Source organism: Paraburkholderia sp. BR14312 (assembly GCF_040948675.1).
GTDB lineage: Bacteria > Pseudomonadota > Gammaproteobacteria > Burkholderiales > Burkholderiaceae > Paraburkholderia > Paraburkholderia nodosa_A.
Window position 1 is genome coordinate 1 of record NZ_JBFPKI010000001.1, and the last position, 57,671, is coordinate 57,671.

Below are 57,671 nucleotides of genomic sequence, written 5' to 3' on the forward strand. Positions count from 1 at the left end.
GTGAACATCGACTCGGTATAGCCGTCCGCTCCGCGCATCGCTTCAGTCTCAGTGTTGTCCGAATCTTTGTTTCAACGTTTACCCCTCCCGCCCGGATGACGTATGCGGGAGGTATTTCAACAGCCTGCTAGACAACAAACATCCGTTGTCCCACACTCCAGCCGTTTCGGCCTCAACAGTTTACGAAGTCAGACCGACGCTGCCATCCCTAACGCGATAAACGGCGTCCCTCTCAACAGAAAAAAATATTACATTATGCGCTAGCATAGCGTCGGTATTTTAGAGTGAAAAAAAGGAGCTTTCCGCACTGAATTCGTGACCACACGCAACAAATATTATGTTTCCCTCACTAACATAAATATGCGCATGCTCCAGGAGAACCCGAACAGTTTCAAGCGAGTGCCCTTGCGCGACGAGTCGACTGGCAAATGTCCGTCTCCCTGAATGGCTGCTGTACCCTGCCCCGAGGCCTGCGGCGCGGTGCAGACTCGTCACGTAGCTCTGCAGGCTGTCGGCAGCCAGATACTCGACAGCTTCGCCCTCGAAATTGACACGACGCTTCACACTCAGCTCGAACGGGCCACCCCACTGCGTGAGGATGAGTCGTGTGTGAGGCATGAGGCCGCGATACTCGCACTTGTCCAGCAAGACGCCATCAGCACGTATGTACCTCCACTCAACATATCGATCGAAGGCCTCGAGCGCCCACTGATGTGAGAGGAAAATGCAGCGCGGCCGGCAGCCCTTGGTGATAGATCCCGGCAAGGCGATTTCTTCGCGACGCGCGCCCGAACGTGTGAGCACGTGATTAACCTCCAGCCGAGCGATCTCGATCACCCGCATACCACAGGTGACGCCGAGTAGCAGGATCAACGTGTCACGTTCGGGGAAGCGGCTCGTCGCTTCAGTGACGCGCAAAAGGTGGCGGAATTTCGCGGGGGTGAGCACTTTGGCGTGTCTGGGTTCCATGCTTTCCTTCCTCGTAATACGCTCGTTTTCGAACTCTGTTACGAGAGAAAAAGCGTTGGGCGCTCCTTTCAAGTGTAAACCGCAAAAAGCCCCACTTCCTCGGAAAAAGCCCGAACACTGACCATCGATGCGCAAGACGCCCTCGCCAGCCGGAGGCAAACGACCGTGCACGCCACCCACCCCGCCGGCTGAAGCAAGACGCCGGGAACCGGCGTCATTGGGTGCCGGCGGTGCAGGCCGTTAGTTGCACATTCAGGCGGAAGACAGGCCTTCGGTCATTCACGCGGCCGCCCCCCTCACAAAACGGACCTTTGTGCCGTGATCGCGTCAAACCCTTCATCGCCGTTGCCGATGCACGGATATCAGCGTCAGGCGCTGAGAATCCATTTCCCGACATTCGGGCGTCGATAGCCACGAATGTCAGCTATCACTTCTCGCGGATGCGTAGCCTCGACACGGAATTGTCATTGGGTTCATGCAGCCGCAACGACTGCTTCAGACACCATTCAGTCGTTCAATTGATCGCGGCCAGTCGAGGAAAAACCCAAGACCCAACGAGTCTACTGATGGCTGATCTCCACTTGAACTTCCAGATCCTGTGAGAGGATCTTAAAAAAGCGACTCACAACCAATTCCAGTTCTTCATCATTGATCACGTTAGCTAGTTTTACCCATTGCCTGCCCCCAGAATCTTTGGATAAGTAAGCAGTCTGCCCAAAACTTTGAACTGTGTCGATAGCAGTCTTTAGCAAATGAGCCGTGTCTCCATACAACACCAGTCCGTCGCTTTTTACTGTTGGGGTTACGACGGAAAAGCTTGGATGATGTTTTCCATAAGAATTTATTACCATCCGCAAGAAAATCGTACTATCGCTAACAATTATGAATGAATCGCGCTCAATTCCCTCTTTCATCGATCGCCTGACAAATACTACGCGCTTGTTTATCATTTAATATCGCTTTTTAGCCGATTTGAAAATTTATTACTATCTTGGTTAACGCTGAGCGAAAAATCCCTGGAGATTTCTAAATTATCGGAGAACTTCACAATTTGCCAAGTCGGCGTCAACCGAGGAAAAAGACAGAATTCGCGTTGCCGACCAATTATGCTTGTGCCCCACTTTGACAGGCTCCCACTTGATTGTTCATTTTCCTCGCGCCGGCCCTCCGTCAAGGTGGGAAAGCTGATCGCTTACCATGTCACACTCAATGAACAATTGTGGACAACCGGCGCGCGTGTCGTCTCCGCAAGCGCGCCAGCATGTGACTTACTGGAACTGTTTCGGTTTTGACAGGTGGCTGCTAACGGCATCAAGGTCGTCAATACGGCTCTGATAGGCTTGCGCCATACAGTCGACGGTGGAACAAGCGTCACGCTCCTTTTTGCGCCATTCAATCTGCTCAGCTTTGAGAGCTTTCGTGTCGTCAGTCAAGCTCATATTTCGCTTGTAGGCCTGAGCCAGCTGAACATCAAGCGCGGAAAGCTTTTGCGATCCGCACACCAATCGTTCGGGACCGGTCGAGACTTTCGCGCAATCGAAGCTCGGCGCGAAGGTTTCCGATTGTGCCGGCGCTGCTGCAGTCTGCGCAGCCGGCGCCACATTGTTGTCCGTTGAGGCGGAAGCAGGCACAGCAACCGTCGGTGCCGGGTCAATGGTGGGCGGCGTGGCAGATGCTGCAACCGCTACAGGCTGCGCTTGCTGTTGCTGGTCCGCATTGATAACCGGCGCAGCAGCAGCTGCGGTTTGTGCAGTGCTGTCTGTCTTGGGCTGTTGCGGCTCAAGGCTTGCAATGTGATTCAGGTCGTCTGTAGAGATTTTACGCACGAAACCGAAGTCCTCCTGCGTGCCGTCGTGCAATGTGAGTTGCAGATGAAAGGAAGATTTGTCTTCGTTCCAAATCTCCCGGACGGTCCAGACCGCAGGCTTGCCCGTTGCCGCTAGAATGACGTTGAAATTAACGGTTTTGTTGACGTCGTCGATGGCACCTACTGTGACGGGAATAAAGCCATCACCAAACAGCACGCGGACCTTGTGGTCCGCATACTGGATGGTCATCAAAGTGTTCTCACTCTGCGCGCGCCACACGCCGGATATTTCATCGAGCATCGTCGAAGTCGGAGCAGTCGTTACAGTCGACTCCTTCTTCTGATTATCGCAACCCGAGAGCGCAAACATGCCCATGGCGAGCAGAACGACCAACATTTTTTTAATCATGAACGTAAACCCCTTTTGATTGGCCTAGACGCGGCGGAATTATTTACTGTCGCCTGCGCGCGGCAAGATAGCATGAAAGAATCTCTTCGAGAAATCAAATTACCCGTAACAGCGCGAAGACTGAATATGGGATATCGACCGCCAGCCGCCGGATCTTCTGGGGTACCGGCGTCGGCCTTTATAGTCTGGCAACACCCAATCCGCTGGCGGAGCAGTAGGCTATATCGCAAACAAATCACTCGATTTCGCCAGCCTTGGTACACGTGGTCTGAATGCCTCCGCGCATCGAACAATACCCGCTCCAACTCGCGATCATGGATCGATCGAAGGAAATTTGTTCTTCGCCGCTTTCTGGCCAATAGCTAACTATGTATCCGCATTGCTGACTGAGGAACATGATCACCGGCTTGTAAGGGCCGGACTTTTGCGGCGTCTGTTGCAGCAACTTCGCATCTGGACACGAAGCGCTTATGGCATCGAGCTTTTGCTTCGCAAGGTCATAGGCCGCATCGGCGTTCGCGTGCTGTTCTGCCTCGGCGTGAGCCCATGACAGCGCTGTGTCTCGACCATTCTGCGAAGTCGACGATGCGTTGCTTGATGGGCGCAACGTAATAGCGAAGGTGGCAGGTGCCTCACCATTGACGTCTAATGGCATCGGATCTGATCGCTGGACCGCTCGCAAGGCTGCCTCGTCCCATTGCACATTGCCGCTCGAGCGCGAGACCGACGCGGACAGCAGAGTTCCGTCGCGATTGCAGCGAACATTAATGGTTGCCTCCACACCGTCGGTCTCACCAGACCATACTATGTTCGGACGCACTCGCCGCGCCACTCGTTCGAGATAGAGCGATGAAGGAGAAACGTCCGTTCTCGGCCCGGTTGTATCAGGCGCTGACCGTGACCGGTACTCTGCATTCCCCTCCGTTGAAGACAAACCAGCATCGTTGGCCGGCAGTTGTGAAGCGGCAATGGCCGGCACGGGCTCATTCAATATCGCAACGAGCCTGTCTCGCTGTGCGTTAAACCAAGTCACGAGGCATGTTTTGTCGAAGCAATTTGCATTGCGCCAGTTCCAATTCTGCCGCGCTGCCTCCGCAAATACGCGTATATCAGGGGCTACAGCCTTGGCCTGTGCAAACACCGTCGCTAAGTTGAGATCCAGGGCCGCCAGCTCCTCGTCGCTACAGATTAGCTTTTCTGACGGCGATCGAGCCTTCTTGCAGTCGAAGCTGGTAATAAGGGGCGCCTTATAGACGACAGGCGCTTCCGGAGTCACGGCTTGGGAAGAAGAATCACCTACGGAATTACTGCTAGAGTAGTTTGTCGTTTCTGACCGGGAGTAGGGCTCGTGATCTGATCCTTTCGTCCCCACTCGAATGAGAACGGCGATCGCAATGCCAATGGACCACAACCAGCCGTAGCGCTTCTTCTTAGGCGGCACCGTACTGCGGCGATCGTCCGCGGGTTCCGAATTAGCGTTCGTCGACGCTTGCGCGCTATGACGCTCGGGTTCCGGCGGTGGTTGCTCGGGCGGCTTGTTTTGGCGTTCATCCGAGGTTGGACGAGGAGGCTCTTCCACTTCCGCAGTGAGCGTAGCGTCGTAACGACGTCGACTATCCTCGTCGCTGAGCACCGCGTATGCCTCGTTGAGGATCTTCATGATCCTCGTAGCATCCGGACTGCTGTTCTTGTCTGGATGATAACGCTGACTTAACGCCTTATAAGCGGCTCGAATGACCTCTGGTGGCGCGTTGCGAGATACCTTGAGATTATCGTAGTGGGTATGCGGTCGGGCCATCCTTGAATGCAATCTTTTTTGTCTGTCTCTGGTTATCGGCGCACCGAGATGGTTGCTTTAGTCGGGAGCCGCCTATCGATGCAATGGTCCGTCCAACTGAAGAGGCCTTTTTTGAGCTCCAAGGTTACTCAGAGAGAGAACGGTGAACTACCGCTTGGGGCAGCCGTTGTAGCGCAGCTGTACTCCCAAAACAAATGCTGGCGGCACAATGGTGTAGCGGATAGCACCCGCTCGACAAGAAAACACCAACGCACGACAAGCCATTGTTCCAGCGCTCGGCGCATCGGACGAATATGGCAGACACGCTGGGGACTGAGCATGCGCCCAGGCGCTAGAAGCGATCTTGTCCGAACTCAGCGCGCGCCAGATCAAAGTGCTGCAAGCTCACTATCATGTCCCCGAGCGCACCATAGCTGCGATAGAGCTAGCAAAGTTCATCCGACGCATCCATTGTCGCCGTCTTTTTCATCTGGACTCTACTGCGCCTGCGCGGCGGCATGTTCCTCAGCTGCCCTCTTTGCCTTTTCTTTCGCCATATGGTGCCCGACTGCGCAACCTACAAGTGCGCCGGCAACTGCGTGATGGCCAGCTACGTGCCCGGCTACAGCACCGACTGCGGCGCCCTTGAGACACCCTGCTGCAACGGCCTGACCGGCGCCGAGGCTCAGAGTGAGTGCTATCACCATACAGCTTACCATCTTCATGATTCTTTCCCTTATTTTGTCGGAACGACAACTCTTCCACTGCCCCGCGCACCGCACTGGACGGCCCGGAGAGAAATACGTCAGCTGTCAAGCCGTACGAAGTCGTTTCAGTAAAGCGTGCGTCGAATGCTGCGCTATTCTTGACCCCCCCTCGAAATCAGCGAGATTGAGAGGTCGCGCACAGACCAAAACGACTTCAGCTTATCTGGCCTGCAAGCGCCACGTTATAGCGCCGTACAATGCCTGGCAGCATGAACGCATCGACCAATACCCAGATTCCAACAACAATCAGCAGGAAAAAACCGATGCCTGCCCACGTCGTCGCCGCGCCGACCAGCGTCAGGGCAATCTGTGCGATGGCAGTCAGCGCCCTTCCGGTGTAGAACCTGTGTGCCCCGAGGTAGCCAAGAAAAAACCAGAACAGAAACGCGACGCCTACACTCTTCTTCTGCGCGTCGTAAAGCATCATGTTGCGCGATGTGTCGTTCATATATTCTCCCAAGAGGAAATCAATCGATTGTCACGGGCATGCTTCTGCACCGCTTATCGATAGCGGGCGACGAGTGCCTGATAGCGCACATCCTGTCGCAATGCCTCGAATTCGGGCGTTGCATCCAGTGTCGCGAATTGTCGGTAGCCGTGTTTAAACGCCTGATTCAGATAATCGATAGCGCTATCTGCATCAGAACGTTTCGCCGCCAGAACTGCAAGATCGATGTCGACGAGCGGGTGCGCCGACGGCGCTACCTGGGCCTGGGACAGCAGTTTTTCGGCTTGCGCGTCTTCACCTGCCCGCAGCGCCGCCTCTGCCTGCTGCATGAGCCCCTGCGCCGTATCGTTGCTCGCAACGGGCGCCGCAGGGGCAACCTGCCTAACCTCAACAGACCGTGCTGCTGGCGTGACGACCGATGGTCCAGCTGGGACGACCGCCTGAACCGCATGTTGCGCTGTTGCGGTGGCGACATCGGTCGTCCCTACCGGCGAATCATCTACACGCCGGTAATACACCTTTCCGATAATCGGCACGTTCACGTACACGCGATCGGGACTCACGAAATAGAGCGATATCCCCATGCCGTAGGTCGTATCGAGCACCGCCTCATCGCCCTTGCGCTCAATGCCGTCGAGCGGGATTTTCGCGTCCATCCCCGGACTCGAGATCGCGTCCTTGCTGATCACGACATCCGGGCCGAGTGGTAACTTCACGCTGTAGACCTGCATGCGCTCCGCGCGCCAGTGCCCGAGCACCGACGCACCATCGCTCCTGGAGCAGCCCGCAGCCAGCGCGAGGGGAACCATGGCGGCGATGGCCACCAGCCGGATCGGCAGCATCACGTCGTGGCAGCGCGATACTTGCTGACGAGCGCGGTAAAGCGCGGATCGCGGCGAATATTATCCAGATCCGGGTCCTTGTCCATCTCGCCGAAGTACGCAAAGCCATTGAGGAAGCTCGCCTCGAACTGCTTCAGTGCGTCGTCGGTGCGGCCCTGCTTCAGGCGCAACACGCCCAGGTTGTAGTAGACGAGCGACTGCTTCGGGTCCCGCGTCGCCGCGTCTTTGAGTTCCTTGTCGGCATCATCGAGCTTGCCTTGCGCAATGTCCGCGATGGCAACCTTGATCATTTCCTTGGTCGCGGCGTCGTTGCTGGCCGCCTCGGCCCCAGCGGCGTCACCCTGTGCGAGCTTTGCGTCTCCCGACTTGCGCAGCGCGGCGATCTCGGCTGCGCTCGGCGCAATGCCGCTTGCGGCTTGCGTGGCCGGCGGCTGTGCGTCGCTTGCCGCCGCGACAGTCGCCGATGCAGGCGCGGCTGCCACTGCTGCGGGCGCAGACGCCTGCATTTGCGTTTGCGCCTGGGTTGCGCTATACGCGTCCTCAGCTGCCGCGCCGTGCGTCTTCTTGTAGTAGACCCCAGCTCCGCCGCCTGCGAGCGCCAGCGCGACAACGCCCGCCACTGCCGCAACGATCACCGGCTTGCGCGGGCCGCGCGCGGAGACGGGCTTGATCTGCTGCTCGAGCAAGGTTCCACAACCCGGGCAGCTCAGATCCTCCCCCGGCGCACGCTCGAAAAGCTCCCCGCTGTTTGCGCGCTCGCAGTCGCCGAGCGTCGGGCACTTGTAAATCGTCATGTTGGTCCTTGTGTTCTCTTTATCGTTCGGATCACCGCACTCAAGCGGGCTCGGCCGCCGCATTGGTCAAACCAACGATCTCGCGCACCAGCGGCTTCATCCGTACCAGCGCCCTGTACGCCGGGTCTTCGGTATCCTCGCCACTCTTTTCGAACTGCTCGCGAGCGAGCTTGTTGAACTGCTCAAGGAGCGCTTCCTTCTGCTCGCGATGCTTGTAGCCTGCGTCAAGACGGCGAGCGATCTCCTTCTCGATCAGCTCCTGAACTCCCGCTGCCTGGTCGCCCTCAAGCACGTCCTGCCAGGTCCGCCCCGCCAGCACCTTCGAGGTGGGCAGCCCGTCGCTCTCGTAGACGAAGACCCATTCCGGCTCGCCAGTGGTGCGGTTTTCGCGCAGCTTGATCATCTCGAGCAGGCGCCCGATGAGCCGGTACGGCTGCCGTTTGGCCTGGTTCGCAATTTCGGTTGCGGTACGCGCATAGAGCGGCGGCAGGTTCTTCCCGTTACCGGCGCCATGCAGCAGCCAGGATTCGTTGTAGTCACCGAGCAGGCCATCGTAATGACGCTTGAGCATCGCGAGCGGTTCAATGAACCGCACCGGCATCAGGGATGCAATCTTCATGATGACGATCTCGTTCGAGAGCTTGCCTGACGCGACGACCGTGTCGGACGCGGGGTCCTTCTGTGCCTCGAAGAGCGCAGTCAGGTTCGCGTGGAAGTCCTTCTGGCTTTCGCATTCGGGCAGGAACACGCCGACCGTCCTCGCTGTGCCGCGCGAGCCGCCCTCGTTGCCGGCCACCATCCGGTCGACCTCGGTCTTGTTGTACTGAAGCATCGTCCCCGAGGTCTCGTAGAGACCCGAGACGAAATTCTTCAGTCCGCTGGGATTCGCGTCATACTGCTTTTGCAGACGCTCAACGATATTGACGTGCAACACCGGTGGCAGATTCTTCGAGATCTCCGCATGCGCCGACTCAACGATGCTCGCCGACGCCTGGGTGATCGTCGAGAGGATCGCCCCGAGCGACAGGCTACGGGAAAGCTTGTCGAACGAGTCCGCGTCGGTGCCGGCGAGATCGATGATCGACTGACGCACACGCTGCGTGCGCGCGGCCTGCGCCTGCTCGTCGACGACGACAGCCTTCATCACATTGGTGATGGCGTTGCGATCGAAGATGCGCTGCTGGTAGATCGCATCCGCGCCCTCAAGACGCGCGGCCTGTTCCTGACGCACTCTCTCGGTCGCAGCGGCGAGATTCTGGTGCAACTCGTCGATGAGGCCGCGCAGCGTCGTGAGACCGTCCTTGACAAACGGCAGCAGGCTGCTCGCAAAGCGCCGCCCCTCGTGGAGCGTGCGAAGCGCGTACAGATCCTGATGCTGGTTCGCGATGTCCGCGAACAACGAGCTGCGCTTGTCGGTCAAATGCTGGCCAAAGAAGCCCACCTTGTTAAACTGCGTCGTCAGCTCGGCGATGCGCTGCAGGATGGCCTGCTCCGCCGCGGGCGCCTTTGCGATTTCTTCGTTGAACACGGCGAGGCGCTCGTCCAGCACCGCGAGCTGCGCATCCACGAACTGACGCAGCTGGATAAGCGAATGCGTGCCCACCTTCCACTGGCTGAACAGTTCCTTCTCGATCACCGAACAGATGTGGCGCGCCATTTCGGGACGCGCGTTGCCCTTGATCTCGTAGAACTTGCGCACGCCGCCCATGGTGCGGTACGTCTCGTCGAAAACCTTCGCGAGACGCATATTGAGCGCGTGCGTCCAGTTGGTCTGTTCGAGCGTCTGGTCGGCCTGGATCTCCGGTGCGAGGCGGCTCACGATCTGCTTCCAGTACTCGCGCGCCGGCTTCCACATCGAGTTCTTCGCATCGTCTTCCAGGATGCCGGTCTCGAGCATCAGATGCGCGTCGCTTAGCAGCAGCTGGCGTGCGACTTCGGGTTTGCGCACCTCGGAGCCCCAGTCCTTCTGCAGAGGCTCGTCGGCATAACCTTCGCCCTGGCGAAAGTTGTTGAACATGAGCTGGCGCGTGGCCTGTTCCGCGAACCCGTAGGCCAGAAACTCCTTGATCTCCTGCTCCGGCACCACGATGCGCTCGACGCCAAATGACAGAAACAGCTTCGCGCGTGCCTTGCCGATATCCGCTTCGCTTTCGAAGTTCTTGATATCGTTCTCGCCCTTTTCCGCGCGGCCGAGCCCTTCCCACTGCTTGTTGAGCGTCTTCTGGTAGATGAACTCAGCGACAACGCGCGGAATCTCCGTGTCGACCTCGAACTGCAGGTTGTGCTCGTTGAGATTGCTCACGAGATAGCAGCCGTTGAAGTAGACGTCGTGCTCCATCGGAGAGCCGTCGAGCACATTCGCGGGATGATATTGCCCGACCGCAATCGCGTTGAGCTCGGCGAGCGCCGCGTAGCCATTCGCGTAGTAGTTCGAAAAGCCCGCCACGTCACGCACGCGCTTCGAGTCCTTCTCCGGCAGCAGCGCGTAGATGAGGATGCGGTGAAGATCCGGATTGGGATACTTGTTGCGGATAAGCGCGACAGCGTCCACGACCGATCCGCTACCGGTGCCGCCCGCAAGCCCGCAGACAACGTGAATTGTCACGCCCGTGCGGCCCGGTCCGCTTTCGAGCAGGCGCATGCGGTCCTCGACGGCCTTCACGAATTGTGGGGCATTCTGCGCGAAGACGAGGCGACCGAGCTTGCGGCGCTGCGCTGCACCCGCGATTCCCGGCTTGACGAAGCCGAAGATGCTGCGCGGCTCGATCCAGTCGCGCAGGCCCGGGAACGAATCGGGATCGTCGAGCACGGGACGCACGCTGCTCGCTGTGTTGACGACGTACTGGCTGCGCGCAAGATCGATGTCCTTGCCGAGCACCTTCCATTCGTCGTGCTTGTCGAGCTCATCGGTCGACGTATCGACGTAGAGGTACTCGAAGCACGCATCCGAAGGACTGTTGCCCTGCGCATCGCGATTGCGTTCGATGGTCTTGCGCAGGTTGCGGATGATTTTTCCGCCCGAGCCGCCAAGGCCGATGATCAGATGGTTGTGTTCCATGGTCGAAGCTGTCCGTTCAGAGGTCCATGACGACGTGCGTCACTCGTGGGCGAGATTGATCTTCAGGTAGAGATTCGCGGCTTCGGGCTTCTTCGCCTGCTTGACAACGTAGGATGCGACCTGGCCACCTGCAGCAGGCGTGGCGTCGTCGCTAAAGGCGATTCCCTTGGCGGCAAACTCCTGAGTATCGTTCGCCGCTACCTTCGCGCCGCAGCCCGTATTCGTATCGGGCGCAAAGGCGATGCCCTTCGCGGCGTAACCGGTGCCAGCGTCCGCAAGACTCAGCGCCGCCGCGCCGCTCGCCCCGGTGTCCGCCGCAGCCGTCGCGGCTACAGGCGCTGCTGCGCACGAACCCGCGTCAGACGCAGTCTGCGTCAGGGGCGTCGAGACGAGATCCGGTGCGACGTGGCGCAGGCGGCGCGTGACATCACCGTGCTCGCGCTCGGGCGTGAGATAGACCATCAGCTTTTCCATGCCCGGATTGCTGTCGAAAACGAACGAGCCTTTGGCCGGGAAGAAAACGACGCCCATCGCGTCGACGAAGTTGTCCTGCGACGCCTGCGGGTAGATCTGTGTTACGGTGCCGTCCGGTGCTTCATTGAGAATGTAGACGTACGAAGGCCGGTTGACCTTCACACCGAGCTGGAAGTGCTCGCCGCTCTTGAACACGCGGCGCGCCAGAACGTCCTGCGTGGTGCCGTCGTTTTCCTTGAGGCGAATGAAGTAGCTTGCGCCGATCCGGGCGACCGTCTTCTTTTGCGAAACCTTCACGATCTTGCCAGCGCCGGCCGTTTGCTGGACGCCGTCGGTCGCTGGCGCAGACGCCGCCGCGACGGCGGTCGGCGATGCGCCGGTGCCCACGGCAACTACGGCGTTGTCTTGTGCGAAGAACAGCGATTTCGCCGTGAATTCGTCTTCCGCGAAGGCGTGGGATGCAAGCACGGCCAGCGAAAGCGCGACGAGGGGATACCGCATGTCGATTCTCCTATGGACTAACGTCTGCGAGCCGAGCCCGGCCGCTTACTGATAAAGATCGTTCTGCTGATCGGGAATGGTCGAGTACTGGCGCGGCGTTTGATGCTTCCCGCCGTTAAGCGCTTTTTGCGACGTGAAGGTCTGCGCGTCGCGGAACGCGGGGCCGAGTTGTCCCTTGTAGTGCGCAAGGTATGCGAACAGCGACTGGGTGAAGAACGATCCCGTGAGGGTCTGGTCGGGCGCGAGCGGACTCGTGAAGTGGCCTGACTTCGGGCCGAGCGATTCCTCGTCCGGGCTCGTTGCAGTAATGATGTTGTACCCACTGCGACTGCGATCGATCGTCGTTCTGACCGTGCCACCCTGCGTCGCACCGTTGCCCGCATCGTCGGCGAAGTGGATCCCCTTCGCGGCATAGGCCTCGCCCGTCCATGCAGCCAGCGAAATTCCCTCGTGCTCGCTTTTGCCGCCGTTGGCACGCAGAATGTAGGCCGTGCTGTCATCGGCGATATCGTCGAGCATGTCGCCGCTATAGCAGGTGTCGATCACAACGCGCATCGTGTGGCTAGGCTTGCGTGCGAGATTCTGAACCAGCGTATCGGGCACCGAATGCGCCTGGAAATGCAGCAGGACTTCGGTGCGGTCGTTCGAGCGGACCGTGCTCTGGTCGCCCGAGTCGTAGGTCATGATTGACATCTTGCGCAGATCCCGACCGCCCGGTGTCGGTACCGGCGCGTTGCCGTGACTCGAGATGTAAATGAAAACGTCATCGTTCGGCCCAATTTCCTGGTCGAGCTTCGCAATCGCAGCCGTGATGTTCGCCTGGGTCGCGCGTTCGTTGAGCAGCGCCGTGACCTGATAACCAGCCTGTCGCAGGTAGCCCTGGACGACGACGGCATCGTCAGCGCCCAGGATGTCTGGCAGGTGGTACGGATCCGCAAAATGATTGATACCGACGACAAGCGCCCGCCGCACGGGCGTTGCCGACGCGTGCTTCTGCGCCCGCGCGTAGTCCGCGAGTGCCTGACCGGCGGCGGCCTCCCAGCGCTTGTGGTCAATCCGTTCCGGATAGATTGGCGAAGTCGACTTCAGCCCCACGATGGACTGTGTAATAAGGAATGCGGTGTCGACTTCGTCTTCGTTGCGATATTCGCCGGCGAGCTGGATTCGGCCGGTGCTATCACGCACTACCGTTGCTCCCGCAAGGCCATGTTCGCGGAACTTGACCTTGATCCGATTGACGAGTGACGGCGGAACATCGTAGCTCTTATAGGCGTTCTGGAAACCCGGCAGGCTACTGGCTGCGCAGGCTGAAAGCAGCAGCGATCCGCCCAGGACCATCAGGCGCACTAGAAACGTTTTCATTGGTTGACACGTAGCAAGGCAGTCGAATGCGCGCCACCGAACCCGATGGCGCGCGCATCACCCCGTCCACAGGCGAACGCAAAACAGCGTGCAGGAACCGCGACGCTTATTCGGTGACGGTAAATTTCTGGGACGCGACGACCGGCGCTTTTTCGCCTGCAGCCACACTGAATTGCACGCGGTACACGCTGCCCGCCTTGGCATCGGGCGGAACAGGAATTCGCACAACGTCCGTCTGCTCGCCCGGCTCGAACGTGTGCTGCTCCGAAGTCTGGCCGGGGAACTTCAATTCCGTCTCCTTGCCATCGTCACCCACAACGAACAGCTTTCGCTCCACGGTAGCGGGCGTCTCAGCGCCGTCCGGCGTCATGACGATAAACGCGCTGTCGACCTCGGCCTGACCAGCGGCTTTGACCGGTCCGGCAATATTCACTGACTCAACACGCGTCACGATGCCCTGGCTGGGGCGATAGTGAATCTGCTTCTTGACGTTGTCGTAGTCCTTGGTGCGCTGGATATTCGACTCCGGCATCCAGGAGGGATTTTTTTTGTAGCAGGTATCGATCGCCGTGTAGTAGGCGGTTGCGAATCCCGCAATACCACCAGCCACACCACCAGCCACCGCGCCAATCAAGGCAGCCTTACCGGCATCCTGATTCTTGTGCGTCACAAGCATTGCAGTCAGCCCGGTGATCGCACCGATCCCCGCTCCCTTCGCCGTCGTCAGGACCTGCTCCTTCTTGACACACGAATTCAGCTCGTCGTTGGCTGATTCCTGTGCCTGAGCAACCCCGCTCGTGAACAGAACTGCCATCGCAACAGCAATACATGCCTTACCGGTCGTTTTCTCTTTTCTCATTTTTCTCTCGTTAACTTCATGACTTGATAGAGACAGGTTACCTGCTCCGCGCAGAGCCCCAGTGCGCATTTATCAATGCCGCGCACCGTGAATTACTTCGATAGCGCGGTTCTTATGCTCGTGATTGTCGGCAGAATCCGACGGAACTTTAGCACCCCGGATGCATCATTGTGAATGATCCCAGCAATGTTCAATCTATGCGTTTTGCAACCCGCCTGATGTGTCGAATAAAAAGCTTATGGCAAACGTTTTACATCCCCGATTTCTACAAACGATGTAAATATCGGCCCTTCGGATTAGCCCCCCTGTCATCTACTGAAAAACTGTCCGGGCGGTCGCGTTTTCCTGAGCAGGTTAAAAGCGCGACCTCCGACGCCACGTGTCGGCAATCAGAATCCCTCACACCTTTGAGACGACCCCATACAATCAGAGTCATGTGCTTATGCAGCGATGACGCGTGAAGGCACAACGACCTTCGATGTCGCCGGGACACAGCGCAAGACGGATTCCCGCGCGACGCCGTTCGTTGGCGCATACACCAACCGCGGTGACGTCACCACCTTGCCCGCCAACTGCCACACGCCCGGAGTTGGTTCCGTCTCGTGAAAGTCCCGGGCGGCCACCGTCTTTACGGAACGCAGCTGCACGTTGGCTGACCACTGCAACGTGAAGCGGCTAGCCAGCGACAGGTACGGAATGCCTTGTCCTCTTCGATACCTACCCTTAGGCCTTGTACAGATCGAGAGATCCTAACGGGCGAGTTAACTCAACCGCTTCCGCACCGAAGCTCTCTCCCGCTTCCAGGCTTCCATTTCTATCTTCGTCGTCGCGACATCGCGTTAATTTTGAATTCTTTACTGATGGTAGCCGCATAAACCGGAATTCCCGCCGCCGAGAGATCCCTTTTAACTAGAACCGGTCTGTCACATCATCAATCGCTACGCAGCAAAAGCGGGCTCCCGGTATCCGCATCGTTCCATCCGGATTTTCCAGAAACGCCTCCAGTTCCCGATATGCGTACAGATCCCGGTCGAAGGGTATGTCAATGTATATCTGTCCGCGATATCCCAAGCGCACATCCAGATGGGCGAATTCGCCACACGGATTCCATCCGATGCCCTCTGCATTCAGCCAGTCGATTATTTGCTGTCTTGCATGAAGCTCTCGCCACTCCGATACACCGACCAGCCTCCCTAAGGACCGGTCATGATTGATTCGGCGAAATTCGACAAACAAAACATCGCGTTGCTTCGATCGTGCAATCGCATCAATATGTTCAATTTCCAGTGCCATAGCGTCAATCACCTGTTCGACTTGCTGCTTACGCACATCCAACGGTCACGCGTTTGCAGGACTTGCAAACGAAATCATTGCCCGAGCACTATTGACATGCCGGAGCGTTGCTCATCCGAGAAGGCTCGTCTCGAACTGACTAGTAGAATTCAACTTCGGGGTCATCCGACGTACTCTCGGATCGCTCATTGAAATGAGCACCACCCTTATACGCAAAAAAATGCCACCACGAGAACCTCGACGATCTACAGCGTTTTCTTCGACTTGATATTTTCCGTAGGTGATCTGAATGACTTTCAATGGTCGGTCTGCCCTGCAACAGCACACAACTGATCACTTGCAGCGCGGGAGTGCCTCTGTGCTCCGCCAGATACTTCCCGCCTTGTCCACGAGACGCAGCTTTCCGCCTTCAAGCTTCAGGCTCAGTGCTGCCTTTCCCCCTACACCATCACCCTGACAATCAAACATCCCATCCAAATGAGACGCCTCGGCAGCCGACACTTTAGTCAGCGAACATTGCGCCTCGCCGTATGACACGCTGGTCGCATCAATTTGTACGACCGACATCGCAGCCTCGGTATCCTGCGGATTCTTTGCCTTCCTGCAATCTGAAGTCGGTGCCCACTTACCCTGAAATTGGGACGGGACTTTGGCATCCGCATAGGCATTAGTAATGCAGACTGATATGGCCGCAGCCAGCAAAATCTTCTTCATTCTTTTCCCGTACATAGAAAATTGGTAGCGACGTCGCTGCGACGCACACTGCTACACCGCCTCTGGAGGTGCGATTGATTCCGGTTCCCTGGCAACTTCCAACCGAATCGGGATCCGATAGGTGAAAGGCCACTATCGTCCCGATTCTATGGTTAGGCAACCGGGCAAATCAGTCAGGGAAATACGGGAAAAAATGCGGAAACTACGGTATCAAGTTTTGGCGGTCGTTGCCGATAAGCCGCAGTCGAACCAGATCGGCAACCGATGCCACTTCAAGCTTCTCGAAGAGAGAAGCGCGATACGCCTCCACTGTTCGCAGTGACAGATGCAAGCGGTCTGCAATCGACTTGTTCTGCAAGCCGTCGCAAACGAGATCGAAGACGGACCGTTCTCGCGGTGTCAAACGGCTAATCCGTTCACGGGCCTCGTTAATCTGCTGCCGCATGCCCTGCTGTTCCCGGCCGCGATGTATCGCCGTTTGCAGGCTTTCGATCAGTGCAGTCTCGTCAACCGGCTTCGTCAGGAAATCTACAGCACCGGCCCGAAACGCGCGCCGACATTGGGCCACGTCGCCATGCCCCGTAATCAAGATGATGGGCAGACTGCATCCCATCGCAATCAACCGCTCCTGAACAGCAAACCCGTTCAACGCAGGCATACGGATATCAAGGACGAGGCAACCTATCTCGTCGCCCTTAAGGTCGGCGAGGAACGCTGCCGGGTCTCCGTAGGTCTTGGATTTCAGGCCGATAGACCGAATAAGCAGCGCCAAGGCGTCACGCACCGCTGCATCATCATCGACCAGATAGACGACTGTTTCGTCGGTGGACGTCATGACAAATTCCTTGTTTCCCTGATCGGCAAGATCAATTGAAATTCAGCGCCGAACGACATTGACGGGTTTTCGATCACAGTTCCCCCGTAGGTTTCCGCAATGGACTGGCAAATAGTCAAGCCAAGTCCCATTCCGTCGGCCTTGCTGGTGTGGAAAGGGTGGAACAGCATCTTACGCACGTCTTCGGAGATGCCCGGCCCGGTATCGCGCACAAGTAAGGTTACCGCCCGCTCGTCATGCTTCAGCGCCAGCGACATGACGCGACCGCCTGCGGGCATAGAATCCATCGCCTCAACCGCATTGCGGATGAGGTTGAGCACTACCTGCTCTATCTGCACGCTATCTGCAAGCACATCCGGAATCTGCGCCGGCATATCGACGTTGACCACCACCGAGCCCTGCCTTAGCCACGGCTCGGCCAATGAGAGCGCACTCTCCACGACCTTCCGCACATCCAACGGAAGAACCTGAGCCGGGCGCTTGCTGACAAATGCTCGCAGTCGCACAATGATATCGGCCGCCCGCTTTGCCTGACCGGTCATTGATTTCATGGCACCTTCGATTGCCACGAGATCCGGGTTCGATTCATGCAGCATGCGAACACATGCCTGGTTGTAGCTGAGAATTGCTGCCAATGGCTGGTTTAGCTCATGGGCGATTCCCGAGGCCATTTCGCCCATCGTGTGCAAGCGGGCGACCTGCGCTTGCTCTTCCCGCAGATACATGTGTCGCTCAGTTTCTCGCGCGATCCGCCTGCTTACGATCTGCTGCTGATAGATGACGAGCGCGAGCAGGCTAATCACGAAGGTAACAATCAGCGCCAGCACGACCGGCAACACGGGAATGACCTCCGCCCCAAGCTGCCGCCGCGTTTCGAACACGAATGGCTGTGTCTGGCTCGGGAGTGTTTTTCGATACACGAATTCCGGCGTGAACCGCCTGATCCACGCGGGAACAGGTTTCGCGTCCACGCGATCGATGATCCCGTCCGGCTGGTCGTAGCCAAAGCCCTGTTCGTAGATACGCATCGAGACCAACGGCGACGGCACTTCGTTGCGGCTCAAAAATTTTCCGGTGTGGATCAACATCGACACCACCCGGCTCGCAAGACGCGGCCTCGATGCCAGATCATCGGGCACGTGGGCATAGACGGCTTTAAAGATCAGGTAGGCCCTTCCGCCCTCATACAGATCGAATGGCGCAGAGATTGACGGCTTTCCGGTACGGATGGCCTCGTCGATGGCTGCCCGGAATTTGTTGTCGGCATAGACATCGAGGCCGAGAACGGGAAGAGCCTCGTGGGCCTGCGGCTCCATGAATGTGATCGGGTAATAAGTCGGACGCCCTGACACTGGATGCCAATGTCGCTCTCCGCCGTATCCGTAGTCCTTGACGTAGAACTGCGGGTAAATCGCCTTTCTCGCCCATGCCTCGAACCGCGAAAGATCAGATTCTTCTACACGCGGCTGCAGTTCAATCATGTAGATGTGCGGATATCGCGCCAGCATTTGCCGTGAATAATCCCTCAGGCCCGCCGACTCAACGCCGGGAAACGTGTGCAGCATGGAGTCAATGCCGGCCAGTACTGCCTCGTTCTGATCGAGGCGCTGGCGAATGATTTCGTATGTGGCTTCGCTCTGAGCCGCGAAGTCCCGTCGTAGCCGGGAAGTCTCGGACAGAACCAACACACCGACGATCACAAGTGCACTCACGAGCCAAAGCACGAACGCGGCGAGTATCAAACGAACGGAACGGCTATGACGAGCGATTAGCAAGATGATGGCGAAGCGGAGAATGGGCTAAGGCGGCCATTCTAAGAGGAAGCGAAGCCGTGCGGAAAGCAATGGTTGGTGCGACCTCAATGTGCGGGTACTACGGTAGAGACGCACGGCAATCCACACTACCCAGTGGCGCCTCGGTGCGGTACTTTTTTGCATGCCATTCCGAGGCACAACAAGATGGTCGCGCTTGCACGAAGTCGATTTCGCTACGGGGACTTCACGCGTAGTCCACAGGCTCCTCCCGACGCCCTGGCGATCAGGTGCGCCGGGGGGACAACCTGACGCCGTCGACCTCGGATACAGTACGCCAGCGCGTTTACTGTGCTGTTCCGGCGACTGTTTGGCGCGTCACCACAGCGATGTATGTCGTCCAGTGGTGAATAGTCGCTTCGCAGATACCACCTATGTGGAGCAGTCCCTCGCCCCCCATCGCTGAACGTCCGCAAAGGCCGGGGACTGTCGTTGAATGACTTGTCGCCCTCACATACCCGCCCTTAGGCCAACCACGGCTCGAGGGATAGCAACGCGGCATAACTCACTCGCTTTCACACAGCCCCCTTCAGCCTTCTGCGCGTCCGATGCCTGGCTACACTATCGGCGCCCGGATCACCGACGCGCCCGACATGCATGAGACGCCAAGCGGTTCGGCACGCGAATCTTGACACTACAGATCAACTGTCACAGTCAGGTTAGCGGCACGCTGTACGTCAAGCCGGTATGCGCTTCGCCTCAGCGTGCGAAGACGCCGAAGTTCGGATGGCGAGGAGAGCCCTGCTTAAGCAGCATGCCGTACGCCTGACTGAACGTGGATCTTCAGGGCAAGCGGTCACGAATGGCGAGCAGCAGATCGAGGTGTCTTTCAACGAGCAGCGGAATGGCCGATTCACCGCGGGTCCATCGACCGATGGTCCGGCGGTCGTAGCCCGAATATTCAGCGAACGTCACCTGGGTCCAGCCAAGGCGTGCCAATGCGTACGAAAGGTCAGCGGATTTCATTGCGAAATAGACAAAATGTCCCACAAGATCGGAGGTTAAGTGACGCATTTTGTCACGAAAGGCGGCAACCTCAAACCTCGGCTCGCTGTCGGCGATGCGCGCGGTATGGGCGCCGACCCGACTGGCAAAGCGGACGCAGTTTCCTCTGCTGCCCCACTGCCCTCCTGACTGGCCTCCAGCGCCGTCTCTTCGTTGTTTTCCTATGCTTCGTCGTCCGGCCTTGCGGCACTGCGGCCCCGGTCGAATACCCATCGCCCCCGAGCACGGTCAATCGATGTAATCAGTCGCCGCGTCTTGAGCGTATGTAAGCGACGGCGGGAAGGCAGTCGCATAGCTCGCCCATGCCGCCCGCGCGTCTTGCGCGCTTGCGGCATTGGCAATATCGGCGATCCATGGCATCAATTCCGTCTCAAGCGCGACCCAATAGCCGCGGCCCACTTCTGCAAGGTGCGTAATCGCAGCCAGGGCTTGCAGGTGCGTCGGCAGCGCACTCAATGTGACGTTGTCCCCCTCATACCAGTCACGAAAAGTTTGCGCAGCTTGCCTCCCGCCGTCTTGCTGAGCCGACGCCCATGCGACTACATCGGCGTAGCGGTGGCTCCTGCCACCGACCCGAATTACTGGATCGTCAGGCTGCCATCCTCTACTTAGCCTTATCGGAAGCGGCACACCGGTGAAGATACCGTTGAGGTGTTGAATTAGCCCATCCCTTGCAACGTAATCGGTGCCGAGTTTCACTTGGGCGAACCAGACCCTCCCGTACCCAATCAGTTCCTCCGCCTCTGCTCTAGACATATGAATTTCGCTCCGTGTCTTCGATTCAACGCGATATTTTATTTTCCGAACTTTCAGTAGCCTTGGCCTGCGGCCCGTACTGTATCGTTGAATTTTCGAACGGCAGTGTCAGGGCGGCAACCTGGGTAACGACGGCAACTGAATTCAGCTGTAATTGTCGAATCGCCTTCGTCGGGGCTATGCCACACTTTCACCACGCCGTACATGCGGCCGTAGTCGGTTTCGCTGTAAGTTTCGATCCTGGTCGCCGTCACGAGTCGGATCTTCATTCCGCTCTCGCGCTCAACCGCATCCTCCGAAGCTGCCCACATGGCGTCGCACTGCTTTGACTTGTAGCAGTGCAGCGGATGAGCAAATGACTCTCCGGGCTCTTGCGGCGAATCATGGCTCGCGCAACCAGCCAGTGCCAACAGCAGCCCTGCCGAGACCCATCTCCGCGTTCGCTTCCCGTATCGTTTCTGTGTTCTCATTGTCACCCGACTACTTGCGTGCGGCGCGTGAGCCGCATTTGTTTTACTAGGCCCGCTTGATTCCGAACAGTCGTTCGAGCACCTCATCTAGCTTGCCAAGAATCTCGAACGCACCCTTCGCAAGTACGCGCTGATTCGGCCTCTCGGCCTTTACGCCTTGCGCGTTTGCCCGAGTATGACGCGCAAGCCCATAGTTGGTAAGGTCCGGCAGTCGGCAACCAGGCTCCGCGCCGAACCAACGGTACTCCTTTATCTCAAGATCGTCAGTGACTGTGAGCCAAATCACGCACCCGCTTCGCGCTTGCGCTAGCCGCTGGTTGATGGAGACGTCTCCGCGCGAGCCATCGACCAATGATGCCTTGAACTGGACGTGTCGCATCAACTCGCCGCAGCACATAACCAGGTCATAGCCGCTTCCGTCGAACTCCGCACGAAGCACCTCTACGTCCGTCACCCCGAGCTGCCAAAGGCGCCGCATAGCGTCGCCTATGAAGACATGTTCGACGATTCTCTCGCGGAGGACAGAATGTGTTGCATGCTTTGCCCTAACAACGTCACCGCTTAACGATTCGGCTTCCACTCTGCCCTCCGGTGTTCCGCTTTTTGTTACTTCAAACGCTCTACTTTTGCTCGACCTCAATCCGCTGACTGGGCTCAGCCCTCAATTCCGGGCGCTTGAGCATAGGATCGCCGGGCTGGAGACAATAGAACTCGATCTCTGCCTCACCGCAACCGCCATGCAGCGCGCATTCACTCGATTGCTCATGTTGGAGCAGTATCTCTCTGTTTTGCGTCGAGCAGAATGCGTTTGCTTCCTGCAGCGCTTGACCCTTTGCGGACGCCGGCCCACCAAGGGCACGCGCGTCGAGATGGCGTAAGTGTCCGGGCCAATTTTGATCGGCCCGGTGTCGGTGCAAGCCGTTAACGTCGATGCGAGGCTGCATAGCACGATCGATTTTGTTAGCACGTTCGGTTTCTTCTATGCGAATTGGATATTGAAATATGCTGCGGTGAACTACGCTGGGGAGTACGGTGTGGAAGCGCCGTCTGGCGTAAAAAATCCAACAGATCGCTTTCATCGCCTCGTATCTACCGATACAGGTCTACTGCACCGTTATCGGCCACCAGTCGCCGCATCTCTAATGATCCGTTCAATCCCCGAGATCAATTGCTCCGATAGCATCCCGCCGCTCGCGCGCTGTGACGTCCGGGTATGGCGCGACGTGATCAAGATGCGAATGCCCAAGGAGGAACTGAACGGTCTCAAGCGAGTGTCCCTGGGCGACGAGTCGGCTGGCGAATGTCCTTCTCCCTGAATGGCTGCTGTACCCTGCCCCGAGGCCTGCGGCGCGGTACAGACTCGTCACGTAGCTCTGCAGGCTGTCGGCCGCCAGATACTCGACAGCTTCGCCTTCAAAATTGACGCGGCGCTTCACACTCAGCTCGAACGGACCACCCTTCTGCGTGAGGATGAGTCGCGTGTGAGGCATGAGGCCGCGATACTCGCACTTGTCCAGCAAGACGCCATCAGCACGTATGTACCGCCACTCGACATATCGATCAAAGGCCTCGAGCGCCCTCGGATGTGAGAGGAAGACGCAACGTGGCCGGCACCCTTTGGTGATGGATCCCGGCAAGGCGATTTCTTCGCGACGCGCGCCCGAGCGTGTGTGCACGTGACTTACTCGATTCGGGCGATCTCGGTCACCCGCATGCCACACGTGACGCCAAGTAGCAGGATCAACGTATCACGTTCGGGGAAACGGCTCGTCGCGTCAGTGACGCGCAAAAGGTGACGAAATTTGGCGGGTGTGAGCACTTTGGCGTGTCTGTGATACATGCTTCCCTTCCTCGTAATACGCTCGTGTTCGCGCTGTGTTACGAGAGAGAAAGCGTCGGTCGCTCCTTTTCAGTCTAACCCGCGTAAAACCTTGCTTCCTCGGAAAAATCCAACGACGCGGACATCAATGCGGCAGGTGCCCCCGGCCAGCCGGAGGCAAACGACCGTGCACGCCACCTGTCCTGCCGGCTGACGGGACGTCCCGGGAACCCGCACTTACGGAGATGCCAATGGTTGAGACCGTTAGTTGCACAATTAAGCGGAAGCCTGGCCTTCGATTGCCGGCGCAACCACTCGTAAGCATTGCTATCGCCATGGCGAGGCGCGCGATTGCGATCAAAGGACTTTCCAGCGGAGCCGGACGCTGGCACGGCGCCGCGTCCAGCCTCCCCGGGCGTGATATCGTTACGTCATGGAAGCGCCAGCCATGCAAGCGGCGATCGGGTCGGGCAGCGTCAGTTCTGCCGTTCGCCTCGCGGCTTAGCCGGCCATTTACGCGCCCGCTCCCCTCACAAAACGGACCTTCGTGCCGTGATCGCGTCGGACCATTCATCTTGAGGCCTTTTCAACGCCTTCCCATGTCCGCTTGCCCGCTAGCGCACGACTGCGCTAGCGGGCAAGCGTTGATAATCCTCAAGAGAAAACGCCGTACAGGTCGCGCACAGTTGACGGACCGCAATGGGTTGATAGGACCGGTTCGCCTTCGCACCGAACTGCCGTGGGCGTGCTTTAGGGAGGGCAGCTCCAGACGTAAGTCCGATGAGCCCCCCGCCCAGCAGTGTCGAGACTCCAGCGAGGGCTGTTTGCTGCCCCGAATCGAGCGGTACTTCGCACGGGTCAATCCTCTTGATAAAGTCGGATGACAGCGCCACGCTAAGCTACGCGCAAGCCCTTTAGCAGACTCTCCCACTACCTCACGCGGTGAGCGGCCTCTTCAACAATTTGACCGGGCGCCCTGAGCCTCCCTGTGCATCGTTTCCGGCTCCCAGCGGCTCGGCATAGATGAACTGAATCATCAGGCAAACAATGACCCCCAATATCTGAATGATTCGCGTGGCCGAGAAAAAAGCGCCATTCCCAGGAATAAAATAACGAACTGCGCCAATGCGCGGAACCATGCCAACTCCATAACTTGACGCTGATGCCGGCCCGCGCAGTGCGGCGGGCGTCCCCATCACAAAAAGTGCGAACAACATCGCGCCCAGCAGCGCAGTTCCAATATGCAATTCGACGAGCCAATTTAGCTGAGCTGGCATAGGCGACGTACTGCTATGCGCGAGATTGATGTACGCAGACATGACCGCGCAGCCGGCACTGAAGCCTGCCGCGAAAAGCCAGGATTTCAATTTCGCCATTGTTTGTTTCTCCAACACATCCCAATTAACGCTTGTGAACTTAAATCTAGGGCTATCCCGCTACCAGGACCGGCTCGTCTCACTTTTGCGGACCGAGAAATATCAGGCACATGTTCGTCATACAACCTGAACGGAATTTTGACCTTTAGAAAAATCCAGATCACGTAAGGGCTCGCGGTTTCTTACGAGTCCCTGCTGCGGCGATCTCTTGTCGACACTTTGTGCGCGCCACGCGCCCCCCCTCTCGTCAATCTTAGCTCTTCATCGAGATGACGCAATGAGTTGCGAAGGATATTCCCCGAAATCCGTTCTTGATGGTTCCATCTAGCTCTTTTTTATCGGCAGATTTGTCCAAACCTGTATGTCCGAACCGGGAGTCTGGTAAAAAGCAACTATGCCAACTGCATTCAGCCTCGTAGGTTGATTGCCGCGACGACCTCCCGGAGTGTTCGCTGTGAAACATCGAGGCATGCCGGAATGTGACCGAGATGCGCGTGCCCCCCGTTGAACCTGAACCGGTTCAAGGAGTGCCCGACGCGTTGTTCAGGCTTTGCAATGGGATGATCGAGTTTGCGGTTGTGCCCACGTCACCAGCCACGATATCGTGGCCGGCGAGCAGGTCGCGTCCGAATTAGCAGCGACGCTACCTGCTCGCCGACACCATAAAAGCCGTCTCATTGCCAGCGCTTGGGAATTCCCGACATGTCCAGTCAAATGTTACCCAAGAGCTTTAATTGCACATGTTTCGCCAACCCCAGTAGATCGACATACGCCTTTTGCGATAGGTCAGGATATCTATCGCCGATGTAGTGCGCCACATCTCGAGCACCATTTTCCTCTGCCTCAGACTTCAATTCATCGACAAATGAAGGTCGAATCACCCAATTCTTACCGGGCAAGGTCAGCCGTTCCTGACCAAACATGTGCCATGGCACTAGGCCGCTGTATCCTTCTATGGCCGCCTTGAGTCTGGACACAGTCTCTGGATTCTCAGTTCTAAACCTTATGGTCGTGAACGGAGGCAGCCTTGAGTGGTCTTCGTGAATCGCTTCTCCGTTCTTCATAACAACATCAACGATCCGATGACGACATTTTTGCCACTCAAGGTCTGCGTACCCCATGATGACCAAGAGCAACTCATCACCTCGCCCCATCTGAAGCTCAGTCATTTCGCCCCCTTAACTACCGAGATAGAGATACCGCCGGGATTCGTATTTGTCATCGACTGGAGCCAATCACCTTTTGGTATGGGAGTCGCAGAAACCCGCGGGTCGTAAACGTACTGGCCATCAGTGTAGACCTGGTGATAGGACTGTCCACTTTCCAACGACCCGTTTTCGTAGACGTTCAGATTGTTCGGTGTCGTCGGCGAAACCTCGATGACTTGACCTTGTCCGCCAGCCGCGCGGTATAGATAGCTTGCAATATCAGAGCAGTCTCCGCAATCGGTGTCGGCAACCATAGCCCGCATTTGCGGGCTGTCCATAGCATTCACGACCGTCGAATTCGGCGGATAGTCCGGATTCGGTGCGCGCACCGGCCGATTCATTCCTGGCAAAGTCGATGAATCCCCCCCCGCATTGTTCGTGGCAGGCTCGTTAGCAGGCGTCGAGTTGCTCTCATCAGTTCCATTATTGCTCGCCAACGTCGCATTCGACGGCGCGCCACCGGATACCAGAGAAGTGGTCTGTCCGGTTCCGCTGCCAACAGCCACTGGCGCCAGATCCGGACCGGCCGGCGGCAAGCCGCCTCCAATACCCAAGACTGCACTCAACCCATTAGAGATGCCTTGGGCCGCGAGTGACCACCCGGACTGGGACACGGTCTGCTGTGCGCCCGACTGCACCAGCCCACCGAATTGTCCAACCCAGCGAGCAATGTCGCCAGCAGGATCAGCAAAGGTCCATTGCGCCCATTTCTTCAGTTGCTCAACCTTGTCGCTTAACGAGTTGTTCAGAACCTCGTTCTCAGCAGATGTCGCCCCCGCCTGTGCGTTGGTTCCCGCCAACCCTGCTACTAGGCCGCCCGACAACGTGGCAATCCCCGCAGTGAGTGCATTGAACGCGGAGTTGTTATAGCTCGTGGTCTGAGTCAGCGTACCGTCGCCGTTGTCCGTCGTGGTAACCGTCTGCGAGCCGTCGTACAAGCCGTCCCGCACAAGCGGCGCAATCAGCGCGCTCGTCGCCCCGCCGATCGCCCCCCCAGCACACCCTGTACCTTCCGCCGCGCTCGCGGCGCACCCCAATGCCGCATGAGCGAGTTCATAGCCAATCGTGCCCGACGGCACGTAGGTCCCAATCGCGTTCGCGCCAACCGCGGCAGTATCCTGCGCCAGGTTATTAGCCAGCGCGGTGCCGAAGCTGCCGCCCTCGATCGCCGTCTGTGCCGCTGCACCAATAAGTGCCTGGCTGCCGACGTTTTCCACTGTATTGCCGATACTCGCCAGCGTAATGCTTGAATCGGCCTGCGTGATAATGCCTCCTAGATTGGTGATCCCCGTCGTGCCAGCCAGACCTTGCGTCAGACCTGCCGTAAGCGCAGCAATACCGGCGCCCTTCAGGTCTTGCGACAGATCCAGATTCCCCGTCGAGATCAGCTGCTCCGCAGCGCCTGCAACGAGGGCCGTCGTCCCTGCGGCAAGCCCGGTCGCAGCCGCACCCACTGCCAGCGAAAGCATCGGGCTGAACGCCATGAAATAGATCGGATCAAGCAGTGCGTTGTACATCGCGAGCAGCTCCGGCCCGAGGAAATACGACGCCACCACGGCGGCGATCATTCCCACCAGTTGCCCGATCCCGAATCCGCCTTCGGCAGTGAAGCTGGTATTGAGGTTGTTGCTGAGCGTCGTCTGCGTGAAATCGCCGCCCAACTGCTGCTGCAACTGCGCAAGCAATTGCTGCGTTCCCGCCTGATCGACGGTGCCATCAGCATTGAGCTGCTGCAACGCTCCACCGATCTGGTTGAGCGTTGCAACGTTCAGGCTCATATCCGCTGCGCTCATGAAGCCGCCCGGCTGAACCTCGGTACCCGTGGTGTCGGTATAGCCGCCCTTCACCGAATTCCAGATCTGACCGACGTTGACCTGATTGGCCTCGTTAGTCAGCGTGCCGGTATTCACCGTGAGCGTGCCGCTGGAAGTGATGGTCCCCGTATTCGTAATGCTGCCACCGGTCGCTGCGCTGCCGAAATCCAGCGAAAGGCTCTGGCTCGCCTCGATATTGCCGCCCGCCGAAAGTGCGTTCCAGTTCTCAGGCAGATAAACTTGCGGCATCAGCGCGGTAATAGTCGGACAAGTAGCGCTACCTGTTGCCTGGCACGTCGGGTCAGGCACGGTCTGCTCCACGTACCAGAGCATCGGCTGCGTAAGCGCGTTGACCTGCGTTTGTGTAAGCGCTGTGCCGAGTTGCACGTTGTTCTGCTCGGCATAGGTAAGTGCGTTCTCGTACAGGATTCCCTTTTCCTGCTCCGTCATCGAGAGGTTGCTGGTGCTGTCGTACGAAAGCCCAGTGACGAAGCTCGCCTGCCCCGTCTGCTGCAGCGCGGCCTGCTGCAACATGAGGTCTTCTTCCTGCGGGTTGTAGTAGAAGAGCGTCGACGATGGCTGCAATGAAGCCGGCAGCGCGTTGATCAACTGCTGCGGCCCAAGCAGCGACGACTGGGAACCTAGCACCCCGTCGACATACGCGGCCGTACCCGCCACGGCAGTCGGCAACGGCGTTCCCACTGAGCGCGGCGTCGAGAGGTTCAACCCGGGCAATGTCTGCGGCGTCAACGAAATGACTTGCGAAGGCGCATTGACCGTTGGCGTATAGGTGTTGGCGGTCGTGATGCCATTGATGAGCTTCTGCCCGGTAAGCGACACATAGGTGCCCAGGACGTTGCCCACGTTCTGGATCTGACCTCCAGAGGAGATCGAGAGGTTCGGCGCCTGGATGGTGGCGGCGATGTTGCCCACGGGCGTAGGCGGATCGATCGCGCCGCCCACGCTCGTGTACGCGCTGCCATATAGCGCGGTACATTCCGCGGCCGAGCCGCACGCCCAGACGTTATGGCGCTTGTCGCTGCTGAACATGCCCGTTTCCTGGACCCATTCCGAGTGCCAGTAGGCATTGAGCGTCTGCGCTTCGTTGACGACCGGGCCCGCGACGTTGATTGTCGCGCTCGTGCCTGCCGAGATCAGGCTGCCGATATTGGTGAGGCTGCCAGCATTGATGCTGAGGCTGTTGCCCGCGCTAATCACCGAGGAACTGCCGGACTGCTGGTCGACATAGGCCTCGCAGTAGCTCTCCTTGTAGCCGCCTGCGGTCATGCAGCCCGTGTACTCTTCCTTCGTACCGTAGTTTTGATGCACCTGAACCGGCGGCGGCAACGAATTGGTGATTGCGCCCGATACGTTCAGCGTGATGTCGTTCCCAGCGACGATGTTACCCGACGTGTTGTTCAGGCTTTGGGCTGGCGTAGTCGAATTCGCGGTGGTTCCCACGCCACCGATCACGATATCGTGACCGGCGAGGAGGTTACCGTCGGTATTGTTGATCTGACCGGCGGCGATCACCAGGTCATGGCCTGCGTAGATCGATGCGTCGTTCTGCGTATAGCTGAACGTCGTCGTGTTCGGGTTGTTGCCGCGTGGCGACCCGCCGTTGTCACAGGCAGAATTCGGCACACCCGACGCACAACCAACCTGAGAGGAAAAGTTTTGCGAATTGCCTCCGGCATTATTGAGCGATACCGCGTTGACGATGACGTCGTTACCCGCATACAGGAAACCTGCATTCGTCAGCGCACCACCGCTGACAGTCAAGTTACTGCCCGCTGCGATCAAACCCGTCGGAAACGAGTTTGTCGTGTACCCCGTTGACGTCGGGGCCGAGCCAGGAGCAATGGTGAATTCGGTGGGCGGAAGCACATCGCCCACAGCGCAATAGTTCTGGGCGTCGCAGGTCATCCCCGTCGGGTTGCCAGTATTGGCGACGGCAATGGTTCCTAACGCCTTGAGCTGGTTAAAGAATGCCGTGTATTGCGACTGGTCGATCGTAACGGAAGTCTGGCTCAACGAAGCGGATGCAACCGCCCCATTGCTCAGCGACTGGACGTTCAGCGCGATGTTGCCCTGCGCCGAGATTTGTCCGCCCTGATTGGACAACGTCCCTGCCGTGAGCGATATCGAATTGCCCGCTGAGATGACCCCGGATGTCCCAGCCTGCTGCGTCGACGAAGTCGAATAGATCGTCGGCAGCGCGAGGGTAACCGAGCTTAGCGCGGTGGGGTCCACCGCTGTGCCGATGTACCAGAGGTTCTGATAAACGGGATAGCTTCCGTCGCCTGCCGACTGTTGGCCAACCATGACGTTGTACTCATTGAATACAACCGTCCCTGACCCGGCGACAGGCGACGATGCGTTCGCAGAGGACGCGTTGGTCCCCGATGCCTGCACTCCTGTTGGAGAAAGCAGATCCCCCAACGTCGCAGTGGACGTATACGAAACGGGCTGGAGAAAGCCGTTTTCCCCACCATAAGTCTCTTCACCCCATGCCGTCTGCGTGCCAGCGACCGCAGACCAGATCAATGACGGATCAGTAGTAGTCGTTGTGCTGGAGGCGGTCCCCGATGGCGCGGTCTGGTCGTTCACTACCGCCGCAGCACTGATATTGATATTGTTGCCGGCAAATATCGATCCGCCCGTATTCTGGAGCGTGCCGCCAAGATTGAACGTGATGTTGCCTTGCGACTGCGTCGTCGCTCCGGCGTTATCGTAATTCCCGCCGGTTACATTGATCGCCGTGCCCGCCTCGATCGTCCCGCGATTGGCCACATTGCCGTTGAGCGTCAGCACATCGCCCGCATGCACGAGCGCATTCGCCCCGTTGGCAAGCGTGCCGTTGATCGTCACGTCATTGCCGCTCACCTGATTGTTGTTCGTGAACGTGCCGTTGGTCGTGATGGTAAGCGGCGCGGTGCCGCTCATCTTGCCGTTGTTGACGACGCCATTGATGCCGTCAAGCGTGACGCCCGTGCCACTGTAGTTCCAGTCGCCGCCGATATTGATGGCCGACGCGGTAATCGAGAGCTGGCCACCCTGACTGATCGTCCCCTGCGAGGGATCGAAGGCCAGATTCACCGCGCTGATACCCAGATTCGCCTGAGCAAGGATGCTTCCGCTGGCGTTGCCAAACGAGCCATTGCCGCCGTTGATCCTGAGGGAAAGACTGCCCGTGGTGCCGCCTGTGGGATTGCCCGCAAAAATCAACCCACCCTGGTTATTGAGCGCCCCCGTATTGATCGTGAGCGCGTTCAGCCCCATCAACGAGCCGCCGCTGTTGGTCAGCGTGCCGCCCACGTTCACAACCGTGTTCGTGCCGTTCAGAAGGCCCGCGTTCGTGAAGTTCGATGCATTCACGGTCGTGGTGCCCACCGACACCAGAGAGGCGTTCGCCGCATTGACGACGTTCTGCCCGGAGACGTTCAGGTCGCCGCCTGCCAGCACGCTGCCCGCGTTATAGAAGCCACCCTGCGAGGCGAGCGTCGCGCCACCCACCACATCGACCGCGCCGCCAGTGAGGTTCAACTGGCTGGACGCCTGCGCATTGAGCGCCCCACCGACAATGGCCTGGCCAATGTCGACCGTAGCACCGGTGAGTTGCAGGTTCTGCGAGGTCACGAGCGACGCCTGGCTCGCGTCGAGCGTCCCCTGCGCGGTGGCGACGAGGTTCTTCGTCACGCTGGCCGATCCGCTCATCGTGACGTTGCCGCCGGTGAGCGTGAGGCCGCCCGCGACCACGCTGGTGCCCGAGAGCGTCAGTGTCTGCCCGGCCTTGAGCGTCGTATCGCCGTTGGACGACACGCCGTTCACGCTCACGTTGCCCTGTGTGCCCGTGACGTTGACGTTGCCCATCGACGACACGCCGCCCGCGAGCGTCGCACCATTCGCAGCCTGCACGCTCACGTTCCCGCCGCCTTGCACCGCGCCCGAAAACGCGACGCTGCCGCTGTGCGAAGTGGCGCTCACATTGCCTTCGGCCGTCGCCGCGCCGAACGACATGTCGCCGCCCGAGGTCGCCGTGAAAGCACCCGCGGTCTGTACGGCGCCAAGCGTGACCGCTCCGCCCGCGCTCACGCCGATGTCATTGACGAACGTGAGCGCGCCACCGCCGGCAATTGCGCCGCCGGCCGTAAACGTCCCCGCACCGAGGCCGAGAAATGCTCCGCTGAGCGTCATGCCGTTGCCAGCAGAGACGGTCGTGTCGCCGTTCACGAGCGCCCCTGCGAGCAGCGCGGCATTGCCGCCTGCGTTCGCGTTCAGATGCCCGCCCGCGGTGATCGCACCCGCTACGGTCAGATTGCCGGCAAGGTTGCCCGTACCCGCCTTGAGATCGACGTCGCCGTTGGCCGCAGCCGTGCCGCCGATGCTCGCGTTGCGTCCGGCAGTCACCGCAAGCGTTGCACCACTCGAGAGCGCGCCGCCCGTCTGCACGTCACGCGCCGCAGTCAGCGTCGTTGCCGCGCCGGAGGTCACGCCGTTCGTCACGACGATATCGCCCGTCCCGGAATTTCCGTTCGCCTTGACGGTGCCAGCGCCACCCGCCGTGGCCGAGCCCATCGCGACGCCGTTGCCCGCCGTCGCGGCAAGATCGCCGTTCGTCGTCACCGCGCCGCCGATGGCGATGTTATTGCCAGCGTTCAGCGTGGCCTGCTGGCCAAACGCAACGGACGCGCCGCCGATCGTCCCGCCCGCCTGCAGCGTGCCGGTGCCCTGCGCGGCGATACCGCCCGCAAGCGTCATGTCGCCGCCCGAGGTGAGCGCTGCGTTGCCACCGGCCTGCGTCTGTCCGGCGAAGGCAAGCGACTGCCCGGCGCTCGCGTTCAGGTTGCCCTGCGTCGTCACGTTCCCGGCACTCGCACTGCCGTTTGTGGCAGTGAGCGTGAGGTCGCCCGCTGAATTCACGTCGGTGGCGCTGATATTGCGCGCGGCACTCGCGTTCGTCGTACCGCCCGCGTTCAGCGCCCCGCCAATGCCGATGTCGCGCGCCGCCTGCAATGTCACATTGCCAAGCGCGGTGACCGGGCCCGTAAATGTCACGTCGCCCTCGCCCGCATTACCATTGGCAAGCACGCTGAGGTTGCCGCTCACAGCCTGAACACTGCCGAGGCCTGCGTTGTTGCCACCCGTTGCGCTGACCGAGGCGCCCTGCAGCGAACCGGTCAAGGCAAGATTGTTGGTCGCCGTCAACGTGGCCGCATTGGCAAACGCAGCGGAGCCGGCGCCGGTCATGTCACGTCCCGCGGTGAACGTGCCCGCCATCTGCCCGGCCACGGTACCTGTCAGCGCAACATCGCGCCCCGCCTGAACCGTCACATTGCCCGCTGCCGCGTCCTGGCCGCCGAGTGTCGCGTCCAGACCCGCCGTCACGCTGAACGCGCCAGAGGTGGTTGCCGTACCGCCCAGCGTCGCGCTGCCGGTTTGCGCACTGACGTCAAGATCGCCCACCGATTCGAGCGCGCCAGTCACCTGCGCGCTGCGCTGCGCATTGAGCGTGAGCGTCGCGCCGCTGCCGGCCGATCCGCTCACGAGCACGTCGCGCGCACCCCTGAGCGTGATCGCACCTTGCGAAGTGGCGGTGCCGGTGATCGCGGCATCTCCCGTCGTCGCGTTACCGCTGGTGCCGTTCGCCGTGAGCGCGAGCGTAGTCGCTGACGAGACATTGTTGAGCGTGGCGTTATCGCCACCCGTCGCCTGCACGCTGTTACCCTGCAGCGTGCCGGTCAGCGCAATGTTGCCCTGTGCGCCGAGGACCGCCGCGCCCGTGAACGCCTGTGTGCCGGCGCCAGTGATATCGCGGGCCGTCGAGACAGTGCCGTTGCTGGCGACGAGCGTGCCGTTGAGCACGGCGTCGCGGCCCGCGTTGAGTGTCGCGTCGCCCGTGGCGCTCGTGCTCGCGCCCAGCGAGAGATCCAGGCCCGTGGTGATGGCAAGATTGCCACCGCTGTTGATGCCGCCTGTCGCCGCGAGGCCGCCGTTCTGCGCGTTAAGCGCGACGTCGCTGTTGGCCTCAATAGCACCGGCCACCGCAATGCCACCAAGCGCGGTGACGCCGAGCGTCGTGCCCGAAGCAAGCTTGCCGCCTTGCGCGACCGTTACGTCGCCGTTCGCCGTCGCGCTGAACGCGCCAGCGGACGCCGCCGCCCCGTTCACCGTGAGGTTGCCGCTGCCGAGCACCCCGGCAGCCAGCGACAGCGTGCTGGCGGACTCCACGTTGTTCAGCGCCGCGTCGGCGCCCGCCGCCACCTGGACGGACTGCCCCTGCACGAGACCGCCCTGCGCGATGTTGCGCGTGGCGCTCAGGATCGCACTCTGGCCGAATGCGAGCGTGCCCGCACCGCCAATGTCGCGCCCCGCGCTCACGCTGCCATTACCCTGGCCGTTCACCGACCCGGCAACATTGACGTCGCGCGCGGCCTGGATCGTCGTGTCGAGCGCAGCCGTCGCCGAGCCGCTGACGTTCGCGTCAGTGCCCGCCGTGATGCCGAGCGCGCCACTACTGTTTAGCGCGCCGCTCACGTTCACGCTGCCGGTCTGCGCGGCGAGCGTCGTGTCGCCTGCCGATTGCAGCGTGCCGCTCACGTTCACGTCGTTGCCCGCGTTCAGGGCAACACCTGCACCGCCCGCGAGCGTGCCGCCGAGGTTGACGTCGTGCTGCGCAGACAGCGCGATGGTCGAGCCCGCTGAAACATTCGCGAAGCTGCCCGAGCCGCCCGCCGTGGTCTGCACGGTCGCGCCGCGCAGGGAGCCCGTGAGCGTCGTGTCGCCCCCTGACGCGAGATTCGCCGCAAGCCCGAACGCGAGCGTGCCCGCGCCGCCAATGGCGTTGCCGGCCGTCACCGTGCCGTTGCCCTGGGCGACGACCGAACCGTTCATCATCACGTTCTGCGCGGCCGTGAGCGTCATGTCGCCAAGCGACGCCGTGCTGCTCGTGCCAGGATCGCTGCCGAGCTCAATCGACTGGCCCGCATTCGCGCTGAGATTCGCACCGCTCTGGATGACGCCTGAGCTCACGAGCGAGCCCGCCGTATTCGCGAACGTGAGGTCGCCGTTGGACTGGACGGTGCCGCTCACGTGCGTGTCCGTGGCTGCGCTCACGCCAAGCGTCCCCGAAGCCTCGAGCGTGCCGGGCACCGATACCGAAGCCGCTGCCGTCACCGCCGCATTGCCAAGCGACGCGACCGTACCGTTGACCTGCACGTCGCCGCCGCCCGCATTGCCTTGCGCGTTGATCGCGAGCGCCGAGTTCGCCTGAATATCCGCAAGCGCAGCCGAATTGCCGGCATTAAGCGTGACGTGGTCGCCCTGCAGCGAACCGGTGGTCGTCAGGTTATTTGCGGCGCCAACGGAGACGTCCTTCGAAATGCCGATGCTGCCGCCCAGCACGGCATCCCGCCCGGCCGTGATCGTCGCGCCGCCCTGCCCCGCGAACGTGCCGCCGAGCGTCACGTCTCGGCCTGCTGCAAGAGCTGTGTCGCCTGTTACGCTGGTCGCGCCGGTCATGGCGACGTCCTGCCCCGCCTGCGCAGTGAGCGCGCCGCCGCTGTTGAGCGTGCCGCTGGCCGCTATATTGTTCACCGCGCTCATGGCGAGGTCGCCCACCGACTGAACCGTGCCTGCCGCCGCGACATTCACGTCGTGCTGCGCGGTGAGCGCCACGCCCGAACCGCCCGCGAGCGTGCCGTTCACGTCGATATCGGTACCGGCCTGCACGGTCGTCGCGCCAACCGCGGCAGCGTTGCCGTTGAAAGTCGCGTTGCCGGTTGCAGCCGTAACAGCGAATGCACCGCCTGCCTGCACGTCGTTGAGCGCGACATTGCGCCCGGCGTTCACCTGGAGTCCGTTCGCGAGCAGCTTGCCCGTGAGCGTAACGTCCCCGCCTGCCGTCAATGCGCCGCTCTGCCCGAACGCGACCGATCCCGTGCCCGTGATGCCGGCCGCTGCGTTGAACGCCCCGTTCTGCTGGACGATCGTCACGCCGTCCAGGCTCATGCTGCGCGCACTCACGTTTGCGTTGGTGCCGACGAGCAGGGAACCCGGCACGCTGAACGCACCTGACGTCGTCGCATTCAGCGTCGTGCCGCTTGCCAGTGAACCGGTGACGGCAATGCCGCCAGTGCCCGCCGTGAGAGTAACGGCACCCAGCGCCGTGGCCTGCGCACCGACCGTCGTCCCCGTGCCCGAAGACAGTGCTAGGCTGCCATTGCTGTTGACGTTGGCGGTCGTCACGAGATTTCCGCTAGCCGCATTCAGCGCAAGATCGCCGGACGTTTGCGTGGCCGCGTTGACGCTCACGTTGCGCTGGGCCGTCGCCTGCAGACTCCCGCTGCTCGTTGCGCTGTTGATCGTCACGTCGCGCGCAGCACTGAGCGTCGTCGCACCTGTCGCGACCGTCGTGCCGCTGAGCGTCACGTCGCCCGCGCCGTCGTGGCCCTGCGCCGTCACTGCGAGATTGCCGCCCGCCTGGATATCGCCCGTCGCCGCGTTCGCGCCCGCGTTCAGCGCGATGTCGCCCTGGGCCTGTACGTTCGCGACGTTGAGGTTGCCGCCCGCCGTCGCCGCGAGGGCGCCATTGGTCTGGATCGTGCCGCTCGACGTCACGTCGCCGTTCGCGGCAATCGAATAACCCGTGATCCCGATATGTGAGCCCGCGAGCGTCACGCTCCCGCCCGACTGCACGCTCACCTTCTGCTGCGCCGCCGTGCCCGCCATCGACACGTCCCCGTTCGCGGAAAGTGTGATGTCGCCCGTGTTCGCGGCAAGCTGCGCATCAGTGCGCACACCCATGCCCGCCGCGGTGCCAATCATCTGGATCTGGCCCGCCGTCATTGCGCCGTAGGCCGTCGCGTCTATGGCGAGGCCGCCATTCGCCCCGCCACTCGCAGCGTTGATCGCCGCAGCGGTGTTCGTTGCGCCGTTTGCGCTGGTGGACCAGGTCGTGCCGGTCGAATCGACCGCCGTTGGCGCAACGTTCTGAACGCCAGCAATCGCGTTGATACGCGTGCCGGCATAGAGCGGCGCATTCACGCCGATCGTCGCGCCAATGAGGTCGATGGTGCCGACCGTACCCTCGATGCCCGCACCCGGACCATTGACGCCCGGGTTACCTTCAATCTGGATGTGGCCGCCGGTCACGTTGTAGCCGATGGCCTGGGCATTATCGAACCCGACCTGCGAGCCGCCGATGCCCGAAAGGAATTGTGGCGTCCCGGTAGAAAGCGTGACGCCAACGGTATTCGTAAATCCCGTCCCACGTGTGGTAATGCCGTTCGGATTCGCGATGATGACGGTTGCGGGCGCGCCGAACACTTCGAGCGGCCCGTTGAGCAGGCTCGCGAACGCCGAGCCCGTGGACGTGACCTGATTGACGATGACGCTCGCCGTGCGCCCGTTCAGGTTCGGATTCGCGGCGACGTCGCCGCCCGTGAGTGACGTGCCCGACGCGAGGCTGTTGTTAAGAATCAGCCCAACGGGATCGATGTTGAACGTCTGGAACTGGTTCAGCGAGATGCCGGCCGCGTTGGGCGCGGTGATGTTGACCACGGGCACGCCGCCGCCCGTCCCGGTGGATTGCGTGATCTTCGGCTGGAACGTGATCGGCGCAGTGGGATCGACGATCGGCGTCGCCTCGGCGGCCTGCATCGCAAAACGCACACGCAGCGCGGCGAGATCGTTGATGACCTGCCACGCGTCGTCATCGAGACGATGGCTGCCAGCACCGAGCACGCCCGCCGCATCGCGCCCCTGCTCGAAGGTAAAGCTGATCGGACCGAGAAACGAAACGACGGCCACGAGAAGCGCGACCGCGCGCTGCCAGATGCGAAAGCGTGGCGGCGTGTGCACGATGAGCCACGCTGGCGCGTCATGACGCGCGCGCTGCGCATTGCGCTGCATCCGTGCGAATGCGAGCCGCTTGAGTGTTCCCCGTTGCGATGCGTACATGGTCGTCCCGATCTTTCTTGTTGACTGCTTTGCGATCGTGAGCCGTCCGTCTTCGGCAGACGGGCGGTCTCGAGGCTGGGCGGCAGCATGAACGTCGCCGCGCAGCCGGTGCTACTGCTATTACTTCTGCTGTTACCTTCTGCGGTTACTGCTCGATATGCGCCTGCTTCGTCAGGCCCAGCACGAGCTCGGCGGCTGCCTTCGTCTGTGCGGCCTGCTCCAGTTGCCTGCGCAGCATTTCCTTCGACTGGTCGAAGGTGGGAATCTGCGTGGCGCGCTTTTCGTCGGCGCGCACGATCCAGTAGGTCCCGTCGATCTGCACCGGCGCACTCGTCACGCCGCCCTGCGGCAACTTCACCAGCGCCTCGGCGAGCGGCTGCGGCCAGTTCTGCGTCTTGCCCGCCTCGATCGGCGTCTTGAACGAGATCCAGCCCATTTCACCGCCCTGTGCCGCATTCGGCCCTTGGCTGAACTGACGCGCGAGCTGCGCGAAATCCACGCCCTTCTTGAGCTGGTCGAGCACCTTCTGTGCGGTGTCGGCGTCGCGCGTGGCAATCACGCGCGGCTTGTATTCGGTGTCGCCCAGCGTTGCGACCACCTTGTCGTATTGCGCCTTCACGTCGGCGTCGCTGACCTGCACGGGCTTGAGCTGATCCTGCAGCCACGCCTGGGTGACCACGGTCGCTTTCACCTGATCAATCTCCGCCTGCACAGCAGGCCGGCTTTCGTAGTGCGCCTTTTCTGCCGCCTGGCGGAACAGTTCGCGCGCAATCAGCTGGTTCTTGAGCGTCGCACGCAGCGCTGGGGTGTCCGGCGCATGCGAAAGCTTCACTGCGGCATCGAGCCGGTCCTGTGGAATGGGCACGCCATTCACCCGTGCGATCACGCCCGGCGGCAGTCCGGTCTCCGGTGCGTTCGCGTTTGCCTTCGCGTCCGCATCCGCTTTCGCCTTCGCGCTCGAATCCGTTGCCTTTGCCTTCGCATGCACCGTCGCATACGCGTCGTTCGCGCCAACCACACCCATCGCGCCTGCGGTTGCTGCCACGAACGCCACGCGTACCGCGAACCGGCCTGCGCCCTGCATTGAAATTGACCTGCTCATGTCTGCTCCTTTATTCCGACCAGTTGATCGTTGCGAGTACGACGGTTGCCTTCTCGCCCATGGAAGCGGGCTGCAAAAGCGCCCGGCCCACGAGCACTTCCCCCGTCATCGTGTGGCTACCGAGACGACGCGCGGCGCGTACACCCACGCCTGCGCCCATCAACGTCGGCCAGCCGCCCTGAGCCACCAGGTGCGACTTGCCGCCATCGAGAAATACGTAGGGTTCGAGATGCGTGTCGAAGCACGCGGGCGCGTTCTGCCAGACGGTTTCATTGCGCAGGTAAAAGCCGCTATCGCCGGCGATGCCGCCTTCCGTGAAGCCGCGCACCGAGTCCATGCCGCCGAGAAAGATCTGCTCGTTGCCGAAGAGCGCCACTGCGCTGTACTGCGCGCGCAGCCTGCCCCGGTAGGCGAAGGAGAGCGCACCGAGCTGGCCCACCGTCGCCTGCAGCGTGAGTGTGGCGTCGCCCATGGTGAACTGGCTGTGCGCGTCGCTGCTGTCGATATCGGGGCCGTCATGGCTCGCGGAAAGCCACGGCAGACCCTGCGAAATGCCGAGATCCCATGTGGCCGCGGCCGGGTCGCCATGCGCCGCGAACCGGTACAGCCCGTTCAGACCGATGCGTGCCACCGTGAGGTCCTGCGGGGAGAGTTCGATGCCGTTGACGCTGCGCTCGGTGCGCAACTTGGTGAGCGTGGCGTCCAGACTGATACGGCCGCTCGCCGAGCGCGTGAGCACGTCGTTCCAGCCCAGTGTCTGGCTGAACGTGCGCCCGTCGAGCAGCGCCGTGTCGCCAATGGCCTGCTGATACTCCGAGAGCGCTGTCGTGTAGCTGAGCGTCTGGTAGCCGAAAGGCACCGCTGCGGAAAACACCAGCGCATTGCTGTTTTCGGAGCCCACATAACTGAGCCCGAGGGACTCCTGAAAACCGATCGCGTTGTCCGCCTCGAGTGAAGCGCGATAGCGCAACTTGCCCGTGCTGGAACTGCCATAGTTGTCGAGGCCCGCATCGACATAGAACGGGCCACCATAGTGATTTGTGACGGCGACGATCGAATCACCCGGCGCCTCACCTGGCAGGATCTGGATCTGCGCCTGGTTGCGGCGCAGCCGGTTGATCTGGTCGACGCCCTGCTCGAGGTCAGGCAGGCGCAACGCATCCCCCTGCGAAGCGCCAAATGCCCACGCTGTGCCGTCGTCGGAAAGAAAGCCGCCGCCAACGGGCGGCACACGCCCCGGTTGCGTGCTGCGCGGGCGCAGCGGCTGGCCATTGAGCGTAAACGCCGCGATGCGCCCCGCCACCACGTTGATCGTCAGCGTGCCCGAGGCGAGATTCTGCTGGCCGAGGTACGCGCGCGTGGTGATGTAGCCGTGCGCAATGAAGGCTTCAGTCAGCCGGCGAAGCAGCAGGTTGATACGGTTGCGCCCCAGCATCCTGCCAATGAATGGCTGCGCGACTTCATCGAGCACGCGACGCGAAACTGGCGAGTCGCCGGTGAATTCGATGTGGTCGATGCGGAACATCGGCGCGACATCCGGCAGCGACTCCACGTCCGCGCCGGCAGGCAGGTTCGGCACCGTGCCCTCCGGCACCGAGATCTGTGCGGGCGCCTGCTGAAGTTCGTCGTTGCGTTGCTGGTCGCGCTGCTGTTGCAGCAGGCGCTGCGCCGGGTCCTGCACCGCGCGGGCACCTTGCGGGAGGGCAGGTAGTTGCGACGGAGGCGGTGGAGGCGCAATCTGCGCGCGCGCATTCGACGCGAGCAGCATCGCCGCCAGCGCAGCCGCGCGCAGACCGGCCCGAACGAAGGGCGTGCTCACAGACCGAACCACGACACGAGCCCGATCGAGTTATGCGTGCCGATACCCACCGGCTGCTGCCAGCGCGGGCGCGTCGTGACAACCCCACCGCCCGCATGCACACCGTTGGGCGCGATGAAGGCGCCGCCGTCAATTTCGCCCGCCCCGGTGAGTTCCACGGCGCCCGAGCCGCCCTCGAACAGGCCACCCGTATCCGTTGCGTAAATCGACGCCCAGCCGTTGCCGAACCATGCCTTCAGGTCGTGCGTCTCGTTGATGGCGCTATAGCCCAGGACGGCTTGCGCGAGCGTACGCGGCGCGTCGAGGGAGAGCTTGCCCACGGCAAGCACAGTGCCACCCGTATTGGTGATCTGCGTGCCCGCCTTGAGGCTGATGTCCGTGCCCGCCTCGATCACACCGCCAAAAGCCTGCACGGAACTGTTCGCACTCGACCTGCAGAAAATGAAGCAGGACTGCCGGTACGCCGCCTGGCCGGTAAAAACGGCCTGCGTGTCGAGCGTGCCAAGCGCTGTCATCGAGACTGCGCCGTTATTCGACAGGATCGAGCCGCCTGTATTGGCGATATTGTTTGCGTTGATCGTCAAGTTGCCCGAGTCGGCAGTGACATACGCGAGTTCGTTGGCGTCCGCGATCTGTCCGTAATCGACGTTAAAGCCACTGTTGCGATGGCGGAAGAACAGGAAACCGCTGCTGCTCTGCGAGAAACCCACCGCGGCGCCGTTCGCGACACCCGTGCTGTGATCGACGATGTTGCGGAAATCGCCGCCTGCGACGATGTTCACGTTGTTGTTCGACAGCACGCGCGCGTTTTCATTGACGACATCGCCACCTGCGACGATCGAAACATCGCCCTGCACGCCGAAGAGAATGCCAAGGGCTCCCCCAGGATTGGACTGGTTGAGCACGTTGCCCGTTGCGGCGAGCGTCACGGCGCCCTTCGACGCACTGTCTCCGGAAGTTTGCTGCTGCCCCTGGATGAGCGATCCGACATTGACAATATCGCCGCTGCTCTGAAGCACGACGCCCGCACTCGCCGATGCGACAGTCGAGCCCTTCTGCGCGTTATCGAGTTCGAATGTCAGACTGTTCGCACCCAGATTCACTGCGCCGTTCGCGATGATGCTGCTACCCGTGAGCGTCATTGCGCCGGTAGAGGTGAGCGCGGCTGTGCCGTTGTTGGCGTTGACCTGGGTGTCGGCGAATGCGAGCGCATCCTTGACGTTGAAACTCACGTCCGTGGCCGCGTTGACCGAACTGTTGGAGAACTGCACCGCGCCGTTCGAGCTCAGCGAGAAGTTGCCGAGCGACGCATTCAGCGGACCCGCGCTGCGCACGCCCGGTCCCTGGTCTGTCACGATCAGCTCAATCCGCCCGCTCGCGATACTGCCTGCTGCCGTGATGTCGAGCGCAAAACTTTTTGCCTGCGCGTTGGCAGCACCGGATGTGATCGACATCCAGTCGTTCGCGTTGTCCGACGCGGAAAAGCCCGTGTTGAGCGTGACCGAACTCGTGCCAGCCAGGATGCGTGTGAGCGCCGTACCTGACGAGAACGTGTTGTTCAACGCTCCATTGACCTGGACATTCTTCGCGATCAGATCGAGATCGACGAGTGCACTCGACAGCCCGCCCGGACCAATCACGATCGTGCCGCCAGTCGTGCCGAGCACGACATTGCGCTGTACCACGCCCGGCGCAATCTGCACATCGCTGAAGCTGACCTGGCCGGTCGTGAGCGCAACGTGGCCGGCGTTGATGAACGAACCACCGTTGACCGTGATGCCGTTGGGATTGGCGAGAATGACGTTCGCGCGCGAGCCCGCCACGGTGATTGCGCCTTCGATCAGGCTCGGATTCGTGCTCGTCACCTGATTGACGATCGTACGCGCGTTGATCCCGACGTTATTGAGCGTCGCGCCCGCTGCACCCACATTGAACGTCGAATAGGTGTTCTGCGAAACGCCTGCGACAGCCGGCGCAATATTGACGGTTTGTGCCCCGCCCGCAGTGGTCGTGACCGTCGTTGTGGTTTTGCCATCCGGCAAGATACCGGCGGCGAGCGCGAACGGTGGCGCCAGGACCGCGCTGGTCAGGAAAGCGAATAACGCGCGCAGGCCATCGCTGCGCGCCTGGTCATACCATCGGCTTTGCATTGTTCTCTTCCCCGGCACGCGCGAGCGTGCGTGGGGAACCCCGGAGCGGTCGGTGTACCGCGTGTTTTAAGTTCGTTTCTGGCTGCTCATGCGAAGCTATCGGCAACCTTCAGACGAATCTTTAATAGAGGCGATGATTTTATGCTGGCTGAATTAAAGTAATACAAATGATTGGATTTTGAAATATAATTGAATGCTTTTGCTCCACTCGAGTTGAACTTCATCGATTGAGACGACGGTAACGAACCGGAATCCCCGCCGTAACTCAATAATCCCAGGCTTGCAGAAAGTTAATCGAAAACGTCAACGTCTATACCCTAGGTGACGTGGCGCACAACACGCTTCCCAGGACGCACTTCCGCCGCGCATCGCGCGAGGAGATGCACGATGACGTTTAACAGTGACCTTGAACGACTGATCCTTGCTCTCAATGAAGCGAGTCTCGATCCCCAAAACGTCCCGACGGCCCTCGGATCAATTGCGAAGGAAATCGGCGCCGAACATGTGAATTTGTGGATCCGGTCGCCAGATGAATCGCGTTCAGCACATGACTGGGACGGAATAGAGCCCGAGTACATCGACTCGTATGAGCGCTATTACAATCAACTCGATCCGATCGTTCCCCTGACGAGTTCATGGATGCCAGGTACGCTCTTCACAGACCAGATGCTGGTTTCCGCCACGGTTTTGAGTCGGAGTGAGTTCTATCAGGACTGGGTGCGACCACAAGGAATCGGTGGGATTGCTCTCGCAAACTTCATGCGCGACGGTGATCTTGTAGGTTTGTTCGGTGCCCCGCGTGCGTCCGTACGACCGTACCCGCAACGCAGTCTGGAAATGATAAGTGCGCTGCTTCCTCATCTCCGTCACGCAATACGTACGCTGCGTACCTTAGGGGATCTCAGCATAAGAGCGCGGGACTACGCGAATGCGTTGAATGCCCTTACGCAGAAGATATTCATCGTGGACGAGAACGCCCGGGTTCGCCACTGCAACCACACGGCCGAATTGCTGCTTTCTACGCACAGGGGGCTGCACATCGACCATCACGTACTAACCACGCCAACCCTATCGACTACAAGAGCGCTACACCGACTGATTGCTCAAGCGACCTGCACTGATCGACAGCAACAAAGGGGCGGCGCGATGCTCATCGACTGTGTTCCACCCGGTTGTGCGATCAGAATACTCGTCACACCCATCAATTCAGAAGCAACCATTGAATCCGGCCTATCCTTTGCTCCACGTACTGCCTTGATAGTGGTTGCCGAATCGGAAAACAGGCACGCGAACGCACACCAGCACCTCCAATCCCTATTCGGGCTAACGCATGGTGAAGCTCGGGTGGCTTGTGAAATCGGGAGGGGGTCAACACCGAAGGAGGTGGCTCAGACGCTAGGCGTAATGCCTTCCACAGTCCGTACTCATCTTCATCAAATTTATTCTAAAATGGGAGTGAGACGGCAGAGCGACCTGGTGCGAATCGTGACGCAGCTCGGCACTGTTGCGGAGCGCGGGATGAGTCATGAAGGTATGCATGTCGAACGTCATCCCAAGTGACAAAGGACCATTGCGCATCGCAGGATTTGACATTACAGGTCAACTGTCACAGTCAGGTTAGCGGCACGCTGGTACGTCAAGCCGGCATGCGCGTCGCCTCAGCGTGCGAAGACGCCGAAGTGCAGATGGCGAGGAGCGCCCTGCTTAACGCACTATGCCGAACGCCTGACTGAACGTGGACCTTCAGGGCAAGCGGTCACGAATGACGAGCAGCAGATCGAGGTGTCTTTCAACGAGCAGCGGAATGGCCGACTCACCGCGGGTCCATCGACCGATGGTCCGGCGGTCGTAGCCCGAATATTCAGCGAACGTCACCTGCGTCCAGCCGAGGCGCGCCAATGCGTATGAAAGGTCAGCGGGTTTCATTGCGAGATGGACAAAATGTCCCACGCGGCGGGGGCTAAGTGACGCATTTTGTTATGAAAGGCGGCAATCTGCAAACCTCGACCTGCTGGCGGTGATACGCGTGGCATCGGCGCTGACCCGGCTGGCAAAGCGGACGCCGTTTCCCCTGCGGCCCCACTGCCCTTCTGACTGGCCGCCAGCGCCGTCTCTTCGCTGTTTACCTATGTAGCACGTAAAACCATTGATCGCGTGGTGGTAGTGCTGCCCCGTCCCGGCAGTCCGGTCAGAGATCAAAGCCGTTACGCGATCGAGTCGAATGCACGGACCGGAAGTCCGGAGTGTCGACACCAACATCGCGCGCACGTGTACGCCTACCTTGACGGGAGCTGATCAAGTTCGTGATGGCCGTCGCCATCGAGCCAACGATGGCCATCACCGCAACCGCGTAATTGACGCCAGGCACGCGGCGGTTGATGTCGCCGCTCGTCGGCGTTAGCGCTGGCTGTCCCAAACATCGATCAGGCGCCGGAACCGGTAGCCTGACCGTATTCCCAGCCGTGGGGCCTACTCTTCAACCGTCCGCCCAAATCATGGCGACCCACAGGTTACCCGTACCCGCGAAGCGAAACTGCCGGTCGCACGTCAGATTCAAGCGAGGGTCATGTTCGCCGATCCGCTGGAATTTCGAGTCGCGCTCTACCTGCTTGTCGGAAGCGTCCGTCTCGATGCTACCGACCACGCGAAAGTGATCGTCGCGCAGATGTTCCAATGCCATGGCACTTACGCCGCAAAAGTATGGTCATTGCCCGAGCACCGAAAGCGTTCGCAGGCCCTCGATGTAATCTGAGTAAATAGACATCGGGACACGATGTGTCCGAATGCGGACTCATCATTTCGTCATCGCCACTACACAGGGGGAGCGGATGACCGCATCGACACCCAGCCGCCGGAGTCTCGCCGATACATCCGCGAAGGAACCTGTCGCAATCCGCATGCTCAACAGCGGCTTTTCGAAGGCCAAAACCGCGGCGTGTGAAACGCTCGCATCGGGCATTCCGAGCCCTTACACCATCCGGAATCTCGATGCCGCGATCGCCCACCTCGAACGGGTACTGTGCGCGGATACTCTGGCCATTTTCGGTCCTGGCTACTGGCGCCGGAAAATCCGCCAGGTTGAGGCGACGTCCGGCCTCATGCACTCGCAACTTCGCCGCCTGCAGGCTTTGCAGGAACGGCTCCCTCGTGTGCCGCCGCGTACTGTCGACATCAGAGAACGGACACAGCACCAAAGCACACGAGACTCTCATCGCAAAGGTGAATGGTTAGGATAACAAAACAACCTAGCCGCCGCCTCGTCACCGCTCCTTCGCACACACTCCGTGACACTCAAACACATCGTTCATCTTGACGCTTCGCTGTGCGAGAACATTGTTCTTCGGCTCATTCCACGAACTGCTGTCGAAAGATTTCCCCGAAGTCTTGGAAGCGCTGACCGACCGTGGCCCGCACTTCAAACGCATCGGGCAAATCGCCAGCCCCGAAGAACGCGAACAGTGGCTGGCGAGACTCGTCTGAAAGTTGAAGCTCAGTTTCCTCGTAAAGGTACAGCAGCCGTACCTCATCGTCGACGCCCACGGTTGCTTCGGCTATTCGCGGGAGCTTTTCCGCTCGCACTGGCTTTTCAGACGAGACTACGCCCATGCCGTCAATGCGGGCGAGGAATGGGCGGCACAAATTACGCAGACGGGTACGGTAGATTTCGGCGTTAGACGCGATGGCGATGCTCCCGGCATCGCGACACGACATCAGCTGAAGCGCTTGCGTACTCCGTACGTCCGTTGCTGACCGTACATTCGGGCAGGAAAAGGCGCCGGTTAGTCAATGTGCAGTCTCTGGAATATCGGCAACTCGTCCTGAATCCTGTGCGCTGCGCGACCGCGCCGCCACACTACCGCGCAGCCCAGAGCCGATCGAGCATCGCCAGGACGTCGCGCGCGCCACCGCGCAGGCCCACTCCACGCCCCGGGTCGATTTCGGGCTCGCGCGAGTTGATGCGGATGACACGCGGTCCATTGCGCTCGCTGAAGCGCCTGACCGTAGGAAGCGAAGTGCCTGCACCCAGTTCGACCACCACGCGACGCGTGCATCCTCGCAGCCAGGCATCGAGCCGCGCACGCTGGCGCTGCTCGCGCGAGTCGAGCCAACTCCAGTCGTAGAACATCAAGACGTTCGGCCGGGCCAGTGCAGCACAATGCGGACAGCGCGGCAGCGCATTGAGCAACCGGCACGCAACCGGGTCGACCTGCGGCTCGAATCTATCTGCTGGCCAGATAGCATGCGAGCACGGCTGAGTACACTGCAGGAAGTGAATGGAACCGTGACACTCGGCGACCACTTCCTCGGGAAATCCTGCTTTCTGGAACTGGCCGTCGACGTTGCTCGTGAAGACGAATGCACCATGCTCCATGCGCTGCGCCCATCGGCGCAAGATCGCAAAGCCGCCATGCGGTTCAATACGACGGTAGAGCGCGAGGCGGTGACCATAGAAGCCCCAGGCCAGCGTCGGATCCGTTTTGAACGCATCCGGATTGGCGATGGACTGGAACGGGATCTTCGCGTCGCCCAGAGCGGGATACGCAGCCCACATGCCCGTGTTCCCGCGAAAGTCGGGCAGGCCGGAATCCACTCCCATACCGGCGCCCGCCGTAATCAGCAAACCGTCCGCTTCGGACAGCCAGTCCACCGCGCGCTCATAGCATTCACTATTGGTCATTGAAAGAGAACCTCGCGATTCAGATGGGTATCGATAAACAAACCCATAGCGTAGATGGCGTTCGAGACATTTGGCGTCGCCTCTATCACCATCGCGCCTGTCGATCTTCGGAATGGATGAAGGCTTCGCACGATGAGGACATGATTTGTCCCAACGGCACCGGACAATGGAATTTCAAGCGATATTCGGGACGTTCCCGTCACCGGAGGAACTCATTGATCATCGAAGCGGGCAAGCTGGCCTGCGTTCGCTTGCAATTCGTTCGCCTCGCGCGGCACCGCTCACGTCACCAGGCCCGAAGCCACCGGGCACCGAACTACCTCGTCCGCTATCAGTTGGAAGGCGTGGCCGCTCGAGAGGCGTGGGCCGATCCTCCAACGAAACCGCAACTGATATGGCGCATCCGCTCGAGCCGTCCGCGGGATTGCGTGATGGTCGAGCTGACGTCGGATGGCAATGCGATTGTCGGATGGACCAATCGGACGCTCGACACGCTATTGAATGAACTCGGCGATACCTGGGGCGAAACGGACTGATGAGCTTGCTGCGCCCCGGGGGCGTCGATGAGCAGTCAGCGCCTTGCCGATCGTCGCGCGCAAGAGCCGGCACGCCGGAGGGCTGCTGACGCTTCAAGCGTCCTGCTCTCGCGATAGGTACCACTCAAGGAGCGGCCGTATATTGACGCAGCCGTTCTCGACGTCCACCTTGGAGGCAAGCCGCCACGCGAGGTGCGGCGTTTTCCGCACGCGTTCAAGGACGCCCACTTCTTCGAGGACGGCGACGAGTCTGCTGGTGTCAGGAGCATTTCCAGCCTCGTTTCGTGCCAGCCTGTAGGCTTTGCCCATGCCCCAGCGGCCGTTCGGGTCTCGGGTCTCCGTCGCGCTATTGTGCAGACCGAATGGCTTCTCGCCGTATTCCTCCGCGGAAACGAGAAGCGTCAGGGCCCTGTTGACAATCGCGTCGCTGAATTCGATTATCTGATCCGCGCCCTCGCCCACCGTTTCGATACTGGATGTGACTATTCGGTAACGGAAGGCCGTCCGCCTACCAAGGGTCTTGCAAGCAACCCAGCTCTCGCTCGGCTCATCGGAAACAGCGACCGGGCCGCCGCTCAGCTGATCGCCGCTGGGCGCGTCGTCGGCGGATACTGTGTCTCCCGTCGATGGCGAATTCAGGTCATATCCAATCATGAAAAGCGCCGATTCGAGCGCCCGAAGTCGCGTGCCCTCATCGGCGATCGCCCTGAAGCCGCTGTGAGGCGCGCCTTCCCGACGCAGGACTTCGGTCAGGATCCAGTTGGCTCGCATATTCCATTCGGCATGCATCGGCCCCGACTGCAAGCGAGGAAAGTTCCAACCTCCCTCACTCGGATTGCGCTGCTTCGGAGCGCGCGCGTTGGCCGCCTCATAGCCTGGAGCCCAAGGGAACCTCAGTCCATCCGGCACCGTCGAAATTCCGTGAATCCGGCAATACTTGACCACCGCCCATCCGAGCGCCGCAGCGACCCGGCTGTCGTAAATGATGAAATCGCTGCATACCAGCGAATAGACTTTTGTCATGCCGGCGTTGAACCGCAACGCGCGAGACGTTAGCGTGGAATGGGCCGTGTCGCCAGCTTCGAAAGCCAGCCGCGTTGCATTGATCAGCGCGGCTAGGCCCGGTTCGTTCTGAAGCAACCAGTTGACGTTCCCGCGTCGCACGCCACCCCAGATCATAACGTCGATAGCGGCGACCAGCGCGTCGCGGTCACTACGCGTCGAGTCAAGTGCAGCCAGGAGATCGGACCGCAGCGCAGCCAGCACTTTCGCATTCGACGTGAACGTGCTGCCCTCCAGTACTCCGAGCCGAGCGATTTCGTCGTGAGGCCAGGCATATTGAACGTAGGCATCGAAAAGGCTGCGACACTTCCATTGCATACCGTTTTTTCTGTTGCGATAAGCGTGCGCAAACGTTTCGCTATCGAGATGCTTGCTCATCCACACAACGAACTTATTCACTTCCCCGGTCAAATACTCGTCTTTTGTCATACGCGATTCTCAGCATTACGGATACCGTTCGATATCGGCATCCCGGTTAGCGACTTTAATTGCGGCGAGCGCCCGCGCAGGTGCGACCTGAATGTTTGCCCAACGGGCGCCACAGTCGATTATCCAGCATGATCTGGACACTCGATGTCCTGATCGCTCGTGTGTGGCCCCACCCACGACGCATCGCGAATCAGGACAGCATCTGTCCTGTTCAAGGTGGATGCTTAGGCCGTCATCAATCGACGGAGAAGCTGAATGAACGCCCATGAGATCCACCGTGCAGCCGACTTGGTAGCCGATGCGGACGCTTTGATCATCGCCGCAGGCGCGGGAATGAGCGTCGATTCCGGACTGCCGGATTTTCGTGGATCGCGCGGCGTCTGGACAGCGCTCGACACGCCTGGCGCGACAGAAGATGGCCTGCGCGAACTGTTGCAAGGACGCTGCTTTACGGCCAACCCGAGGAAAGCAATGCAGTTCTATGGTCATGCGCTTGACGTATGCCGACGAACGACGCCTCATCAGGGATATGGCCTGTTGCTCGAATGGGCCCGCAAGAAGACGCACGGCGCATTCGTCTACACGAGCAACGTCGACGGGCAATTCCAGGCTGCTGGATTTGCCGAGGCGCGGATTCTCGAATGCCATGGCTCAATCCATCATTTCCAGTGCGCCCGGCCGTGCTCGCCGCAAATCTGGCCAGCGACGGGATTCGATAAATCGATGCACGCCGCATATTCAACGCTACTGCCACGTTGTCCGCGCTGCGGCGGCCCCGCGCGCCCGAACTTCCTTTTGTTCTCGGATCCGGCGTGGCTAGTCTCGCGTACCAATGCGCAACGCCTGAGAATGGAGGTCTGGCGTGGCGCCCCCGAGCGTCCCTTGGTCATCGAAATCGGCGCGGGACTCGCGCTCCCGACGGTACGTATGTTTTCCGAAAGCCTGCGCATTCCCCTTGTCCGCATCAATACGCACGATGTGCAAGCGGCCAGAGCGAACACCGTGAGTCTGCAAGGGACGGCGCTCGAAGCGCTTCGGCACATCGAGCGCGAACTTTCCCGGCGGTTTGCGTGCCAACACGGTTGAGAACCCAACATGCCCCAGCTTATCGAACACATTGACGCGATTGCGCGTTCCAAAAAGCGCGATGTCCTGTTTTTGACGTTCACGCGCGAAGGCAAGCGTGATCCTGGCCGATTCACGTTGAACGAAAGTCGTATCGAGATACTGAGATGGCTCGATTCGATGGGTATAGGCTGGCAGCCGTGCGGCGAAATCGCCTCGGAGTATCGTTTCGCCTCTTACGACGGGGCGGTTTATATCGACGTACCGTTCGACGTCCTCGCTCCGGAATATCAGAAGCTGCAAACGTTTCTCGAATATCCAGATGGCACGATTCGCTTCCCGGACACAAGCTTCTTCGTTCTGGATCTCCAGACCGCTATGCAAAATGCCCACCACGACGAGCCGGGTTTTTGGGAGCGTATTGCTGACAATTTTTAGCCTCCTGGGTTCGCCGCGTCAAATGTACGGCGTGCAGGACGGAAAATGACGCGAAAACTAAAAAGGTTTCCGTTCAGAATCCTTTAAGCCATACTTTTGGGCAGCGAGTGGCACGGCTATGTGCCGAAAAGTAGGATAACCTCATCAATCGCAAGCAGAAATGGACCAGGACCAAACATACGAATATCGGGGATACCGCCTTGTCGCAAAACCAGCGGACAACGGGGCAAGATGCTGGGCCTGGCGCGACGGCGTGCCCGTCCACAAGTTGATTGGGTGCGACGTGCCTGACGCCATTCAGCGGACCCGCAATGCTATAGATTCCGATCTGGGCGTGGCCGCGCGTGACGGCGACGCCGGGGACGCGGCATATACGCGCGCGCTAGAGGCGGTCTTGCCGGAACTCAGCACGGGTCAGCTCAAAATGCTGCAGGCTCACTATCGCGCCCCCGATCGCATCATAACTGCAACGGAGCTGGCAAAGGCTGCTGGTTACTCGAACTACAGCGGAGCCAACCTCCAGTACGGCAACCTCGGCAAAGCCGTGCATGCGCATCACCCGGTTGATCTGCCCGTCCGTAGCAACGGGACGCTCGTCTACACCTGCGCCCTGGCTGACTCCCCGGATCTTGAACCCTCCGCGACCGAAGACGATTCGCACTGGCGCTGGCGCATGCTGCCGTCGTTGGCGTTCGCTTTATGCGCGCTCGGCCTGGTCGCGAAATAGGGCGAATCCACGCGCGCCTAAAGTCCTGCTCAACGGCGCCGATAAATCGTCCAGTACGAGCTCGTTTGGCGCGAGGATAGCCGCGACGCTGGGCGCTCGAATCGTCACATCAATCCACGGGAATGCAATGTCTATTGAGTATGCACGATACACCACCGACGAATTGACCAGCGAGAAGCTGGACAGTCTGATCGCGTCGAAGACGTCGTTTCAGATCGTCAGCATTCAACACATGAGCTCGGTAGTCGAAAAGGTCGAAAACCGCATCGAGAAGGCGGGATTAACCTGCCGGGTATATACGGAGTACCGTTCTGCAGCAATGGCGGGTTCGCTCTTGGGCGGCGTGACGGCGCTCGCCGGCGTCGCGTCGGCGGCGGCCATCGCGGCTCACAATCTGGCGACGTGGGACCCCGACTACGAACTTGGCAAGAATCAGGTAAAGGGCCAGCTCACGGTCGTGTACAAGAAGGAAAAATGATGCAAGGAGGTGACTCACGCTGCGTGGGTCACCTCCTTGCGCTTCATTCTTCAGACGACGCTGGCACCGAAGGCTTCAGCGCATACCGGCGCGCGGCCGCTTCCAGTTGCTGCGCGATTTGCTCGCGCATTCGTGAGGGCGCCAGCAACTCCACCGTCGACGCATGTTCGAGCAGCAGGTTGCGCAACGCCAGCGAGGGCGTCATCGTTGCCGTCAAGACGAAGCCGCCCGGCTCTTCCGTAATGACCTGATCGTGCGCGAGCCGCGCCGCACGAAACGAACTACGCACGCCGCCTGCCTCGGTAACGCGCAACATCACCTGTTCTGGCGGTTCCGGAAACCATTCAAAGATCTTTTCTCCGCGAATGAATGCCTCCAGATCGAACGACGCGTCCCGCTCCATGCCATAGCCGCGCGACGCCACGGACACAATACGGTCCATGCGCAGCAGGAACGGATCGCCTTGCGCCCCGCTCGACCGGCGCAGGCTCACCACCAGATACCAGAACGGCGCCTTCTCGACGATCGCATACGGCAACACCACGTATTCGCGCATGACGCCCAAGGGCGCATCGGCGGGGCAATAAGCGATATGCAAAGTCTCGTCGCGGTAAAGCGCGGCGCAGACAGTGTCGAACACGACGTCGTCGATCTCGGGCGCGAGCACGGGATAGCCCGGCTCGACACGAGCCGTCTTGCCGATCCATGCCTGCGCATTGCGAATCCGGGAGTCCGGCGGCGGAACGCCCAGCACGCGATTGGCACCCTCAAGATATTCCTGAAAATCGCCGATAACGCCGGGAGGCACATGGTGTCTCGCCAGCTGACGCAGTTTGAGTAACGCAAGTGAGAGATCGACCGGTGGGCGCATCGCGTCGCGCGGTCCGCGCGCGAGCAGCATCCACGTCGTGTTGCGGCCCTCGCCTTCGCGTTCGATCAGGCGTTCGTCCTGCAGTTTGAGGAGCAGACGGCGCACGGTCCTTTCGCCCAGCTCCGGCAGGCGAGCGAGCACGGCACGCTTGAGTTCGCCGGAAGGCCAGGCGCGTTGCGCCTGTGACGCCATGATGTCGAGTACGGTCTTTTCTTCCAGAGTGAGCATGGATGGTGTTGATTTTTTCGCTTGAGAAGTTATTGATTCCGGCCACAGGCGCCATGCTCTTCCGTCAATCGGACACGGTTTGTCCAGATGGACACCAATGATGACGGGGTCGCCAGAACACGCAGCGCGGGCTGCCGCGCAGGCACGAAGGCACACACCCGTCACTCACTTTTAAACGAAGCGAATATGTCACTCCTGACCCGCAACGATTCCAGTCCCGCCACGCCAGCAGCCTCTTCCACGGGTTTATCGGCGGCCACCCCCGTCGCCTTGAGCGACGCCGGCGATATCGCGGTGCACGACACCTCCCTTGATGACGGCGATGAGCAAGCAGGCCTGCCCGTCAACGAGCGTGGCGAGCCGCTCGATGCGGCAGCGGCACAAGCCGCGCACATCGTGAGTACGTTTCTGGGCGACTATGCGGCGAAGGATCGCGAGCAAACCGATGCACAATGGCTAACCGTCCAGTTCCGCAAGTACCCGGAACTGTGGAGCGATGAAGCGGAGATCGAGTCGGCGGCGCGCGAAGTCTCGGTGAGTGTGGCCGAGACCTTCGGACGCAGAGCGTCGCTCAACGACGCGTTGGCAAACGGCCAGAGCCGCGCGGGGTGGTTCGCGAGCGAGCTCGAACGCGTTGCGGCGACCAAGGGTGTCCACGATGTCGGTGCCTATGCGAACACCGTCGAAAATGCGCTCGAGCAGGCCACGCGCAACAGCGCCACGGTAATCCGCCGCGCAGACGGTGCGATCAGCGGCTGCCTGAATCTGGACGGCTTCATCGCCGAGCAGCACCACGTCGACACTTTCAACGTCGATGCCGTCACCCGCGGCAGCCCCTATCGCGCGAAAGTCATGGCGCCCGCCCCCGGCGAACGTTACGGCAAGAATTCGGTCGACATCGTGATCTGCGACGGCGATGGCAAGATCATGCGTCGGTATCAATCCAAGTACGGCGCCGACGCTGATGTCACCAGCGATCTGTTTGCCAAGGGTGACTATCGCGGTCAGCGCAAGCTCGTGCCCGAGGGCCACGGCGACGCGGTGTCACGCAGCACCGAAACGATTGAGATGGATGGTGTTTCGTCGAAGCCGCTCAGCAAGGAACAGGCGAAGCAGCAACAACACGACGCACAGGAAAATGGCGAGTCGGCGTTCTACGACTGGGAGCGGGTGAACCGGCGTGCCGTGGCGCGTCAGATTCTCAAAGGTGCCCTGCTCGCCGCTGTCGTGGCCGTAGGCTTCGAGGGTGCGCGCATTCTCGGCCGCCGCACATGGAATACGCTGCAGGGCAAGACCAACCCGACGATCGCGGAAGACCTCAAGGCATTCCTTCTCGGCTCCCTTGGCAGCGCGGCGAACGCGGGCTTTCACACCGCGTTTGCGGGGGCCATGGTCATCGCCGTCAAACGCGGCCTGCTCGGCGAGCTGCTCAAGCAGACCGCGCCAGGCCGTATCGCTTCGGCGGCGTTTATCGCGCTTGAAAATGTCAAGGTGCTCTGGCAACTCGGCCAGGGCCGCATCACCGCCGAAGAGGCGCTTGACACCATCGGCGAAACCACGACAGTCGCGATCATTTCGCTGGCCGTGATGACCGAAGGTGCTGCCCTCGGCGCCGCCGTCGGTGCGGTATTCGGACCCGTAGGCGTCGCCATCGGCGGCTTCACGGGCGGGCTCGTGGCCGGCATGGCAGGAGGCGTTGTGGGCAAAGCCATCTATGCCGGCTCGAAGACGCTCGGCAAAAAGGCCGTCCAGGTTGTGTCGCGCGTCGCCGACTCGATCACGGAAGGCGCGAGCCGCATGGTCGATTCCATGCTGTCGCTCTTCGGCATTTGATAGGGGAAGCCGGTCTATGCAAACACGACAGGCACTGCTCGCGGAACTCGACGACCAGATTCGGGCGGGCGCCACGGGTTTTTACATCCAGTCCACTGAGGAACGCAGGCTCGACGATCTTCTCTCCGATCTGTGCAAACAACGCTCGCTGCGGCCGCTCGAATGGAACCGGGCCTATGGCTGGACCCGCTTCGACAACAAGCAGCCGATGCGCGACGAAGGCGCGCGCGTCTACGACCTCGCAGCCGCGCTCGAAGGCATGCTCGACGAGCCGCTCGACGGCCGCCTGCTGATCGTGCGCCATGCGCAACTCGCCCTCGAAGGCAATGGCATCGCGCTCGCCCGGCTCAAGCTGCTGCTGGACCGCCTCTCGCGGCATCATGGCGGGCGCGCCGCCGTCGTGCTGATCTCCGAGCGCTTCGACGTTCCCATCGAACTCGAAGCGCTGCTGATGGTCTATGGGCTGGCTTTGCCAAGCGGCGACGAAATCGAGGCTCAAGTCCGCGCGCACTACGCGCTCGCGCCGGATCTTCTCAAGCGCCTTGCGGTGGCCTGCGGCGGCCTGAACCAGGCGGAAATCGCGCATGCGCTCTCGCTCGCCGACGCGCAAGGCACGCGGCGGCTCGACGAAACCGCGCTCGCCGTCGTCGCAAAACAAAAGGGGCAAGTCATCGCCAAGGGTGGCGTGCTCGGGATGGTCGAACCGGATGCCGGGGCCGACAAGGTCGGCGGCCTTACTAACCTGATAACGTGGCTCAAGAGCCGAGCCGACGTGATCCGTCGTCTCGCAGAGGCAAAGGCATTCGGCGTCCAGGCGCCCAAAGGGGTGCTGATTGCGGGCATGCCCGGCTGCGGCAAGTCGCTGACGGCCAAAGTGACGGCCACGATGTTCGAATTGCCCCTGCTGCGTCTCGACATCGGCTCGCTTCTCGGCAAATACGTGGGCGAGAGCGAACACAACATGCGCCGCGCGCTGCAGACCGCAGAGGCCATCAGCCCGTGCGTGCTGTGGATTGACGAGCTTGAAAAGGCCTTCGTCGGCATGGGCGGCGCCAACGCGTCAGAGGTCACCTCGCGTCTGCTCGGCTACTTTCTCACGTGGATGCAGGAGAAGTCCGGCGCTGTCTTTACGATCGCGACCGCCAACGACATCACAGCACTCCCGCCCGAGTTGCTTCGCAAGGGACGGTTCGACGAAATTTTCTATGTGGGATTTCCCGATGCACGAGAGCGGCGCGAGATTCTCAACATTCATCTGAGCCGGCGCTCCCAGGACCCCGCCAGGTTCGATCTCGCGGCGCTGACCGCGCAGTGTCGCGGCTTCACCGGCGCCGACATGGAAAACGCTGTCAACGAAGCGCTGGTGACGGCGTTCAACGAACACGAACCACTCACGCAATCGCGGCTCGAAGCCGCGATTGCGCAGACGAAGCCTCTGCGCGAAACCATGCAGAAGAAGGTTCGTGAATACGAGGAGGCCTTCGAGAAGCTCAAACTGAAATCCGCCTCGATCCATGAAGGCATGAGCGTCGCGGAAATGATTCGCCTGGCCGAGGGCGAGAATCCTGCCCGACGCATCGATGTGGCCACGGATGAAGAGGTGCCGGAAGATCTGCTCGAAAAGCTCGCGGACGATCCCGAGCTCGATGTGCGCCGCGCCGTGTTCGAACACCCTCGCTGCCCGGAATCAGCGCTTTCCGCTCGGATCAACAAAGGCGAAGGCAAAGGCGCCGATACCGAGATATTTGCGCTTGCGTGCGCACACAGACGCGCGCCGGTCGATCAGCTCGAGCGCGCAATCATGGCAAGCAACTTCCCCGAAGCCGTGTTTCTTCGCGTCATGCGTGTCACGTCCGCGCCTGAGCGCCTTTTGAGGGCCGCGGGCTACGTCGCCGACGGTGATAAACCGCTCGACCGGAAGAACGGCATAGATTATGGATATAGCTATAAGGCCGGCCCGCTGCAGGAGGCGTTGGCTACCAACCCAAACATTGGCATCGACCTTCAGCTATGGCTCGTGTCAAATTCGGCACCCGCCGAAATTCCCCGCGTGCTTGCATCGAACACGTCATTGCACCAGGCGGTTCAGGACTTGCTCGCCACGACCGGGGATCTCCGCGTGCGCGTTAATCTTGCGCACAACCGCATAGTTGAAGCGGTTCAGGAAAAGCTGGCCGTCGACACCTCAGTCACAGTCCGACAGGCGCTGGTGGACAATCCCGCATTGACCGATGCGGTCCAGCGCACCCTCGCGAACGACGCTGACAACAAGGTGCGATTCAAGCTCGCCGCAAGCGAGCACGAGACCGCCCTGCTCGCCCTGCTCGACAGCGAAGACAACGAGATCGTCAAAGCCGTCCTCGCGAACCCCAAGATGTCGGAACGCGTCATCCGCGACATCATGCTCCGGCCGCTTAGTGACACGCTGCGGCTTGTGAATATCATCCAGACCAGCTTCGGCGTCAATGAGCGTGTCCTGGAAGAATTGGTCATCCACCAGCATCATGCTGTCCGTCATGCGGTGTGCGAACAGTTGGCAGAGAAGCTCGACGACCAGAAAAGAATCCGGCTGCTCTACGACAACAGCATCGACGCCGATTCTCGCAAGAGCGTCGTTTCACGCCGTGTGTCCGAAGGTGTCGTGCGAGCGCTCCTCGAGAGTGAATCCAGCGTGCTGCGCACATACGGGTGCACGTTGATGGAAGCGAACGTCGGCCTGACTTTGAGTGAAGGCTTCTTCGAATTGCTGCAAGCAATGACGAACTGGAGAAGCGGTTTGATCCCCAACGAGCTACTCGCGGACCATAAAGTCACGAATGTGCGCATTCAGAGCGCGTTAGCTAGCCATTCCAGTGCGGAAATCAGAAGGCGCCTCGCCCGCTGGAACATCGACGAAAACGTTCGTCGACGGCTCGAATCTGATAGCGACGACAGCGTGAGATCTGCCGCCGCCGAGGGTCGGGCACTCTTCGGCATTCCGCCAGAACTCGCGCACACGCCGGAACTTTGAGTGCAGCGCGTGCGGCAATGGATGGATTCATTGCCGCACGCCTGTTTGCGCCGTGTTCATCGAGGTGATTCGACGGGCTGCAGCGAAGCGCGCCGTCCGGACAACGCGTGTCCAGTT

At 60.5% G+C, this 57,671-nt stretch carries 42 protein-coding genes and 2 pseudogenes (1 of these 44 running past the window's edge); 9 read left to right on the forward strand and 35 right to left on the reverse strand.

Features of this window, described 5'->3' with window-relative positions; genetic code table 11:
* Positions 1-279 precede the first annotated feature (279 nt).
* The 28 genes and pseudogenes from AB3X98_RS00005 to AB3X98_RS00140 form a co-directional block, all read right to left on the reverse strand.
* Positions 280-969, reverse strand: coding sequence for a tyrosine-type recombinase/integrase (locus tag AB3X98_RS00005; protein WP_368603069.1), 690 nt, complete (start codon positions 967-969; stop codon positions 280-282).
* Between the two features lie 560 nt (positions 970-1,529).
* Positions 1,530-1,883, reverse strand: coding sequence for a hypothetical protein (locus tag AB3X98_RS00010; protein WP_368603070.1), 354 nt, complete (start codon positions 1,881-1,883; stop codon positions 1,530-1,532).
* A gap of 354 nt (positions 1,884-2,237) precedes the next feature.
* On the reverse strand, positions 2,238-3,185 hold the full coding sequence (locus AB3X98_RS00015; RefSeq protein ID WP_368603071.1) for a lysozyme inhibitor LprI family protein: 948 nt from the start codon (positions 3,183-3,185) through the stop codon (positions 2,238-2,240).
* A gap of 592 nt (positions 3,186-3,777) precedes the next feature.
* A pseudogene (locus AB3X98_RS00020) lies at positions 3,778-4,029 on the reverse strand (energy transducer TonB); the annotation flags it as partial.
* Positions 4,030-4,794: 765 nt separating this feature from the next.
* A pseudogene (locus AB3X98_RS00025) lies at positions 4,795-4,983 on the reverse strand (J domain-containing protein); the annotation flags it as partial.
* Positions 4,984-5,459: 476 nt separating this feature from the next.
* Complete coding sequence (locus tag AB3X98_RS00030; RefSeq protein ID WP_368603072.1) at positions 5,460-5,687, reverse strand: hypothetical protein; 228 nt, start codon at positions 5,685-5,687, stop codon at positions 5,460-5,462.
* Positions 5,688-5,883: 196 nt separating this feature from the next.
* Positions 5,884-6,177: a TM2 domain-containing protein gene (locus AB3X98_RS00035; protein WP_368603073.1), complete on the reverse strand. Its 294-nt coding sequence runs from the start codon at positions 6,175-6,177 to the stop codon at positions 5,884-5,886.
* Between the two features lie 53 nt (positions 6,178-6,230).
* Positions 6,231-7,022 carry a hypothetical protein gene (locus AB3X98_RS00040; protein WP_368603074.1) on the reverse strand — a complete coding sequence of 264 codons (792 nt, stop codon included), beginning with the start codon at positions 7,020-7,022 and terminating at the stop codon, positions 6,231-6,233.
* On the reverse strand, positions 7,019-7,813 hold the full coding sequence (locus AB3X98_RS00045) for a tetratricopeptide repeat protein (protein WP_368603075.1): 795 nt from the start codon (positions 7,811-7,813) through the stop codon (positions 7,019-7,021). Before AB3X98_RS00045 ends, AB3X98_RS00040 begins: the two co-directional genes overlap by 4 nt.
* A gap of 40 nt (positions 7,814-7,853) precedes the next feature.
* Positions 7,854-10,871: a tubulin-like doman-containing protein gene (locus tag AB3X98_RS00050; RefSeq protein WP_368603076.1), complete on the reverse strand. Its 3,018-nt coding sequence runs from the start codon at positions 10,869-10,871 to the stop codon at positions 7,854-7,856.
* Positions 10,872-10,910: 39 nt separating this feature from the next.
* Positions 10,911-11,846 carry a DUF4384 domain-containing protein gene (locus AB3X98_RS00055; protein ID WP_368603077.1) on the reverse strand — a complete coding sequence of 312 codons (936 nt, stop codon included), beginning with the start codon at positions 11,844-11,846 and terminating at the stop codon, positions 10,911-10,913.
* Positions 11,847-11,891: 45 nt separating this feature from the next.
* On the reverse strand, positions 11,892-13,208 hold the full coding sequence (locus AB3X98_RS00060; protein ID WP_368603078.1) for a caspase family protein: 1,317 nt from the start codon (positions 13,206-13,208) through the stop codon (positions 11,892-11,894).
* 106 nt (positions 13,209-13,314) lie between these two features.
* Positions 13,315-14,067, reverse strand: a complete 753-nt coding sequence (locus AB3X98_RS00065) for a hypothetical protein (protein WP_368603079.1) — start codon at positions 14,065-14,067, stop codon at positions 13,315-13,317.
* 909 nt (positions 14,068-14,976) lie between these two features.
* Positions 14,977-15,360 (reverse strand): hypothetical protein, encoded by a 384-nt coding sequence (locus AB3X98_RS00070; RefSeq protein ID WP_368610192.1) that lies wholly within the window; start codon positions 15,358-15,360, stop codon positions 14,977-14,979.
* A gap of 333 nt (positions 15,361-15,693) precedes the next feature.
* A complete protein-coding gene (locus tag AB3X98_RS00075) occupies positions 15,694-16,074 on the reverse strand; it encodes a hypothetical protein (protein ID WP_368603081.1) in 381 nt (126 codons plus the stop codon).
* 202 nt (positions 16,075-16,276) lie between these two features.
* Positions 16,277-16,909, reverse strand: coding sequence for a response regulator transcription factor (locus tag AB3X98_RS00080; RefSeq protein WP_368603082.1), 633 nt, complete (start codon positions 16,907-16,909; stop codon positions 16,277-16,279).
* Entirely contained in the window at positions 16,906-18,621 is a 1,716-nt protein-coding gene (locus AB3X98_RS00085; protein ID WP_368603083.1) for a CHASE domain-containing protein, read from the reverse strand. Before AB3X98_RS00085 ends, AB3X98_RS00080 begins: the two co-directional genes overlap by 4 nt.
* 882 nt (positions 18,622-19,503) lie before the next feature.
* A complete protein-coding gene (locus tag AB3X98_RS00090) occupies positions 19,504-19,734 on the reverse strand; it encodes a helix-turn-helix domain-containing protein (protein ID WP_368610193.1) in 231 nt (76 codons plus the stop codon).
* 219 nt (positions 19,735-19,953) lie between these two features.
* Entirely contained in the window at positions 19,954-20,424 is a 471-nt protein-coding gene (locus tag AB3X98_RS00095; protein WP_368603085.1) for a hypothetical protein, read from the reverse strand.
* 110 nt (positions 20,425-20,534) lie between these two features.
* Positions 20,535-20,792, reverse strand: coding sequence for a hypothetical protein (locus AB3X98_RS00100; protein ID WP_368603086.1), 258 nt, complete (start codon positions 20,790-20,792; stop codon positions 20,535-20,537).
* Positions 20,793-20,997: 205 nt separating this feature from the next.
* A complete protein-coding gene (locus AB3X98_RS00105) occupies positions 20,998-21,531 on the reverse strand; it encodes a hypothetical protein (protein WP_368603087.1) in 534 nt (177 codons plus the stop codon).
* 571 nt (positions 21,532-22,102) lie between these two features.
* A complete protein-coding gene (locus tag AB3X98_RS00110) occupies positions 22,103-22,441 on the reverse strand; it encodes a tyrosine-type recombinase/integrase (protein WP_368603260.1) in 339 nt (112 codons plus the stop codon).
* Positions 22,442-23,705: 1,264 nt separating this feature from the next.
* The gene (locus AB3X98_RS00115; RefSeq protein WP_368603088.1) at positions 23,706-24,146 is read right to left on the reverse strand and encodes a hypothetical protein; all 441 of its coding nucleotides are present in this window, start codon (positions 24,144-24,146) and stop codon (positions 23,706-23,708) included.
* Between the two features lie 710 nt (positions 24,147-24,856).
* The gene (locus tag AB3X98_RS00120; protein ID WP_368603089.1) at positions 24,857-25,315 is read right to left on the reverse strand and encodes a hypothetical protein; all 459 of its coding nucleotides are present in this window, start codon (positions 25,313-25,315) and stop codon (positions 24,857-24,859) included.
* On the reverse strand, positions 25,312-37,128 hold the full coding sequence (locus tag AB3X98_RS00125; RefSeq protein WP_368603090.1) for a filamentous hemagglutinin N-terminal domain-containing protein: 11,817 nt from the start codon (positions 37,126-37,128) through the stop codon (positions 25,312-25,314). Before AB3X98_RS00125 ends, AB3X98_RS00120 begins: the two co-directional genes overlap by 4 nt.
* Positions 37,129-37,273: 145 nt before the next feature.
* On the reverse strand, positions 37,274-38,230 hold the full coding sequence (locus tag AB3X98_RS00130; RefSeq protein ID WP_368603091.1) for a peptidylprolyl isomerase: 957 nt from the start codon (positions 38,228-38,230) through the stop codon (positions 37,274-37,276).
* A gap of 10 nt (positions 38,231-38,240) precedes the next feature.
* A complete protein-coding gene (locus AB3X98_RS00135) occupies positions 38,241-39,998 on the reverse strand; it encodes a ShlB/FhaC/HecB family hemolysin secretion/activation protein (RefSeq protein WP_368603261.1) in 1,758 nt (585 codons plus the stop codon).
* 47 nt (positions 39,999-40,045) lie between these two features.
* Positions 40,046-42,199 carry a filamentous hemagglutinin N-terminal domain-containing protein gene (locus AB3X98_RS00140; protein WP_368603092.1) on the reverse strand — a complete coding sequence of 718 codons (2,154 nt, stop codon included), beginning with the start codon at positions 42,197-42,199 and terminating at the stop codon, positions 40,046-40,048.
* Positions 42,200-42,586: 387 nt separating this feature from the next.
* Between AB3X98_RS00140 and AB3X98_RS00145 the strand changes: the two genes are divergently transcribed.
* Entirely contained in the window at positions 42,587-43,759 is a 1,173-nt protein-coding gene (locus AB3X98_RS00145) for a helix-turn-helix transcriptional regulator (protein ID WP_368603093.1), read from the forward strand.
* Positions 43,760-43,942: 183 nt separating this feature from the next.
* Here the strand turns inward: AB3X98_RS00145 and AB3X98_RS00150 are convergent, their stop codons facing one another.
* Both AB3X98_RS00150 and AB3X98_RS00155 read right to left on the reverse strand, forming a co-directional pair.
* Positions 43,943-44,125 carry a helix-turn-helix domain-containing protein gene (locus tag AB3X98_RS00150; protein ID WP_368603094.1) on the reverse strand — a complete coding sequence of 61 codons (183 nt, stop codon included), beginning with the start codon at positions 44,123-44,125 and terminating at the stop codon, positions 43,943-43,945.
* A gap of 550 nt (positions 44,126-44,675) precedes the next feature.
* Complete coding sequence (locus AB3X98_RS00155; protein WP_368603095.1) at positions 44,676-44,879, reverse strand: hypothetical protein; 204 nt, start codon at positions 44,877-44,879, stop codon at positions 44,676-44,678.
* Between the two features lie 148 nt (positions 44,880-45,027).
* On the opposite strand from AB3X98_RS00155, the gene AB3X98_RS00160 reads away from it, so the two are divergent.
* Positions 45,028-45,435: a hypothetical protein gene (locus AB3X98_RS00160; protein ID WP_368603096.1), complete on the forward strand. Its 408-nt coding sequence runs from the start codon at positions 45,028-45,030 to the stop codon at positions 45,433-45,435.
* Between the two features lie 109 nt (positions 45,436-45,544).
* Here the strand turns inward: AB3X98_RS00160 and AB3X98_RS00165 are convergent, their stop codons facing one another.
* Together AB3X98_RS00165 and AB3X98_RS00170 are read right to left on the reverse strand one after the other, a co-directional pair.
* A complete protein-coding gene (locus tag AB3X98_RS00165; RefSeq protein ID WP_368603097.1) occupies positions 45,545-45,910 on the reverse strand; it encodes a hypothetical protein in 366 nt (121 codons plus the stop codon).
* Between the two features lie 142 nt (positions 45,911-46,052).
* The gene (locus tag AB3X98_RS00170) at positions 46,053-46,877 is read right to left on the reverse strand and encodes an NAD-dependent deacetylase (RefSeq protein ID WP_368603098.1); all 825 of its coding nucleotides are present in this window, start codon (positions 46,875-46,877) and stop codon (positions 46,053-46,055) included.
* Positions 46,878-46,900: 23 nt separating this feature from the next.
* Between AB3X98_RS00170 and AB3X98_RS00175 the strand changes: the two genes are divergently transcribed.
* A complete protein-coding gene (locus AB3X98_RS00175) occupies positions 46,901-47,413 on the forward strand; it encodes a hypothetical protein (protein WP_368610194.1) in 513 nt (170 codons plus the stop codon).
* A gap of 93 nt (positions 47,414-47,506) precedes the next feature.
* On the opposite strand, the gene AB3X98_RS00180 is transcribed toward AB3X98_RS00175, so the two are convergent.
* Positions 47,507-48,904 (reverse strand): hypothetical protein, encoded by a 1,398-nt coding sequence (locus AB3X98_RS00180; protein ID WP_368603100.1) that lies wholly within the window; start codon positions 48,902-48,904, stop codon positions 47,507-47,509.
* A 255-nt stretch (positions 48,905-49,159) separates the two neighbouring features.
* Between AB3X98_RS00180 and AB3X98_RS00185 the strand changes: the two genes are divergently transcribed.
* From AB3X98_RS00185 to AB3X98_RS00200, 4 genes are all read left to right on the forward strand, one after another.
* Positions 49,160-49,990, forward strand: a complete 831-nt coding sequence (locus AB3X98_RS00185; protein ID WP_368603101.1) for an NAD-dependent deacetylase — start codon at positions 49,160-49,162, stop codon at positions 49,988-49,990.
* A 9-nt stretch (positions 49,991-49,999) separates the two neighbouring features.
* Positions 50,000-50,407: a hypothetical protein gene (locus tag AB3X98_RS00190; RefSeq protein ID WP_368603102.1), complete on the forward strand. Its 408-nt coding sequence runs from the start codon at positions 50,000-50,002 to the stop codon at positions 50,405-50,407.
* 160 nt (positions 50,408-50,567) lie between these two features.
* Positions 50,568-51,134, forward strand: a complete 567-nt coding sequence (locus AB3X98_RS00195) for a hypothetical protein (RefSeq protein WP_368603103.1) — start codon at positions 50,568-50,570, stop codon at positions 51,132-51,134.
* Between the two features lie 127 nt (positions 51,135-51,261).
* Entirely contained in the window at positions 51,262-51,612 is a 351-nt protein-coding gene (locus AB3X98_RS00200) for a hypothetical protein (RefSeq protein WP_368603104.1), read from the forward strand.
* A 43-nt stretch (positions 51,613-51,655) separates the two neighbouring features.
* Here the strand turns inward: AB3X98_RS00200 and AB3X98_RS00205 are convergent, their stop codons facing one another.
* Positions 51,656-52,711, reverse strand: a complete 1,056-nt coding sequence (locus AB3X98_RS00205) for a helix-turn-helix transcriptional regulator (protein WP_368603105.1) — start codon at positions 52,709-52,711, stop codon at positions 51,656-51,658.
* Positions 52,712-52,897: 186 nt separating this feature from the next.
* Between AB3X98_RS00205 and AB3X98_RS00210 the strand changes: the two genes are divergently transcribed.
* Positions 52,898-54,544, forward strand: coding sequence for a hypothetical protein (locus AB3X98_RS00210; protein ID WP_368603106.1), 1,647 nt, complete (start codon positions 52,898-52,900; stop codon positions 54,542-54,544).
* A gap of 208 nt (positions 54,545-54,752) precedes the next feature.
* Positions 54,753-57,554, forward strand: a complete 2,802-nt coding sequence (locus tag AB3X98_RS00215) for an AAA family ATPase (RefSeq protein ID WP_368603107.1) — start codon at positions 54,753-54,755, stop codon at positions 57,552-57,554.
* A gap of 115 nt (positions 57,555-57,669) precedes the next feature.
* Here AB3X98_RS00215 and AB3X98_RS00220 read toward each other — a convergent pair whose 3' ends face one another.
* Positions 57,670-57,671: a 2-nt sliver of a hypothetical protein gene (locus tag AB3X98_RS00220; protein WP_368610195.1), read on the reverse strand. Its footprint extends 142 nt past the window's final position; just 2 of its 144 coding nucleotides fall inside the window; its start codon lies off the right edge, out of view — the gene reads right to left on this strand; its stop codon straddles the right edge of the window (only 2 of its three bases are visible, at positions 57,670-57,671).

Excerpts from the sequence above, each read along its gene's own strand:
- AB3X98_RS00005 (WP_368603069.1), bottom strand. The coding sequence starts at position 969 with ATGGAACCCAGACACGCCAAAGTGCTCACCCCCGCGAAATTCCGCCAC.
- AB3X98_RS00010 (WP_368603070.1), bottom strand. The coding sequence starts at position 1,883 with ATGAAAGAGGGAATTGAGCGCGATTCATTCATAATTGTTAGCGATAGT.
- AB3X98_RS00015 (WP_368603071.1), bottom strand. The coding sequence starts at position 3,185 with ATGATTAAAAAAATGTTGGTCGTTCTGCTCGCCATGGGCATGTTTGCG.
- AB3X98_RS00030 (WP_368603072.1), bottom strand. The coding sequence starts at position 5,687 with ATGAAGATGGTAAGCTGTATGGTGATAGCACTCACTCTGAGCCTCGGC.
- AB3X98_RS00035 (WP_368603073.1), bottom strand. The coding sequence starts at position 6,177 with ATGAACGACACATCGCGCAACATGATGCTTTACGACGCGCAGAAGAAG.
- AB3X98_RS00045 (WP_368603075.1), bottom strand. The coding sequence starts at position 7,813 with ATGACGATTTACAAGTGCCCGACGCTCGGCGACTGCGAGCGCGCAAAC.
- AB3X98_RS00050 (WP_368603076.1), bottom strand. The coding sequence starts at position 10,871 with ATGGAACACAACCATCTGATCATCGGCCTTGGCGGCTCGGGCGGAAAA.
- AB3X98_RS00055 (WP_368603077.1), bottom strand. The coding sequence starts at position 11,846 with ATGCGGTATCCCCTCGTCGCGCTTTCGCTGGCCGTGCTTGCATCCCAC.
- AB3X98_RS00060 (WP_368603078.1), bottom strand. The coding sequence starts at position 13,208 with ATGAAAACGTTTCTAGTGCGCCTGATGGTCCTGGGCGGATCGCTGCTG.
- AB3X98_RS00065 (WP_368603079.1), bottom strand. The coding sequence starts at position 14,067 with ATGAGAAAAGAGAAAACGACCGGTAAGGCATGTATTGCTGTTGCGATG.
- AB3X98_RS00070 (WP_368610192.1), bottom strand. The coding sequence starts at position 15,360 with ATGGCACTGGAAATTGAACATATTGATGCGATTGCACGATCGAAGCAA.
- AB3X98_RS00075 (WP_368603081.1), bottom strand. The coding sequence starts at position 16,074 with ATGAAGAAGATTTTGCTGGCTGCGGCCATATCAGTCTGCATTACTAAT.
- AB3X98_RS00080 (WP_368603082.1), bottom strand. The coding sequence starts at position 16,909 with ATGACGTCCACCGACGAAACAGTCGTCTATCTGGTCGATGATGATGCA.
- AB3X98_RS00090 (WP_368610193.1), bottom strand. The coding sequence starts at position 19,734 with ATGCGTCACTTAACCTCCGATCTTGTGGGACATTTTGTCTATTTCGCA.
- AB3X98_RS00100 (WP_368603086.1), bottom strand. The coding sequence starts at position 20,792 with ATGTGGGCAGCTTCGGAGGATGCGGTTGAGCGCGAGAGCGGAATGAAG.
- AB3X98_RS00110 (WP_368603260.1), bottom strand. The coding sequence starts at position 22,441 with ATGCCTCACACGCGACTCATCCTCACGCAGAAGGGTGGTCCGTTCGAG.
- AB3X98_RS00115 (WP_368603088.1), bottom strand. The coding sequence starts at position 24,146 with ATGGCGAAATTGAAATCCTGGCTTTTCGCGGCAGGCTTCAGTGCCGGC.
- AB3X98_RS00120 (WP_368603089.1), bottom strand. The coding sequence starts at position 25,315 with ATGACTGAGCTTCAGATGGGGCGAGGTGATGAGTTGCTCTTGGTCATC.
- AB3X98_RS00125 (WP_368603090.1), bottom strand. The coding sequence starts at position 37,128 with ATGTACGCATCGCAACGGGGAACACTCAAGCGGCTCGCATTCGCACGG.
- AB3X98_RS00130 (WP_368603091.1), bottom strand. The coding sequence starts at position 38,230 with ATGAGCAGGTCAATTTCAATGCAGGGCGCAGGCCGGTTCGCGGTACGC.
- AB3X98_RS00135 (WP_368603261.1), bottom strand. The coding sequence starts at position 39,998 with ATGCTGCTCGCGTCGAATGCGCGCGCGCAGATTGCGCCTCCACCGCCT.
- AB3X98_RS00140 (WP_368603092.1), bottom strand. The coding sequence starts at position 42,199 with ATGCAAAGCCGATGGTATGACCAGGCGCGCAGCGATGGCCTGCGCGCG.
- AB3X98_RS00145 (WP_368603093.1), top strand. The coding sequence starts at position 42,587 with ATGACGTTTAACAGTGACCTTGAACGACTGATCCTTGCTCTCAATGAA.
- AB3X98_RS00150 (WP_368603094.1), bottom strand. The coding sequence starts at position 44,125 with ATGAAACCCGCTGACCTTTCATACGCATTGGCGCGCCTCGGCTGGACG.
- AB3X98_RS00155 (WP_368603095.1), bottom strand. The coding sequence starts at position 44,879 with ATGGCATTGGAACATCTGCGCGACGATCACTTTCGCGTGGTCGGTAGC.
- AB3X98_RS00160 (WP_368603096.1), top strand. The coding sequence starts at position 45,028 with ATGACCGCATCGACACCCAGCCGCCGGAGTCTCGCCGATACATCCGCG.
- AB3X98_RS00165 (WP_368603097.1), bottom strand. The coding sequence starts at position 45,910 with ATGTCGTGTCGCGATGCCGGGAGCATCGCCATCGCGTCTAACGCCGAA.
- AB3X98_RS00170 (WP_368603098.1), bottom strand. The coding sequence starts at position 46,877 with ATGACCAATAGTGAATGCTATGAGCGCGCGGTGGACTGGCTGTCCGAA.
- AB3X98_RS00175 (WP_368610194.1), top strand. The coding sequence starts at position 46,901 with ATGGGTATCGATAAACAAACCCATAGCGTAGATGGCGTTCGAGACATT.
- AB3X98_RS00180 (WP_368603100.1), bottom strand. The coding sequence starts at position 48,904 with ATGACAAAAGACGAGTATTTGACCGGGGAAGTGAATAAGTTCGTTGTG.
- AB3X98_RS00185 (WP_368603101.1), top strand. The coding sequence starts at position 49,160 with ATGAACGCCCATGAGATCCACCGTGCAGCCGACTTGGTAGCCGATGCG.
- AB3X98_RS00190 (WP_368603102.1), top strand. The coding sequence starts at position 50,000 with ATGCCCCAGCTTATCGAACACATTGACGCGATTGCGCGTTCCAAAAAG.
- AB3X98_RS00195 (WP_368603103.1), top strand. The coding sequence starts at position 50,568 with ATGGACCAGGACCAAACATACGAATATCGGGGATACCGCCTTGTCGCA.
- AB3X98_RS00200 (WP_368603104.1), top strand. The coding sequence starts at position 51,262 with ATGTCTATTGAGTATGCACGATACACCACCGACGAATTGACCAGCGAG.
- AB3X98_RS00205 (WP_368603105.1), bottom strand. The coding sequence starts at position 52,711 with ATGCTCACTCTGGAAGAAAAGACCGTACTCGACATCATGGCGTCACAG.
- AB3X98_RS00210 (WP_368603106.1), top strand. The coding sequence starts at position 52,898 with ATGTCACTCCTGACCCGCAACGATTCCAGTCCCGCCACGCCAGCAGCC.
- AB3X98_RS00215 (WP_368603107.1), top strand. The coding sequence starts at position 54,753 with ATGCGCGACGAAGGCGCGCGCGTCTACGACCTCGCAGCCGCGCTCGAA.